The 57,671-nt window shown below is 36.5% G+C and carries 48 protein-coding genes and 1 riboswitch (2 of these 49 cut by a window edge); of the genes, 10 read left to right on the top strand and 38 right to left on the bottom strand.

The features are described from left to right. From aroA to AO58_RS0112100, 13 genes are all read right to left on the bottom strand, one after another. Positions 1–77, bottom strand: the 5' end (the start) of a protein-coding gene (aroA, locus tag AO58_RS0112160) for a 3-phosphoshikimate 1-carboxyvinyltransferase (RefSeq protein WP_024981969.1). 1,174 nt of this gene lie to the left of the window's left edge; the window shows 77 of its 1,251 coding nt (coding positions 1–77); it begins with the start codon at positions 75–77; the stop codon falls past the left edge of the window. A 112-nt stretch (positions 78–189) separates the two neighbouring features. After that, positions 190–516: a nucleotide pyrophosphohydrolase gene (locus AO58_RS0112155; protein WP_024981968.1), complete on the bottom strand. Its 327-nt coding sequence runs from the start codon at positions 514–516 to the stop codon at positions 190–192. 75 nt (positions 517–591) lie between these two features. Beyond that, positions 592–2,577 (bottom strand): DUF3858 domain-containing protein, encoded by a 1,986-nt coding sequence (locus AO58_RS0112150; RefSeq protein WP_024981967.1) that lies wholly within the window; start codon positions 2,575–2,577, stop codon positions 592–594. 2 nt (positions 2,578–2,579) lie between these two features. Further along, positions 2,580–4,601, bottom strand: coding sequence for a transglutaminase family protein (locus AO58_RS0112145; protein WP_024981966.1), 2,022 nt, complete (start codon positions 4,599–4,601; stop codon positions 2,580–2,582). A gap of 3 nt (positions 4,602–4,604) precedes the next feature. After that, a complete protein-coding gene (locus AO58_RS0112140; protein ID WP_024981965.1) occupies positions 4,605–6,518 on the bottom strand; it encodes a DUF3858 domain-containing protein in 1,914 nt (637 codons plus the stop codon). Positions 6,519–6,656: 138 nt separating this feature from the next. Beyond that, complete coding sequence (gene dtd, locus AO58_RS0112135; protein ID WP_024981964.1) at positions 6,657–7,109, bottom strand: D-aminoacyl-tRNA deacylase; 453 nt, start codon at positions 7,107–7,109, stop codon at positions 6,657–6,659. Between the two features lie 134 nt (positions 7,110–7,243). After that, positions 7,244–8,221 (bottom strand): ribosome small subunit-dependent GTPase A, encoded by a 978-nt coding sequence (rsgA, locus tag AO58_RS0112130; protein ID WP_024981963.1) that lies wholly within the window; start codon positions 8,219–8,221, stop codon positions 7,244–7,246. Positions 8,222–8,373: 152 nt separating this feature from the next. Then, positions 8,374–9,456, bottom strand: a complete 1,083-nt coding sequence (locus AO58_RS0112125) for a bifunctional 3-deoxy-7-phosphoheptulonate synthase/chorismate mutase type II (RefSeq protein ID WP_024981962.1) — start codon at positions 9,454–9,456, stop codon at positions 8,374–8,376. Between the two features lie 64 nt (positions 9,457–9,520). After that, positions 9,521–10,378 carry a prephenate dehydrogenase gene (locus AO58_RS0112120; RefSeq protein WP_024981961.1) on the bottom strand — a complete coding sequence of 286 codons (858 nt, stop codon included), beginning with the start codon at positions 10,376–10,378 and terminating at the stop codon, positions 9,521–9,523. A gap of 100 nt (positions 10,379–10,478) precedes the next feature. Continuing rightward, the gene (locus AO58_RS0112115; protein WP_024981960.1) at positions 10,479–11,624 is read right to left on the bottom strand and encodes a pyridoxal phosphate-dependent aminotransferase; all 1,146 of its coding nucleotides are present in this window, start codon (positions 11,622–11,624) and stop codon (positions 10,479–10,481) included. A 37-nt stretch (positions 11,625–11,661) separates the two neighbouring features. Continuing rightward, entirely contained in the window at positions 11,662–12,507 is an 846-nt protein-coding gene (locus AO58_RS0112110) for a prephenate dehydratase (protein WP_024981959.1), read from the bottom strand. A 342-nt stretch (positions 12,508–12,849) separates the two neighbouring features. Then, complete coding sequence (locus AO58_RS0112105) at positions 12,850–13,776, bottom strand: M28 family peptidase (protein ID WP_024981958.1); 927 nt, start codon at positions 13,774–13,776, stop codon at positions 12,850–12,852. A gap of 20 nt (positions 13,777–13,796) precedes the next feature. After that, on the bottom strand, positions 13,797–15,047 hold the full coding sequence (locus tag AO58_RS0112100) for a dicarboxylate/amino acid:cation symporter (protein ID WP_024981957.1): 1,251 nt from the start codon (positions 15,045–15,047) through the stop codon (positions 13,797–13,799). 166 nt (positions 15,048–15,213) lie between these two features. Here AO58_RS0112100 and gldA point away from each other — a divergent pair, with 166 nt between their 5' ends. Then, positions 15,214–16,110 carry a gliding motility-associated ABC transporter ATP-binding subunit GldA gene (gene gldA, locus AO58_RS0112095; RefSeq protein WP_024981956.1) on the top strand — a complete coding sequence of 299 codons (897 nt, stop codon included), beginning with the start codon at positions 15,214–15,216 and terminating at the stop codon, positions 16,108–16,110. Between the two features lie 89 nt (positions 16,111–16,199). Here the strand turns inward: gldA and AO58_RS0112090 are convergent, their stop codons facing one another. From AO58_RS0112090 to AO58_RS0112030, 13 genes are all read right to left on the bottom strand, one after another. After that, on the bottom strand, positions 16,200–17,147 hold the full coding sequence (locus tag AO58_RS0112090; RefSeq protein WP_255211335.1) for a glycosyltransferase family 9 protein: 948 nt from the start codon (positions 17,145–17,147) through the stop codon (positions 16,200–16,202). Positions 17,148–17,431: 284 nt separating this feature from the next. After that, a complete protein-coding gene (gene metF, locus AO58_RS0112085) occupies positions 17,432–18,388 on the bottom strand; it encodes a methylenetetrahydrofolate reductase [NAD(P)H] (protein ID WP_024981954.1) in 957 nt (318 codons plus the stop codon). Between the two features lie 95 nt (positions 18,389–18,483). After that, the gene (gene metH / locus AO58_RS0112080; protein WP_024981953.1) at positions 18,484–21,162 is read right to left on the bottom strand and encodes a methionine synthase; all 2,679 of its coding nucleotides are present in this window, start codon (positions 21,160–21,162) and stop codon (positions 18,484–18,486) included. Beyond that, on the bottom strand, positions 21,098–21,292 hold the full coding sequence (locus tag AO58_RS18015) for a hypothetical protein (protein ID WP_155959420.1): 195 nt from the start codon (positions 21,290–21,292) through the stop codon (positions 21,098–21,100). Before AO58_RS18015 ends, metH begins: the two co-directional genes overlap by 65 nt. Before the next feature lie 227 nt (positions 21,293–21,519). Continuing rightward, positions 21,520–22,704, bottom strand: coding sequence for a PDDEXK nuclease domain-containing protein (locus AO58_RS0112075; protein ID WP_211516859.1), 1,185 nt, complete (start codon positions 22,702–22,704; stop codon positions 21,520–21,522). Positions 22,705–22,948: 244 nt separating this feature from the next. Continuing rightward, positions 22,949–23,950: a homocysteine S-methyltransferase family protein gene (locus AO58_RS0112070; RefSeq protein ID WP_024981951.1), complete on the bottom strand. Its 1,002-nt coding sequence runs from the start codon at positions 23,948–23,950 to the stop codon at positions 22,949–22,951. 238 nt (positions 23,951–24,188) lie between these two features. Next, positions 24,189–24,296, bottom strand: a riboswitch (SAM riboswitch). Between the two features lie 180 nt (positions 24,297–24,476). Next, the gene (locus AO58_RS0112060; RefSeq protein ID WP_024981950.1) at positions 24,477–25,532 is read right to left on the bottom strand and encodes an NAD(P)/FAD-dependent oxidoreductase; all 1,056 of its coding nucleotides are present in this window, start codon (positions 25,530–25,532) and stop codon (positions 24,477–24,479) included. Positions 25,533–25,709: 177 nt separating this feature from the next. After that, a complete protein-coding gene (locus AO58_RS0112055; RefSeq protein ID WP_024981949.1) occupies positions 25,710–26,291 on the bottom strand; it encodes a precorrin-2 dehydrogenase/sirohydrochlorin ferrochelatase family protein in 582 nt (193 codons plus the stop codon). 45 nt (positions 26,292–26,336) lie between these two features. Next, complete coding sequence (cobA, locus tag AO58_RS0112050) at positions 26,337–27,167, bottom strand: uroporphyrinogen-III C-methyltransferase (RefSeq protein WP_024981948.1); 831 nt, start codon at positions 27,165–27,167, stop codon at positions 26,337–26,339. A 13-nt stretch (positions 27,168–27,180) separates the two neighbouring features. Beyond that, complete coding sequence (locus tag AO58_RS0112045) at positions 27,181–29,271, bottom strand: ferredoxin-like domain-containing protein (protein WP_024981947.1); 2,091 nt, start codon at positions 29,269–29,271, stop codon at positions 27,181–27,183. A gap of 113 nt (positions 29,272–29,384) precedes the next feature. Continuing rightward, positions 29,385–30,629, bottom strand: coding sequence for a sulfate adenylyltransferase subunit 1 (locus tag AO58_RS0112040; protein WP_024981946.1), 1,245 nt, complete (start codon positions 30,627–30,629; stop codon positions 29,385–29,387). 89 nt (positions 30,630–30,718) lie between these two features. Then, on the bottom strand, positions 30,719–31,618 hold the full coding sequence (gene cysD, locus AO58_RS0112035; RefSeq protein ID WP_024981945.1) for a sulfate adenylyltransferase subunit CysD: 900 nt from the start codon (positions 31,616–31,618) through the stop codon (positions 30,719–30,721). Positions 31,619–31,735: 117 nt separating this feature from the next. Beyond that, positions 31,736–32,443 (bottom strand): phosphoadenylyl-sulfate reductase, encoded by a 708-nt coding sequence (locus tag AO58_RS0112030; protein WP_369803210.1) that lies wholly within the window; start codon positions 32,441–32,443, stop codon positions 31,736–31,738. A 415-nt stretch (positions 32,444–32,858) separates the two neighbouring features. On the opposite strand from AO58_RS0112030, the gene ahcY reads away from it, so the two are divergent. Beyond that, positions 32,859–34,175 (top strand): adenosylhomocysteinase, encoded by a 1,317-nt coding sequence (ahcY, locus tag AO58_RS0112025; RefSeq protein WP_024981943.1) that lies wholly within the window; start codon positions 32,859–32,861, stop codon positions 34,173–34,175. Positions 34,176–34,391: 216 nt separating this feature from the next. Here ahcY and AO58_RS0112020 read toward each other — a convergent pair whose 3' ends face one another. Further along, positions 34,392–36,134 carry an APC family permease gene (locus AO58_RS0112020; protein WP_024981942.1) on the bottom strand — a complete coding sequence of 581 codons (1,743 nt, stop codon included), beginning with the start codon at positions 36,132–36,134 and terminating at the stop codon, positions 34,392–34,394. 251 nt (positions 36,135–36,385) lie between these two features. Between AO58_RS0112020 and AO58_RS0112015 the strand changes: the two genes are divergently transcribed. Then, on the top strand, positions 36,386–38,740 hold the full coding sequence (locus AO58_RS0112015; protein WP_024981941.1) for a patatin-like phospholipase family protein: 2,355 nt from the start codon (positions 36,386–36,388) through the stop codon (positions 38,738–38,740). Between the two features lie 216 nt (positions 38,741–38,956). On the opposite strand, the gene rpmA is transcribed toward AO58_RS0112015, so the two are convergent. Together rpmA and rplU are read right to left on the bottom strand one after the other, a co-directional pair. Next, the gene (gene rpmA, locus AO58_RS0112010; protein ID WP_017497241.1) at positions 38,957–39,217 is read right to left on the bottom strand and encodes a 50S ribosomal protein L27; all 261 of its coding nucleotides are present in this window, start codon (positions 39,215–39,217) and stop codon (positions 38,957–38,959) included. Between the two features lie 24 nt (positions 39,218–39,241). Beyond that, positions 39,242–39,670 carry a 50S ribosomal protein L21 gene (gene rplU / locus AO58_RS0112005; protein ID WP_024981940.1) on the bottom strand — a complete coding sequence of 143 codons (429 nt, stop codon included), beginning with the start codon at positions 39,668–39,670 and terminating at the stop codon, positions 39,242–39,244. Positions 39,671–39,920: 250 nt separating this feature from the next. Here rplU and AO58_RS0111995 point away from each other — a divergent pair, with 250 nt between their 5' ends. Together AO58_RS0111995 and AO58_RS0111990 are read left to right on the top strand one after the other, a co-directional pair. Next, positions 39,921–41,243, top strand: a complete 1,323-nt coding sequence (locus AO58_RS0111995; protein ID WP_024981939.1) for a M16 family metallopeptidase — start codon at positions 39,921–39,923, stop codon at positions 41,241–41,243. Between the two features lie 14 nt (positions 41,244–41,257). Beyond that, positions 41,258–43,288 carry a M16 family metallopeptidase gene (locus AO58_RS0111990; RefSeq protein WP_024981938.1) on the top strand — a complete coding sequence of 677 codons (2,031 nt, stop codon included), beginning with the start codon at positions 41,258–41,260 and terminating at the stop codon, positions 43,286–43,288. A 198-nt stretch (positions 43,289–43,486) separates the two neighbouring features. Here the strand turns inward: AO58_RS0111990 and AO58_RS0111985 are convergent, their stop codons facing one another. Further along, positions 43,487–44,353: a DMT family transporter gene (locus AO58_RS0111985; protein WP_024981937.1), complete on the bottom strand. Its 867-nt coding sequence runs from the start codon at positions 44,351–44,353 to the stop codon at positions 43,487–43,489. Positions 44,354–44,461: 108 nt separating this feature from the next. Between AO58_RS0111985 and AO58_RS0111980 the strand changes: the two genes are divergently transcribed. Beyond that, positions 44,462–44,836, top strand: a complete 375-nt coding sequence (locus tag AO58_RS0111980) for a heavy-metal-associated domain-containing protein (protein ID WP_024981936.1) — start codon at positions 44,462–44,464, stop codon at positions 44,834–44,836. A gap of 201 nt (positions 44,837–45,037) precedes the next feature. Here the strand turns inward: AO58_RS0111980 and gldD are convergent, their stop codons facing one another. The 3 genes from gldD to mutY are packed head-to-tail and all read right to left on the bottom strand — an operon-like array spanning position 45,038 to position 47,149. Beyond that, positions 45,038–45,601 (bottom strand): gliding motility lipoprotein GldD, encoded by a 564-nt coding sequence (gene gldD / locus AO58_RS0111975; RefSeq protein WP_024981935.1) that lies wholly within the window; start codon positions 45,599–45,601, stop codon positions 45,038–45,040. Between the two features lie 23 nt (positions 45,602–45,624). Further along, a complete protein-coding gene (locus AO58_RS0111970) occupies positions 45,625–46,062 on the bottom strand; it encodes a single-stranded DNA-binding protein (RefSeq protein ID WP_024981934.1) in 438 nt (145 codons plus the stop codon). Positions 46,063–46,105: 43 nt separating this feature from the next. Further along, positions 46,106–47,149 carry an A/G-specific adenine glycosylase gene (gene mutY, locus AO58_RS0111965; protein ID WP_024981933.1) on the bottom strand — a complete coding sequence of 348 codons (1,044 nt, stop codon included), beginning with the start codon at positions 47,147–47,149 and terminating at the stop codon, positions 46,106–46,108. 135 nt (positions 47,150–47,284) lie between these two features. Between mutY and AO58_RS0111960 the strand changes: the two genes are divergently transcribed. After that, positions 47,285–47,575 carry an HU family DNA-binding protein gene (locus tag AO58_RS0111960; protein WP_024981932.1) on the top strand — a complete coding sequence of 97 codons (291 nt, stop codon included), beginning with the start codon at positions 47,285–47,287 and terminating at the stop codon, positions 47,573–47,575. Between the two features lie 391 nt (positions 47,576–47,966). Continuing rightward, positions 47,967–49,511, top strand: coding sequence for an Rne/Rng family ribonuclease (locus tag AO58_RS0111955; RefSeq protein WP_024981931.1), 1,545 nt, complete (start codon positions 47,967–47,969; stop codon positions 49,509–49,511). A gap of 66 nt (positions 49,512–49,577) precedes the next feature. Here the strand turns inward: AO58_RS0111955 and AO58_RS0111950 are convergent, their stop codons facing one another. Continuing rightward, the gene (locus AO58_RS0111950; RefSeq protein ID WP_081764669.1) at positions 49,578–50,339 is read right to left on the bottom strand and encodes an SIMPL domain-containing protein; all 762 of its coding nucleotides are present in this window, start codon (positions 50,337–50,339) and stop codon (positions 49,578–49,580) included. A gap of 90 nt (positions 50,340–50,429) precedes the next feature. Continuing rightward, positions 50,430–50,873, bottom strand: a complete 444-nt coding sequence (locus AO58_RS0111945) for a nucleoside deaminase (protein WP_024981929.1) — start codon at positions 50,871–50,873, stop codon at positions 50,430–50,432. 91 nt (positions 50,874–50,964) lie between these two features. On the opposite strand from AO58_RS0111945, the gene AO58_RS0111940 reads away from it, so the two are divergent. Together AO58_RS0111940 and AO58_RS0111935 are read left to right on the top strand one after the other, a co-directional pair. Further along, complete coding sequence (locus tag AO58_RS0111940; RefSeq protein WP_024981928.1) at positions 50,965–52,743, top strand: 1-deoxy-D-xylulose-5-phosphate synthase; 1,779 nt, start codon at positions 50,965–50,967, stop codon at positions 52,741–52,743. Between the two features lie 24 nt (positions 52,744–52,767). Beyond that, positions 52,768–53,838, top strand: a complete 1,071-nt coding sequence (locus tag AO58_RS0111935; RefSeq protein WP_024981927.1) for a DUF3078 domain-containing protein — start codon at positions 52,768–52,770, stop codon at positions 53,836–53,838. 3 nt (positions 53,839–53,841) lie between these two features. Here AO58_RS0111935 and AO58_RS0111930 read toward each other — a convergent pair whose 3' ends face one another. The 3 genes from AO58_RS0111930 to AO58_RS0111920 form a co-directional block, all read right to left on the bottom strand. After that, positions 53,842–55,188, bottom strand: a complete 1,347-nt coding sequence (locus AO58_RS0111930) for a deoxyguanosinetriphosphate triphosphohydrolase (protein ID WP_024981926.1) — start codon at positions 55,186–55,188, stop codon at positions 53,842–53,844. A 55-nt stretch (positions 55,189–55,243) separates the two neighbouring features. Beyond that, a complete protein-coding gene (locus tag AO58_RS0111925; RefSeq protein ID WP_024981925.1) occupies positions 55,244–55,963 on the bottom strand; it encodes an AAA family ATPase in 720 nt (239 codons plus the stop codon). Positions 55,964–56,056: 93 nt separating this feature from the next. Continuing rightward, on the bottom strand, positions 56,057–57,671 hold the 3' portion of the coding sequence (locus tag AO58_RS0111920) for a ribonucleoside-diphosphate reductase subunit alpha (protein WP_024981924.1). It continues 809 nt past the right edge of the window; 1,615 of the gene's 2,424 nt are visible here — the last part of the coding sequence; its start codon lies beyond the right edge, outside the window; the stop codon is at positions 56,057–56,059.

Here is a 57,671-nt window from a genome sequence, read left to right as displayed (position 1 = left end):
TTGGTTTCGCTTTTCGAACCTGTAATTAATATATTCGCTTTCAAGTCGCTTATTGCCGACTGTAATAATAAATTCATAGTTGTACTAATGAGAGTTGAGCGCATGCTATAGTAGAAGCTTTACACTCAACTAATTTTGGGTCGCAATTTAAGATTACTCCCTCACAATTCATAACGCATTAACCTTAATTTATTGTAATTTCTCGTTGTTTTTGTGACGATCTTTATCTCGAACGGATTTTAAATCCATTTTTTTATCAAAAGCCGCTTGTAAATCGATACCCGTTTGGTTAGCCAAACACAATACTACAAAAACTACGTCGGCCAATTCTTCACCCAAATCTTTGTTCTTGTCACTTTCTTTTTCAGATTGTTCACCATAGCGGCGCGCAATGATTCTAGCTACTTCACCTACTTCTTCGGTGAGTTGTGCCATATTGGTCAATTCGTTAAAATAACGAACACCGTGTTCTTGAATCCAATTGTCTACGTCGAGTTGTGCGTTTTTCAAGTTCATATCGAATTATTTTTTTTGTCAAAGATAGATAAAGTACTCAAGAGTTATGATGGCATCGAGAATAACACCGAATCATTAGGCCTTTTTCAAGACAATTTTCTCGCTTAATTTATCTACTGATTTTTGAAAAAACTCTTTTAACATTTCATAATATTCTGAAGCAACAATAACCTTATTGATTTGATTAGTGACCGCCACTTGCAGTTTATTCCCCTCTAATTTAGCATTATAAGAAAAACTAGCAATTTCATCTTGTGCCGCCATTTTTATAGGAATAGGTAAAAACTCTACAGAATATCCTTCAGGAATATCAATGCTAATGATAAATTTTTCTTGTTTTGTAGGACCAAAATAAATAGGCATTTTTCGGTCTTGAGATTTAAATGGGTTATTCAAACTCTTCAGGAACAATACTGGATTCAGATACATTTTATCTCCAATCACATCAAAAGGGTGTTCTAATTCAAAAGCAAAAGATTCTATTAAAGGCTTTGAAAAATCGGTTTTCAAATTGGTAACATTATACTCCTTTACACTTAAGCCTTTAACCTTATTCTCTAATTTTTCTATTTGATCTTCTGAAGTCAAATCTGCATTATTTTCTCGAAAAGCCAAAGCTTCAAAATCTGTTTTTTGATTTTTGTACATTCCAGTTACTCTTCCATTCGCTTCAATTTTAACACTTAAACCGACGATACTTTTGGATATTGGACGATCCATTAGATTAATTTCGGTTGATGTTCCATCGGATTGAATCATTCTTCCGGTCCAATTGATCAAAGACAACGGAAGAATATTTGGGGCCGTAAATTTATGAGCCGCGTCTAACAAAAAGTCTTTGCCATCCACCAGCGCACCAACAATCACATAATTAAAACCACTACGACCTGGAAACGCAGGCACACCATGATCCAATGTGCTTACCAATACGGGGTTGGCCTGAATTCCAACTAAGTTAAGCATATTGATCAGAATAAAATTTATCTCGGCTACATTGCCCGTGGAGGTTTGATAGGCTTTCTCTACACCTTGATCTACATACACTCCAAAAGTTTTATCCCAATTCATTTTTTCTTGAACATGCTTAAAAAGGGCTTCCATTTTTTCCGTTTGTGTGGTTTTACCTTCGATTATAGTTCGGGTACCACTGGCAAAATATCTCCCTTTAAGCAATTCGTCTCCAAAATCCTTTTCTTTAAAAATAGTCTTTGCCACACCTTCCCAAGTAACACTATAGTCCTTATCTGGCTGATCGGTGTAGCGTATCCTTTCTAATTCTTGTTGAATTTTTGAAGTGTAATTATCTGTGTTATCTACAAAATCTTCTTCATACAAGGCTGGCAAATCATGAGCTGTATAATTGGTATTGATTTGCTTGTAACTCAAATGGGCGGTTTGCTTTACCTCATTTTCATAGGAAGTGGATCCAAAACTAATTTCACTGCTATTTTTTACTTCATTATATCCCGATAATAAGGTTTTATAAATATATACCTCGGGGATTTGTGTGGTATATTGAAAATTATTAACCGGAATATCATATTGCAAAATCATATCAGGAAACTTAAAGATATTTTCTGATTTGTGCACATATTTGAACTCGATCACAGAACCTACTTTTACATTAGGCAGGGTAATGCTTGTCTTTTTCCAATATCGGTTCACTTTTTCTACAAAATTACCTTCACTAGTAAGTTTTGTCTTGGTGATTTTATCTTGTTCTAAATTGTAAGTGACCGCATCCGAAAATTTGATCACGTCGGGTGTCAATTCTTCGTACCCGATGTAATAAGGCACTGCAAAGGTGGCCCATTTTAGTCCTTCTTTTTTATAGATTTTGATTCTATATTTTATTTCATGATTCGCAATAAATCCAGTTTTGACAGTATAGGTAAAAAAAGTCCTGGCTTTTTTATACAAAACCGCCGCTACCGCAGACGAGTCTTTGGGATGCTTTTTCTCTTGAAGTTCTGCCTCGGTCACCTTTCCCAATTGAAAATCTTGAGCGCTAGAGCTCATTGTCCAACAAAAAAGGAATAGAAATAAAAGTATGTTTTTCATTATTAAGCTTTTTTCAAAACAATTTTTTCATTTTGTTTTTCTATCATTTTTTGATAATAACCTTTGACCATTTCATAGTAATCAGCGGCAATAATTGAACTATTAATTTGCTGTTGTACCAAAATTTGGATCGATTTATCGTTTACTTGGGTCAAAAATTTAAATCCTCCCAAATTATCCTCCATTGCTAATGCAATTGATGCCGGAATAGACTCCACAGTATATCCTTCGGGGATGGCAATATTGATAGTATACTTATCCAAAAATGGATAGCTATAATCTATAGGGTACTCACGAATCTCTTGTTTGAAAGGATTCTCCTTCTGGGTGAAAAACAATAAAGGATTGAGATACATTTTATCTTGAATGACTTCGCATAAATTAGACCCAGAAAACGAAAAAACTTCGGTAACTGGTGCTTGCAAATCCTTTTCATTACTGCGTTTGTACTCTTGCACTTCGATTTTTCCATGTTCATTTTCAAATTTTTCCAAATAAGTATCTTGATTTTCTCCAGAAACTAGTGAACGAAACAACATCCCATTATGATTGGTTAACTGCCTTTGAAACTTACCTTCAATCTTACCGGAAGAATCTACTGAACAGTTCATAGCAACCACATCCATAGAAGCCATTTTTGGTGTTAAATCAACTTCTGAAGAAGTACCATCTTTTCGAATTAATCGGCCAAACCAATTCAGATCGCGTACCGGCAAAATATTAGGCAACGAATTAGCATCAGTGGCATCTAACAATAATGGTCCACTTGGAAGATCTACTTCTGTAATAACATAATTGAAAGCGGTGCGAGAAGGAAACAAAGCAATACCATTATCCCGAGTACTTACCAAAACAGGATTGGCTTCTAAACCTGCATAACGCAACATAGCAGTTAACATCAAGTTAATATCTCCAACATTACCTGTTTTATTTTTGAAGGCCGTTCTTACTCCTTGCTCACAATAGTATCCTAGGAATCCATTCCATTTTACATTATTCTTCACATAGGTAAAAATTGCAGCAATCTTTTCTTCTGGAGAATTCAACGGCGCAATCAAAGCTTTGATTTCATCTTCAAAATAGCCCGTTTTATTTAACTCAGGACCAAAATCTTCGTAATCATAAATCGTTTTTACTACCGAATTCCAATTGGTCGCATAGGATTTGATGGGCTCATTGGGGAATTGAATGGTGGATAATTCTTGAACTAAGCTACTTGTGTAATTCTCAATATTATTTACAAAACTCTCGTTTTTCATTGCTGGAAGATGCTCAGTAACGTATGTAGTTACTGTTTCCATATAGGAATAAGTGTTAGTAGAAAAATTCGTTTTTGGTGCATTAAGCCCAACTACCTGTGTATGTTGCTTTGAAGTTATACTTATAGATTTATTAATCTTCACAACGTTTACTTTGGGCAATATAAAACCTTTTGTTGAAGAATTATAACTATAATACTCAGGAACCAAAGTCTTATACTCACAATAATTTACTGGAATTGTTGTTTGAAAATCCCAATCTCTAGGATGCACTTTATTTGGTGTTCTTATTGAGTATTCATATTCAATCACTGAGCCCTCCTTCACATTAGGCATTGTGATTTTTTTTCTATTCCAGTACTTATTAATTTTTTCAACAAAAATACCGTCGCTTTTTAACTTCGTTTTCTCAATTTTCCCATTAACCAAATTATAAGTTACCGCATCTGAAAAATCTAGTGACTCTTTAGGCGATACATCTACTGAATAATTTATCGCTTTGTTAGCCCAATCGTATCCTTCTTTTTTATAAATCTTAATTCTAATTTTTACAACGGTTTGTAGCATAAACCCATTTTCTTGGGAGTATTCAAATGAAGTCCTTCCTTTTTTAAACAATATGGCCGCTACCGCTGCGGTATCTTTAGGATGCTGCTTTTCTTGAAGTTCAGCTATTGAAACTTTTCCTAGCTCAAAATCTTGTGCTATACCATCAAAATGAAGCATCAAAAAAAAGAAAGCAATAACAATTTTAGTTATTTTCATACATTAAAGGGTTTTGGTTAAAATAATTTTAGCATTATCATTTTGACTCACTTGCTCAAGAAACAAGCGATATTCATCGTATTCTTTATTAGAATATTTTCCAGTATTTACAGTAAAAATCCTTTTATACAATAGCGTATTGTTTTCTTTTTTCTCGCAGGTAAAGGAATAGGTTCCAAACTTGGTTTTGCGTTCAAAGGCTGGAGGCAGAAACTCAAGTGCAAAACCATTTGGTAATTGAATGGTAATCTCGTCTTCGTCTACAAAACCTCGGGCAATTTCAAAAGGAGCCTTGCGATTCCGAATACGCTTCACCCCTCCGCTGTATTGATTATAAGCATTTAGTACGACCATCATTTTATTACCGACAAAAGCCCCATACTTTTGAGCAGCTAGTTTTGCTTTTTCGGTAAAAAGAATATCTTTTTTATTGTTTTCAAAAGTTATTTTTTCAAGCTTTAAGTTGTTGATGTTACTCCAATATTCCTTGTAATGTTTTTCTTTTTCGTCAGGCTGCATGTGTTCAATCCTTTCTTTTTGCCCATATTGAGTACCTCTAGAAGCAATTTGAATCTCTCCCAAAAAATCACCGTTTGCATCAATTATCAAATGTCCTAAACTACGCTGTGAATTTTCGATTGGTTCGTAAATTTTAGTATGAATAATTTCGCCCCCTTCTGGTTTTATGATCAAAACATCTCTATCATCAGTAAAATTGGCCTGAAAACCAAAAGGATCGGTTTGACTGGTGCACTCCAACCATGTATATCGCCCCTCATTAGGGATAGCCAAAATAATGTGATTCCCTTGTTGCGAGACAAAATCTTTTGTAATATCCCTTTTGGTTCTATCTCCAAATACTTTGGTATAATATGAAGTAACTCCAACTGCCGACAAAAGGGCTTGCGTATAATTAGTTAAGGCTTTGCAATCACCATAACCCAAACGGTCGACATCTGAGGCCAACATAGGTTTCCATCCGCCAATACCTTCTTGAATGCTAATGTATCGCACTTTTTGTTGCACAAAATCATATACAAGCTGGGCTTTTTTTAGCGGATCCGTTTCGTTACCCACTATATTTCTGATTTTTTGTTTGGTTTCTTCAGATATTTCAGTTGTTCCTGCTAAAATTTTATCTGCCCACCATTTGCCAAATTCTTCCCATGTTTTCGCACTTCCATCTACACCTTCTAGGTGAAACAATTCGAGTCCCATCATTACATTAGGCACAATTTCTTCAAATGCGGGACTTAGATCTTCATATTTTAAGGGTATCAGCTGGGTAGCTTCATACTGCAATTGGGTTGGCGAGTCCGTTATTTTTACAATATTTTTATGGGGAAAATTGCGCTCTTTTTTCTTAAAACCTAAGTTTTCAGGATAATTCACATGTAATACACTTTTTTCAACCCCCACTTGATATTCCGATAACGGATACCATCTAGGAATAAAAGCAGTGGTAGCGGTCACTGTTTCACTTTCAAAAATTAAAGTAAATGGATAACTAATGGGGGTATAATCCAAATATAAAACCCGACTATCTGAATATAATGTACCCCCATCTACTGCGCTATGATCTTTAAAATCTTTTCTTTTGATTTTCTTTATTTCGTTGCCCAAAGCATCCACTACAATTGCTTGGATATTTGAAATAGAATTAGTAGCATCATAGTGCTGGTAAGCGTCAATAGCACTCATCCCAGCCTGATTGAAAACTGTGATAACACGTTTAATTTTGACAGTCATTTTGCGCTGCGACGCAATGCTAATATCTAATTGCTCTAATCGAATTACAGCATTGGCATTCGCTTTTAAACTATCAGCAATGGAGGCAACTGTAAATTTTACTTCTTGTGCTACTAAGCTTTGTAACAAAAAACAAAATAAAAACAAGGCAACAAACTTAAATTTCATAAAATATATTGGGTTAAACAAAACCAAAAAGCATAAAAAAACTCCAGCCGCAATGCGTTGAAGTATCTTAATTTGTTTTTTTTAGATTTTATTTGTGGTTCCCCAAATATATTCTAATTCTGACAATAAAAAAATAAATCACTCCCTATTTTTCGAGTCTATTTGAATGGTTACCGGTCCATCATTTAGCAAAAGTACTTTCATATCCGCACCAAAAATACCGGTGGATACTTTTTTTCCTAATTTGCTCTCTAAGGCTTTCACGAAACGCTCATACATAGGAATAGCGATATCAGGTTTTGCGGCTTTGATATACGAAGGGCGATTCCCTTTTTTGGTAGCTGCGTGAAGCGTAAACTGACTAACCACAAGCACATCTCCCCCAACATCTTGAATAGAAAGGTTCATTACCTCATTTTCATCACCAAAAATGCGAAGTTGGGTAATTTTGGATACCAACCAATCCATATCTTCTTGGGTATCGGCGTCTTCGATTCCAACTAAAACCAACAATCCTTTTTGGATTTCGGCTATTATCTTGTCCTCAACAGTTACTGAGGCATGTGCTACTCTTTGGATTACGACTCTCATAAGCCCCCTAACCCCCAAAGGGGGAATTATAACGTAAATAAATAAAATCAATCATATCAAAAAAGAATTAAAAAGCATATACAACAACAATTTAAACACACTTTTAGAGTTCCCCCTTCGGGGGCTATGGGGCTTTACTCCCTAGATTTATCACTCGCTTTTCTATCTTCGTCATACGTATCCACACGGTAATGCTCATCATCACCTTCAAGGATTTTAAGGTAACTATTGTAACGCGACCAAGCAATTTCATCTTTTTCTAAAGCTGCTTTTATAGCACAATGGGGTTCTTCTTTATGCAAACAATTGTTGAACTTGCATTGTTCTTTCAATCTAAAAAATTCAGGAAAATAATCGCTAATTTCTTGAGGCTCCATATCGACAATTCCAAATCCTTTGATTCCTGGTGTATCAATAATACTAGCATCAAAAGACAAATCATACATTTCTGCAAAAGTGGTGGTATGCTGCCCTTGCTTGCTTGCTACCGAAATAGTTTTCGTTTTCAAATCTAAGCTCGGCTCCAAAGCATTAACCAAAGTCGATTTACCAACACCTGAATGCCCCGAGAACATACTTGTTTTTCCTATCATTAATGCTTTCAAAGCGTCAACTCCTTTTCCTTCAGCAGCAGATACTCGCAAACACTGATACCCAATTTCCTGATATACATGTTGCATGTACAACTGTTCGTCTAAAGTGACTTCATCTAAAGTATCAATTTTGTTAAAAACCAAAATAGTTTCAATCCCATACGCCTCTGCAGTCACCAAAAAACGATCAATAAAATTAAAAGTCGTAGGAGGATTATTGACCGTAATTAAAAGAAAAACACGGTCAATATTCGCCGCAATAATGTGCATTTGATGCGACAAATTCACCGATTTTCGAACAATGTAATTCTTACGGTCGTGAATGTGATGAATCGTACCCGTAACTGTGTCCGAAGTCTCCTCCAATTCATAATCTACTACATCGCCCACTGCAATGGGATTGGTGCTTTTAATTCCTTTCATTCGGAACTTCCCCTTCATCCTGCACTCAATAAAATCGCCTTGCTCGGATTTCACGGTGTACCAACTACCTGTAGATTTATAAACTGTTCCTGTCATTTTCAGATTTTAGATTTAAATGTTTGCAAAGATAAATGATTTATGATTGAAGAGTAACGATTTTATATTTATGATTTTAGAACCCTAGAAAAAAACAAAAAAATCCCAAAACAAAGGTCTTGGGATTTAATAAAATCTAAAGTCAGAAATCTTTACGAATTCAATACTTTATCTTGTTTGTTGATACTTTCTTGGTGAATCGCTTTGAACATTTTTAAGACAAACTCTTCCGAAAGTCCTTTCTTTTCTCCTTCCAAAATCATTTTACCTAAAATCTCATTCCAACGATTGTTTTGTAAAACCGCCACGTTTGCTTCTTTTTTAACCTTACCAATTTCTACAGCCACTTTCATTCTTTTGCTCAAAAGCTCCAATAAATTAGCGTCTAATACATCGATATTCGCTCTTAATTTACTCATTTTAGTCATAAACTCATCCGAAACATCGATTTGTTTTCTAACTCTCAAGTCTTTGAAAATTTGTTTCAAAGCATCCGGCGTTACTTGTTGCGCAGCATCACTCCAAGCGTTATCAGGGTCTGTGTGTGTCTCGATAATCATTCCGTCATAATTCAAATCCAAAGCTTCTTGCGTCACTTCAAGAATCATATCACGATTTCCAGTAATGTGAGAAGGGTCAATAATCAAAGGCAAATCTGGGAATTTGTTTTGCAATTCAATCGCAATTTGCCATTCTGGGATATTTCTGTATTTTGTTTTTTCGTAAGTAGAAAAACCACGGTGAATCACCCCTAATTTTTCTATTCCAGCCATATGCAAACGCTCAACACCACCCAACCACAAAGCTAAATCTGGGTTCACTGGATTTTTAATCAAAACGATTTTGTCTGTCCCTTTCAAAGTATCTGCAATTTCTTGAACCGCAAACGGATTGGCCGTAGTACGTGCCCCAACCCATAAAACATCAATATCATTTTCTAAAGCCAATTTACAGTGAGCAGCAGTAGCTACTTCGGTTCCCATTAACAAACCTGTTTCTGCTTTGGCTTTTTTCAACCATTTCAATCCTATTTCTCCAACGCCTTCAAATCCACCTGGACGCGTTCTTGGTTTCCAAATTCCAGCTCTAAACACACTTACATCAGAATCTTTCAATTCGTGTGCAATTCTCAATACTTGCTCTTCTGTTTCGGCGCTACAAGGTCCTGCTATCACCAATGGATGTGTCAAATTGAACGCTTCCAACCAATTTCTCATTTCTTTCTTGTTTTCCATTTTTTTAGTTTTAAATCTTTAAAATTATTCTATAGTTTCTTGTGTTAATTCTGTTCTTCTCTACCTATTTTTTGGTATTCATTCCATTCAAAATGGCTTTAATTTTATTCACACTCTGCATTTCATCAAAAATCGCATCGTATTCTTCGCTTTTCAATAAGTCTTTAAATTGCGTCAAATTAGCAATATACTCCTCCAAACTTTTCACTACGTGCTTCTTATTTTGTTTAAAAATAGGCGTCCACATCGCTGGCGAACTCTTGGCCAAACGCACGGTACTCTCAAAACCAGAACCTGCCATATCAAAAATATCTTGTTCGTCTTTCTCTTTATTGATAACCGTTTTCCCTAACATAAATGAACTAATGTGCGACAAATGCGATACGTAAGCAATGTGTTTATCGTGCGACTTCGGGTCCATATAGCGAATGCGCATTCCTAATTCTTTGAACAATTCGATGGCTTTTTCTTGCAACTTAAAAGTCGTTTTCTCCACCTCACAAATGATATTCGTTTTCCCTTGAAACAATCCTTTTATAGCTGCTGATGGTCCCGAGAATTCCGTTCCAGCAATAGGATGTGTGGCAATATAATTTCTTCTTCTAGGATGATTGGCCACCGCTTCACAAATAGGCATTTTCGTAGAACCCACTTCAAAAACAATGGTGTTTTCGCCAATATGGTCCAAAACTTCGGGCAACACTTGCAACGCCACATCCACAGGAACCGAAACAATAACATAATCCGCATCGGCCAAATCCTGCATCGTAGCCGCTTTTTCCACAACCCCAAGCGCAATCGCCTCTTGCAAATGAGCTTCATTTTTGTCCATTCCGTAAATAGTCGCTTCTGGGTGTAAGGCCTTTATATCCAACACCATCGAACCTCCAATCAAACCTATTCCTATTACGTGTATATTCATTATAATTTTTATTATTAGCTAATCCTGCTATCCGCTATATCTATTGTGGCGAACCCCGCCACAATAGGATGCCGCTACTATCAGGGCTAGGTATTATCTGCTAAAAACGACGAATCGCTTCTTCAATTTTTTCTTCTTTTACACACAAAGCAAATCGGATATAGCCTTCGCCATTCGAACCAAAAATAGTTCCTGGTGTAATAAAGATATATTTCTCATACAGTATCTTATCAATAAAATCCTCCGCCGATGTAATTCCTGCTGGAAGCTTCGCCCAAACAAACAATCCAACGCCTTCTTTGTACACCTCACAACCCAATTTCTCTGCCAATGCTTCGGTTAAAATTCTACGTTTTGCGTAAATCGCATTCATTTCGTCGAACCAAGAAGCATCACTCTGCAAAGCTGCAATCGCCCCTTTTTGAATGCCGTAAAACATTCCGCTATCCATATTGCTCTTCACTTTCAATACCGCATCAATACAAGCAGCATTTCCAGAAACCATTCCTACACGCCATCCCGCCATATTAAAGGTTTTGGATAACGAATTCAACTCCAATGCAACTTCTTTTGCCCCTTCCACTTGCAACAAACTCATAGGTTGGTCATTCAAAACAAAACTATACGGATTATCATTGACCAATAAAATGTTGTGTTTTTGTGCAAAAGCGACTAATTTTTCAAACAAAGCCAAATTCCCTCTGGCACCTGTAGGCATATGCGGATACCCAATCCACATCAATTTTACTTTAGACAAATCCATTTTTTCCAAAACCTCAAAATCTGGTTCCCAATTGGTGCTTTCTTTCAAATCATAGTACATTGGCACCGCACCTACTAAGTTAGTCACCGAAGTATACGTTGGATACCCTGGATTTGGAATCAAAACGCCATCACCTTCATTCAAAAACGCTAACGAAATGTGCATAATTCCTTCTTTGGAACCCATCAAAGGCAAAACTTCAGTAGTGGTATTTAGGGTTACTTGGTAATTGCGCTCATAAAAATCAGCCATCGCTTGTCTCAATTCTGGCAAACCTTGATAGCTTTGATACTGATGTGCATTTTCGTCTTGCATTGCAGCAGTCATTGCAGCAATAACAGCAGGAGCAGGTTTTAAATCTGGACTACCTATTCCCATATTGATTACAGGTTTTCCTTCGGCGGCCAATTGGCGTACTTCTCTCAACTTTGAGGAGAAGTAATATTCTTCAACTATCGCTAAACGTTGGGCTGTTGTTATCATTTTTTTAGCTTTATTCTAAATTGGAATTTGTTATTTTCTAGTTTGGAGATTCAAGTAATGGCTTTGTATTGGGATATTCTCCTAAAACCTTAAAATAATCTGCCATAATACTCACCAACGATTTGGCTTTGGCATAGTCTTCATACTTTTCAAAAGTCACATCGACGAAAAAAGAATACTTCCAAGGTGTTTCAATTTTTGGAAGCGACTGTATTTTGGTTAAATTCAATTTACAATCACTCATTACATTGAGTACAGCGGCCAAACTTCCTCGTTTATGATTTAACTCAAACTTGAGCGAAGCCCTGTTTATCTTATCTTCAGACGCGAATGAATTCTCTTTTTTGAGCATTACAAATCGAGTCATGTTATTTTTAATCGTCTGAATCGATGGCGCGATGATTTCCAATTCATACATTTCTGCAGCAGCAACACTAGCAATTGCCGCGATACCTTTGATTTGATTTTGATGAATTCTTCTAGCGGTTTCGGCTGTATCTTTATCCTCAACCAATTTGATATTGGGGTGTTTTTTCAAAAAATCCATACATTGCAACAACGCCATAGGATGAGAATGTACTTCTTTGATGTCTTCTATCGATTGCCCGGGCAAAGCCATCAAATTTTGAAAAATATCCAGATAATGCTCCCCAATAATGTGCAAATTATTCTTATCAATCAATGCATAATTTGGGATAATTGGCCCAGCAATAGAATTTTCAATAGCCATTACCGCTTGATCACATTTACCACTCAACAAACTATCTACCAACTCCTCGAAAGATAAACATTCATCAACCTCAATATTTTGATAAAAATAATCTTGAGCCACTTGGTGGTGAAATGACCCTTTAATTCCCTGAATTCCAATTTTTGTTCTCATATAGTCAAAAAAAAATCCTGATTTTCATCAGGATTGTATCGTAGTTTTATTTGTATCTTTTAACTTTCAAATAACCATAGCACAATCCTTACTTCTCAAAGAAGAAATAAAAAGTGTAGCTAAAATAAAAACGGTTGTTTGACATTTTGTTTATTTGTTTTTCTGAATAAATTCTTGACAAAGATAAAAACTTAATCCAAAGAACTAAAGAAAAATTACCGAAATGATTAACAAAAACGGATTTCTTTGTGAAATTAACTTTCAATTAACAATAACAAAAAAAAAGCCTTGCAAAACACCTGCTTTTTAACGATTATCCTAGTCCTCAAAGAGCTTGTTCATTTAATTTTTCATTTTTGGAACACGAGAAGGAGTATCTTTTCCACTGATTATAGTTTGTGAACTGATGGCAATCGACTTAATAATCTCCGTCATATTATTCATATCTAAAGTCCCCACTTCATCACTTAATTTATGATAATTCGGTTCAATATCCATTTTTGAAGTTGAAATAGTATGCGCTGGAACTCCTAAAGCAGCTAATCTTGCATTGTCTGAACGGTAAAACAATTGTTCTTGAGGGTACGGATCTTGATAAAAATTGAATCCTGAACCTACCAAATTCTTTTGCAAAATAGTTCCAAAATCAGAACGCTCGAATCCTGTAATATAAGCTGAGTTTTTACCCCATTTACTATCGGTTCCAATCATTTCGATATTGAACATTGCCACCACTTCGTCTGCATTGATGGAATTAGAGAAAAAAGCAGAACCATAACCACCCGTTTCTTCTCCTGTGAATGCTACAAAAACAAGTGTTCGTTCGTTGTCATTCTTTTGCTTAAAAAAGTCCGCCAAAGTAATTACAGCTGTGATGCCAGAAGCGTCATCATTCGCACCATTATAAATTTTATCATCTCCTGACTCTTTCATTCCTAAATGGTCGTAATGTCCAGAAAAAATAACATATTCATTAGGCTTTGATTTTCCAGGAATAATTCCAATTACATTATTGGCCTTTTTCCCTTTAATCAAAAAATCTTGACTATAAGATGTCAAATCTTTATAATGAGTCAATCCAATTCGTTTGAATTCTCCTTCGATAAAAGCCGATGCCTTTTCGATTCCTGGAGTAAACATCCCTCTTCCTTCCATAGCATCTGACGCCAATTCTGTTTCTATTCGAGTAACCTCGCTTTGCTGAATCCCATTTTGAGCATTAGCTATGAATCCAAAAAGGACCAACAATCCTAAACTAATTTTTTTCATTTTTATTTGTATGATTTGATTTAATTGATTTCATTTTCTCGTAAAAGCCATTTTTTACCTTCAACGATTCGCGTGACCATCATTGCCGAAATCAAATCGCCATTGGCATTGAGCAAAGTAGCAATGGGATCGACTAGTGTTCCAATAATCATAGCTGCGGGCAAGGCTTGTTCCATCGGAAAACCATAAATGGTAATGGCTAGGATTTCTCCAATATAACCTCCGTTTGGAATCCCTCCTTCCACTACTGATACAATAATTGTTATTCCAATAGCTGTTAGAATAGTGAATGGATCTGTGAAATCCTTACCAAAAATAGCAAAAATTACGGCTATTTTTACAATAGACGACATACTAGAACCGTCTTTATGCAAAGGCGCTCCCAAAGGAATTACCAAGTTTCGAATATAAGCAGGGATTTTCATTTGTTGAGCCCCTTCAAGATTGGCTGGAATTGTGGCAATACTACTGCAAGTTCCTATTGCTGTAAAGGAAGGCGTGATATTGTTTTTCCAAAACACTTTCACTCCTAATAGTCCTCCCGAAAAAAAAGCATAGATAGTAAAGAATACTATGAAGTAAAAAGTACACATTCCATAATAAACGGCTAGTGGTTTGGCATAGGCACCAAAAAGCTGATGCCCAAAAATACCAACTTGATAAGCAAAATAGGCCCCAAGCCCAACAGGAGCTCCTTTCATAATGATTACCAACAACTGTTTCATCACCTCGTTCGCCGAATGCAAAAATCGAGCAAAATCTTTACCCTTTTCGCCAGCATTCAAAGTAGCAAAACCTAATAAAAAAGAAAAAAGGATTAAAGCCAACATATTCTTACGAGACAAAATTTCATAAAAATCATTTACCGTTAACAGCTGAGTAACGGGCGAATCTGTTGTACTGTTATGAGTAGTGACCAAAGAAGATTTTGCCAAAAAAACAGCCTGATCAACAGGAAAAATAAAAATCCCAATAATCATTACTATGGCAGAAATTATTACCGTTACCAAGAACACCATCAAAACAACTCCGAAAAGTTTACCAAGCTTGTCGCTTTTTTGCAAATTAGCAATCGAGGAAGCTATAGTAAAAATTACCAATGGAATTATCGCTGTAAAAAGTAAATTAAGAAAGATATCACCCAAAGGTTTTATTACCTCAACGTCTTTACCAAAAAGCAATCCAGCCAAACTACCAAGTACAATCCCACCCAAAAGCAATAGGATACTGCTGTAATTTTCTAAAAAAGAATTTGTTTTGTCTTCGCTCATAACTACAAGTTTGAAGTAAATATAGAAATCTTAGCGCATTGGCAGGACAAAAACTGAGATAAATTGATATTCAGCAAAAACAAAATCCCTCAATATTTTTTCATACTATCCAAAGAAACTTCCATAGCTTGGTTTTTCTGTTTACTTTTGCAACAAAATCATTCTTATGTCTATAGAAGTTACAAATTTATCAAAAAGCTATGGTGCTCAAAAAGCATTAGACTCGATTACTTTTTCTGTAAAAAAAGGAGAAATCGTTGGTTTTCTTGGTCCAAATGGCGCTGGAAAATCTACTTTGATGAAAATATTGACCACTTATCTAGCGGCAGATGAAGGCGTAGCGCTAGTAAATGATAAAAATGTTATTTCAGACACCAAAGAAGTACAAAAGATAATTGGTTATCTACCTGAGCACAATCCGTTGTATTTGGATTTGTATGTTAGAGAATATCTGGCTTTTAATGCCGATGTGTACAAAGTACCCTCCTCTCGTATTCAAGAAGTAATTGAATTAACAGGATTAACTCCCGAAAGTCATAAAAAAATAGGACAACTCTCTAAAGGATATCGTCAGCGTGTGGGATTAGCCAATGCCTTATTGCACAATCCAGAAGTTTTAATTTTGGACGAGCCCACTACAGGTTTAGACCCGAATCAATTGGTGGAAATTCGAAATGTGATTAAAAACGTAGGGAAAGACAAAACCGTTTTTCTTTCTACTCACATTATGCAAGAAGTAGAAGCGATTTGTGACCGTGTTATTATTATTGATAAAGGCAAAATTGTAGCTGACAAAAAATTAGAAGTTTTGATTGCCGCCGACAAAGAACAAGTCATCGAAGTAGAATTTGATTTAAAAGTAACCGAAGACCAAATCAACTCCATTCCACATTTAAAATCATTCATCAAAAACAGTGATTATCTATGGGAACTGACCTTTTTGTCGAGTCAAGATATGCGTCCAACCGTATTCGATTTCGCTCACGACAATGGTTTAAAAACCTTGCAACTCAACCAGAAAAACAAAAATCTAGAAGCGGTATTTAGGGAAATTACGAAGTAGAGGTTAGTCCCTAGTGATTAGTAATTAGTGAATAGCAAAAAAACTAAGAACTAAGCGCTAACTGCTAAGGACTAGTTACTATTCACTAATTATTCCAAGCTATCTTTTATCGCTTGAATCCAATCGTCAATTGTAGTTTCGTTGGTATTGATTGCGACACTTTTTGCACCGTAGGGTGCATATTTATCTGTTTTGGTAACCGAAAACAAACCTACTACTGGTAATTGAGCGGCACTAGCCAAATGCATCATTCCGCTATCAGCGCCCACAAAAACAGCTGTATTTTTAAAGAATGCTGTGATTTCTCTAATGTCTTTGCTGTAATAGGTTGGCGCAGCAAAATGTATTTGCGACACATTTTCTACAGGCAACACTTCCAAAATATTGTAGTCTGGAAATTCTTTTAAAATTCTTTCATAAAAAACGGCCCACCATTCCACCGAATAACATTTGGCTCCCGTGGCAAAAGTGAAAAGACAAATCGTTTTTTTAGTTGCTGGAACAATGGCATCCAAAAGCGCTTTCCCTTTAGCTACTTCTTCAGGACTTAATTGCAAAAGCAAATTAGGAATTGGTTTGCTCGGCACTTTCATTCCTACCGAAGCAAGAAAATGACGCAAATCATACACAGGATACTTTGCAATATGAGCATAGTCAGAAAATTGACTAGACAAATCGGTTGCTTGTTCCCCAAAACATTTAAACTTTGCATTGACAAGCTGAATAGACAAACGTCCAGACGAAGAGTTTTTATCAGCATTGATAGCCAAATCGTACTTGTTTTTCTTCAATTTCAACCAGCCATTCATATAGTTTCCTAATTCGTCAAAATGCTTTTTAGGCAAACGAATAATCTGATTTACATTTGTGAAATTTTCAAAAACAATAGGACCAAGATTCCCTTTTATAAAAACATCAATAGTTGCATTCGGGAAAAGATTTTGTACTTCTTGTACCAAAGGTGTAATTAGCAACAAGTTTCCTAAACGGTGATTGGGTCTCGAAATCAAGACTCTCTTTACTTGTTGGAGATCCATTGATCCCTTATTGGTATTCGACGATCTTCCAAGATTTTTTGTAAGAACTCTCATTATTTTTCGTCTAATTTTATTAATTTGTATTTTTAAGTTCATAAATACTGCTTTAAGTTTTAACTAAACTGCTTTAAATCAAATAAATATACGACTTTAAACCAACAATGTGTAAGAACAACAAAAAACTCACAGCTTTCCCAATTTCACTTTAGATTTATAACAAAAAAAATACCCGACAAGCCAAAAGCTCATCGAGTACTTTCAATTGAAATAATATAATCCTTTTATTAAAAAATCTGACTTGCGATTTGTCTGATGTTCTCTGATTTTCCCATAGAATAGTAATGCAAAACAGGAACTCCTGCAGTTTTTAATTCTATAGATTGTTGAATCGCCCATTCTATTCCAACTTGACGAATTTCGGCATTGTTTTTACATTTTTCTACCGCAGCAATTAAATCTTCTGGCAAATCGATACGGAAAATTTGTGGCAACACTTGCAAATGTCTTTCTACCGCAATAGGTTTTATCCCTGGAATAATCGGAACTGTAATGCCCATTTCTCTGGCTTTGGCTACAAATTCGAAATATTTAGCATTATCAAAAAACATTTGGGTAACGACATAATCCGCTCCTGCATCTACTTTTTCTTTAAGACGTTTCAAATCGGTTTGCAAAGAAGGGGATTCCAAATGCTTCTCAGGATAACCCGCTACACCAATACAAAAATCGGCTTTATTATCAATGTCCATTACTTCGTGCAAATACTTCCCTTGGTTCAATTGATAAATTTGGCTTACTAAATCGGAAGCATATTTATTACCTCCATTGGTTGGCACAAACGATTGTTCGTCTTTCATCGCATCACCACGCAAAGCCATCACATTGTCAATGCCTAAGTAATGACAATCCACCAACAAATATTCTGTTTCTTCTTTCGTAAAACCTCCGCAAAGTACGTGCGGCACCGTGTCAACATTGTATTTATGTTTGATAGAAGCACAAATACCCAAAGTTCCTGGACGCATTCTTGTCAACTTCTTTTCTAATAGCCCATTCCCTTTATTTACGTAGATAAACTCTTCACGAGAAGTGGTCACATCAATAAATGGTGGTTTGAACTCCATCAACGGATCGATGTTGTCATATAATTCCTGAATGCTTTTGCCTTTTTGTGGCGGAATAATTTCAAAAGAAAACAAGGTTTCTCCTTTGGCGTTTTCTATATGTTGTGTTACCTTCATTTTTCTTAGTTTGAAGTTTAAGGTTTAAGGTTTAAGGTTCTTTCGAACAACTTTAAACTTTAAACTTTAAACAAATTTTCAACTTTAAACTATTACTAATCAGCTATATTCGGATTCAACCATTTCATCGCTACATCGGTCGAAACATTTCTTCGTTTGGCGTAATCAATTACTTGGTCTTCTTTGATTTTACCTAGTCCGAAATACTTGCTCTCTGGATTTCCAAAATAGTAACCAGAAACGGATGAAGCTGGCCACATCGCCATACTTTCAGTTAAGGTTACTCCAATTTCTTCTTCAACGTTCAATAATTTCCAAATCGTCGGTTTCTCTAAATGGTCTGGACAAGCTGGATATCCTGGTGCTGGACGGATTCCTTTATACGATTCTTCAATTAAATCTTCTTTACTCAACACCTCATCAGCAGCATAGCCCCAAAATTCTTTACGGACTTTCTCGTGTAAATATTCTGCAAAAGCTTCTGCAAAACGGTCGGCCAACGCCTTCACCATAATCGAATTATAATCGTCTAATGCGGCTTCAAATTCGGCAGCCCATTCGTCAACTCCAAAACCAGTAGTCACACAAAAGGCTCCCATATAATCCACTTTTCCACTATCTTTTGGCGCAATAAAATCAGACAAAGCAATGTTTGGCGCTCCTTTGGTTTTCTGAGCTTGCTGACGCAAAGTCAAGAATGTTTGTAATGGATTTCCATTTTCATCTCTCAATTCGATATCGTCGTCGTTGATTTGATTCGCAGGGAAAATTCCGTAAACGCCTTTTGCGGTTAACTTTTTCTCCTCCAAAATAACTTTCAACATCGCTTGTGCATCCGCAAAAACCGAAGTGGCTTGTTCACCCACTACATCATCGGTTAAAATTGCAGGATACTTCCCGAATAATTCCCAAGTTCTGAAAAATGGCGTCCAATCGATATAAGGTACTAATGTTTCTAAATCGACTTCTACGATTTGCTTGCCAATTACTTTGGGTTGTACTGGTGTAAAATTATCCCAATCCAATTGCAATTTATTTTTTCTGGCTTCCTCGATAGACAAGAAATTTTTATCTCGTGAACGATTTAAGAATGTTTCTCTAAACGCATCGTATTCTGCACGAATATCGCTAGCATAAATTTTTCGGTTATGGTCCAATAAATTACCCGCTACGGTCACCGCTCTCGAAGCATCGTTTACGTGAATTACCGTTTCTCTGTATTGAGGCGCAATTTTAACCGCGGTATGCGCGCGCGAAGTAGTGGCTCCACCAATCATTACAGGGATTTTCATATTGCGTTTGTCCAGCTCTTTCGCCAAATACACCATTTCGTCCAAAGACGGCGTAATCAATCCACTCAAACCAATAATATCTACCTCGTGCTCAATAGCTGCAGCAATAATTTTTTCTGGAGGCACCATCACACCCAAATCAACTATCTCATAATTATTACAAGCCAATACGACTGAAACAATATTTTTTCCAATATCGTGTACGTCCCCTTTTACAGTGGCCATCAATATTTTTCCGTTTCCAGATTTGTCTCCAACTTGCTTTGCGGCTTCAATGAAAGGTAAAAGATAAGCCACTGCTTTTTTCATCACACGTGCCGATTTTACCACTTGTGGCAAAAACATTTTACCCGAACCAAACAAATCTCCCACGACATTCATTCCTGCCATCAAGTTAATTTCGATTACTTCGATAGGCTTTTCGGCGGCCAAGCGTGCTTCTTCTACATCAATTTCTATAAAAGCATCCACTCCTTTTACCAAAGAGTGCGTGATTCTTTCTTGCACCGTTCCATTACGCCATTCTTGTATAACCGCTTCATTTGCTTTGGAACCGTCTCCTTTTACATTCTCAGCAAAATCCAATAAACGTTCAGTAGCATCATCACGTCGGTCCAGAATCACATCTTCAACGTATTCTAATAAATCTTTTGGAATCTCATCATAAATCGACAACATTTCTGGGTTTACAATTCCCATCGTCATTCCGTTTTGAATCGCGTGGTACAAGAAAACCGAGTGCATAGCCTCTCTCACCACATCATTTCCTCTAAACGAAAACGATACATTACTCACACCACCACTAATGTGCGCGTGTGGTAAATTCTCGCGAACCCATTTGGTTCCTCTAAAGAAATCCAAAGCATTCAAGCGGTGCTCTTCCATTCCTGTAGCCACAGGAAAAATATTCAAATCGAAGATGATATCTTGTGGTGGAAAATGTACTTTGTTCACCAAAATATCATACGAACGCTGACAAATTTCAATACGCCTTTCATAATTATCGGCCTGACCTACTTCGTCAAAAGCCATCACAATCACCGCCGCACCATAACGTTTGATTAAGTTCGCGTGATGAATGAATCGCTCCTCACCTTCTTTCAAAGAAATCGAATTCACGACACATTTCCCCTGCACCACTTTCAAACCCGCCTCAATGATTTCCCATTTCGAGCTGTCAATCATAATCGGCACACGCGAAATATCTGGTTCGGCCGCAATCAAATTCAGGAATTTGGTCATAGCATATTCGCCATCCAACATCCCTTCGTCCATATTGATATCGATAATCTGCGCGCCACCTTCTACTTGTTGGCGTGCTATATCCAGCGCCTCATCGTATTTCTCTTCCTTTATCAATCGAAGAAATTTTCGCGAACCCGTCACATTGGTTCGTTCCCCCACATTCACAAATACGCTATCGGGCGTGATGATTAAGGGTTCCAATCCAGATAATACTAGGTTTCTTCTTTTTTCTGCCATTTCTTTCTATTTTCAACGGAATAAATTCCGTCGCTACATTATTTATCGTTTCTTTATCCAACGGATTAAAATCCGTTGCTACAAAATAAGTCGTTCCTATGGAACTTTTTCTGATCGTCTTGCTTGTCATTACAAGGAGTCAAGCAAAATCCTTATTATTTTCTATCCTACATGATTTACAAAATCTTATAGATACTATGCTTAATTCTTTGGGCGTGTCCCAAGGGCCGGCCTATCCGTTACAAGTCCTTGACCAACTCCGTTATCACTCCATTGGTCTGTGGGCTTTCCACTACTATCCCTCACGCAAAAGTGCTAAACGACCACTTTCTTTTTTTATCAATTTTATTTTCTTCATTACAACAAGGATTTCAACGTTTCCGTATCTGGCAGAATATTTCTATAAGCTTCTGGCAAATCATTATATGTTTTATACGTTACTACTCCCATTGGTTTCGAGGTATCTCGGAATGCAAATTCTACTATTTTATTATTCTTCTCTTTGCAAAGAATAATTCCAATGGACGGGTTTTCGTGTGGCTGTTTCACCATTTCGTCCAATGCCGAAAGATAGAGATTCATTTTACCAACATATTCCGCTTTAAACTTCCCCTTTTTCAATTCTATAGCTACTAAACTCTGAATTTTTCGGTTAAAAAATAGCAAGTCTATAAAATACTCCTCGTCCTCAATAAGCAATCGGTGCTGATTCCCAATAAAACTAAATTCAGACCCCAAAGCCATTATGAATTTTTTAATATTCTGCACAATGGCATTCTCCAAAACACGTTCGTTTGGTTCTTCATCGGCATCTTCAATATTGATAAAATCCAACAACATTTCATCTTTAAAAACCATCAATGCTTTTTGCCTAAAAGCATTTTCAGATAAAGTGCTTTGAAAATTATGCGCCAATTTTCCTTGCCGTTGATACAAATCCGACTTTAAATGGTGTTTTAAGGTTTCAAAACTCCAAAACTCGGTTGCCACTTTTTGGATATAAAAAACACGCTCTTCCGTAACTTCCGCTCCTCGAATTATAAGACGATGCTGCGTAAATGGAACTTTCAAAAACAACTCTATCCATTCATTTTCTAATTCAGCAGTTGGCAACTGCTGAATTAGAAAACTATCATTCAAATCGTCAGTTGGCAACTGGCGATTTGTGTTTTTCAATTCGGCAGACGGCAACTGACGATTTAACTCTTCTTCCGAAAAGTGAAAAAGAGGTGCTTTTTTGTCTATCAAAAAAGAATGCATACATTCCCATTCTTCATAGAAAATACGCATATTTCTAATGTTAGTGGCCGAAAAACCTCTCAAACCGTGAAGCTCTTGTTGCAACAAACTCGAAATACTATCAATGGCTCCCTTTCCCCAATTTTTGTTCCGACTATGAAACGATACATATTGACCGATACAAAAATACAATTTCAATAATTCAGTATTAGCAAGCGCAGCAGCCTCGTAACGACTTCTCAAAATCGCTTTCTTTATTTGCTGTACCTCTATTACATAATTATTCCCTTCTTGCATTTTCATTTATTATCTTCTATTAATCCACAACGGGATAAGTTTTGTTTCTACAATTATGTTTCATTTCTACACCCCACGGATTAAAATCCGTTGCTACAAAATGGGTCGTTCCTACGGAACTTTTATGCTGCTAGCGTGGGCGTCTCGCTCATTCGACTAATTTTATGCCCTCCTACAAGGTTTACAAAACCTTGTAGGTCTATTTAATTAAACACCTACAAAGTTAAAAAAACCTTGCAGGAACAATATTCTACATCACCGCAGTCGAAACCCTAGGCTTATACTCCTTGGCGATATCCGCAATTAATTTGATGTGTTCTGGGGTGGTGCCGCAGCAGCCTCCTATGATGTTGATTAAATTGTCTTCTAAATAAGAACGAATTTGCGCTTGCATTTCTTCAGGCGTTTCGTCGTATTCTCCAAAGGCATTCGGTAAACCTGCATTAGGATGCGCTGAAATATTGAAAGAAGTATTATGCGACAAGGTTTGCAAATAAGGCTTGAGCAAATCGGCACCCAATGCGCAATTGAATCCTACACTCAACAACGGAATATGCAAAACCGAAATCAAGAAAGCCTCAACGGTTTGTCCAGAAAGGGTTCTTCCTGAAGCATCGGTGATGGTTCCTGAAACCATAATAGGCACATCGATGTTGCGTTCTTCTTTGACTTCTTCGATGGCAAAAAGTGCGGCTTTGGCATTCAGCGTATCGAAAATAGTCTCTACCAAAAGAATGTCACAACCACCGTCCAACAAGGCTTCGACTTGTTGTTTGTAAGCGATGCGTAAATCATCAAAAGTTACGGCGCGGTATCCTGGGTCGTTTACATCGGGCGACATACTTGCAGTTCTGTTCGTGGGTCCGATGGAACCCGCTACAAAACGCGGTTGGTCTGGATTTTTTGCGGTGAATTCATCGGCTACTTCTCGGGCTAGTTTAGCGGATTCGTAGTTGAGTTCGTATACCAAATCCTCCAAATGATAATCGGCCATTCCGATGGTGGTTCCTGAGAAAGTGTTGGTTTCTACAATATCGGCTCCAGCCTCAAAATAGGCGGCGTGCACGGCTTTGATGGCCTGTGGTTGCGTGAGAGACAATAAATCATTGTTCCCTTTTAACGGATGCGGAAAATCTTTGAATCGTTCGCCACGAAAATCTTCTTCGGAGAAATTGTAGCGTTGCAACATCGTTCCCATCGCTCCGTCGAGCACGAGAATTCTTTTTTTAATTTCTTCTTGTATTGTTGACATACTTTATTTTAAACCGCTAAGTCGCAAGGGCGCAAAGCTTTATTACTATTTCCAAATATTCACTATTTGAGGCTCTTTAGCCCCGATAGCAACGACATCCCTTTATGCTGGTGTTCAGCATAAAAGATATAGTGGATAGCGGGAACGTTGATGGCAAAAAAGCCCCAATGATGCGCTCATTCAATTATTTAAAAATGTATCGGGAAAGGGGTTTGAAAAAATACGAGACTGTATTTTGTTGTTATCTATCCGCGCTATGCTTGGTAGAATGTAGCACCTTCTTTAAAAAAGTAAAGGGTTGCTAAGGTTTCATCGGGTCTTTTCCCTCCGCCTTTCGTGATAACTTTCAATAAAAATAGGAACGATGCAAAGTAACGACATAACGCTAACAATTGCAAGTGTTTTTTTAGAAGTTTAAAAGTTTAAAAAAAGGTTGAAATTGTTTCAAGTTGTTTAAGATTGTCGCCGAATCGACGCATCACTTAAACTTTTAAACAATTTAAACCTTTAAACGGAATAAGCGAAACTATACAATAGCTTTCACAACTGCTTTTGGTGCTTCTTTACGAGTACCGTCGAATCCGTCAACACCTGAAACGGTGGTGTACTTCATCACATATTTTTTACCTGGATTGATAATTTGGTAAGCCGCTTGACACATTAACGTGGCTTCGTGGAATCCGCAAAGAATCAATTTTAATTTTCCTGGATAAGTGTTTACGTCACCAATGGCGAAAATCCCAGGAATGTTGGTTTGATAATCTAAAGCATTGTTTACTTTGATAGCGTTTTTTTCGATTTCTAATCCCCAATCGCCGATAGGTCCTAATTTTGGAGTCAATCCGAAAAGTGGAATAAAATAGTCGGTAGCGATGGTTTGCTTAGCGCCTTTGTCGTCTTCTACCACTACAGATTCGATATGTTCGGCACCATTTAAGCCTACTACTTCTCCTGGAGTTATCAATCTGATTTTTCCAGCAGATTTTAATTCTTGTACTTTTTCAACAGAATCTAATGCGCCACGGAATTCGTTACGACGGTGAATTAAGGTTACCTCTGATGCTACATTCGACAAGAAAATACTCCAGTCTAAAGCAGAATCACCACCACCAGCAATCACCACTCTCTTATCGCGGAATTTTTCTGGATTCTTGATGAAGTATTTGATTCCTTTGTCTTCGTAAAACTCAATGTCTTCGATTAAAGGTTTTCTTGGTTCAAAACTTCCTAATCCTCCAGCAATAGCAATAACTGGAGCGTGGAATTTTTTCCCTTTATTAGAGGTTACAATAAAGCTACCGTCTTCTTGTTTTTCGATGGTTTCTGCACGTTCTCCAAGGGTAAATCCAGGCTCAAATTGTTTGATTTGTTCCATTAAGTTATCCACCAAATCTCCCGCTAATACTTCTGGAAATCCTGGGATATCATAAATAGGTTTCTTAGGATACAATTCTGATAATTGTCCGCCTGGCTGTGGCAAGGCATCCAAAATATGACATTTTAATTTTAATAATCCTGCTTCGAAAACGGCGAAAAGCCCTGTTGGTCCTGCTCCTATTATTAATATATCTGTTTTAACCATCTTTTTTTATTTATACTTATTACTTCTTTTTTTTCATTTTGTACGGACAGGTTGGACCTATCCCTACGGTGTTCAAATAAACGATTAATTCATTTGAGGATTCGTGATAAATATCACTTGGGTGTTTTTTTTATTGTAATGAAGGACAGGTCGCGACCTGTCCCTACGGTACGCGTATTATTTATTATTTTTTAATGCCTCGGTGATTTCGTTCATTCGCTGCACCTTTTCTTCAAAATTGCCTTTCAACGTTTTGCGATATTCATTCAGGTTTTCGACCATTTTATTCACATCTTCTGGAATAACCTCTTCAAAAAATTCACGCAATCGCTTGGCGGTTGTCGGTGATTTGCCGTTGGTTGAAATGGCGATTTTCACATTGCCTTTGGTCACAATTCCGCCCAAATAATAATCGCATAAATCGGGTGTATCGGCAATATTACAAATCAAATAACGCTTTCTGGATAAATCATACACGCGTTTGTTCACCTTCAAATCATCCGTGCAAGCTATTACTAAATTACGCTTGCGAAGCATCCAACGATTGAATTTTTTTGGTGTCAGTTTTACTGAAGGATGTCTTTCGGCCAAAGCTTCCAACTCGGGAAGAAATCGCGGCGCCACCACTTCAACATTCGCATTTGGACTTGATTTCAACATAAAAGATAACTTTTCTAAACCCACATTTCCGCCACCAACAATCAATACATTTAATTGATGTAGTTTTAAAAATACGGGATATAATTCGTTTCTTTCCATTGTTTATTTTTTTGGGTCAGATTAAAACCTGACGGTTTTGTTTATTTAGGTCAGGTCACGACCTGACGCTACGATAAATTCTTCGTAAAAACCTTTCAATTTATTGCTTTCTTTTACCACTTCGCCAATTACAATGATGGCGGGATTACTCAAATTATGCGCCGCTACAACAGCTTCTATCGTATCAATCGTTCCTACTCCTATTCTTTCTTCTGGAGTGGTTCCATTTTGAATAATAGCAATCGGCGTTTCACCTTTGCTTTCCTCTTGAAACAGGGCAACAATTTGCGCCAATTTACTCATTCCCATTAAAATCACCACCGTTGCCGTTGATTTGGCTGCTAGCTGAACATCATTTGATAATTTTCTTGCCGATGTTGTGCCAGTAATTACCCAAAAGCTTTCAGAAACGCCTCGTTTTGTCAACGAAATCCCTTGATAAGCAGGAACCGCAATTGATGATGAAATACCTGGAACGACAAAGGTAGGAATTCCAAAGCTTTCAGCGTGCTCAATTTCTTCACTTCCACGTCCAAAAATAAAGGGGTCACCTCCTTTTAATCGAACAACGTGACCGTAAGTCAAGGCATTATCAACAATTAACTGATTGATTTGCTCTTGCGAATAGGCGTGACTTCCTTTGCGTTTGCCTACAAATATCTTGATTGATGATTTTGGCGCAAACTCCATTAACTCTTCGTTAGCCAAAGCATCATACAAAACGACATCGGCTTCAGCCAAAGCTTTTACCCCTTTTATAGTCAAAAGGTCTGGGTCACCTGGGCCTGCACCCACTAAAGTAACTTTAGGTGCCCCAGCCCGGCCCGGCCCAAATGGGAGGGTGGAAGAATTGGTACTTGTTATTTTATAGCTCATACGCTTCCTCTTTTTATGCTTTTGATAAATCTAGTGCTCTGTATGTTTCAATCGTTTCAAAAAACGCAGTTGCTGTCGCAATGTATTCTTTGGCAAAAGTTTCAGATGGTTCGTTTTCTCTTATTTGATAAACCAATTCTTTAAAAGAAGTGGCTAATTGTATTTTATTCGTCTCCACAAAAACGGTATCAAACAAATCAATGATTCCTGCGTGATGGTTTGTTTTTTGGTTTTCGGCCAATAACAAAGCTTTGGCTCCATTTACAAATCCAGCGTAGGCCAAGTAAATCGCATCCGACCATTTTTTATCCTCGAAAGCTTCTTGTGCAAACGTCAATTTGTCTTTGGCTTCGTACAACAAAGTCGCAACTAAATCAATTACCACACCAGCACATTCGCCCACTCCAACTGCTTTCACATAATTATCGGCGTTGCCCCAATCTACAAAATCAGCTTCGGTTAAATTGGTCACATCGGCCAAAGGTTTCAAAAATTCATAGAAATATTTCTCTCCTTTAGCATCATAATAATTCAAAAAGGACTGTCCGTTGGCATTGGCTTCAAAATCATTCAAAATCAATCTTAAAGCTTCTGGACCACGACGACTTGGGATTTTGATTACTTTATCAGAAAAACGTCCTTGTCCGTTTCCTAAATTTCCTCCACCCAACAATACTTGTAAAGCTGGTGCAACCAGTTTACCTGCATTGATAGACATTCCTTGGAAACCAATTTCGGCCATATTGTGTTGTCCACAAGCGTTCATACAACCACTAATCTTGATAGTGATTTCGTTTGAATTGGCATAGTGAGGATATTCTGTCGCTAAAACTCTTTCTAATTCTACTGCAATTCCAGTACTACTCGCGATTCCTAAATTACAAGTATCGGTTCCAGGACAAGCGGTAATATCTGCGGTACTATTGTATCCTAACGCAACAAAATCTAATTTGGCTAATTCTTGATAGAAGAAAGGCAGCGCTTCTTCTTTTATATGACGAATTAAGATATCTTGACGCAACGTAAAACGCAATTCGTTAGTTGCATAATTTTTGATTAAATCGGCCAATTGTCGGGCTTTATCAATATAAAAATCGCCAAGAGCTACTTTGATTCCGATAGCCACATAACCCGCTTGTTTCTGCGGAATAACATTGGCTTTTTTCCAAGCTTCGAAGGCAGCGACATCATCAATCACAACTTGTGGAGCATCCAATATTGGCGTTGGAATGGCTTTTTCAAAAGGAGTTGTATCAATTTCAACTACTTGATGCGATAAAGCCTTTTTCTCTTCTTCGACCAAACGCAAAAACTCCTCTTTTCCGATTTCTTTAACCAAAAACTTCATTCTCGCTTTCAATCGTTTGGCTCTTTCGCCGTGACGGTCAAAAATTCTCAATATTCCTTCTGTGGTTGGAATGATTTGATTGGCAGGGATGAATTCAGACAATAATTCGGCGTGACTAGGTTGTGACCCTAAACCACCTCCAAACAATACTTTAAATCCTTTTTGACCATTAACAATCTTTGGAATAAATCCTAAATCGTGCAAATAACTCAAAGCGGTATCTTTATCAGAAGAAGAAAAAGACATTTTGAATTTACGCCCCATTTCTTGACACACTGGATTTCTCAAGAAAAATTCGAATAGTGCGTGTGCATATGGAGACACATCAAATGGTTCGTCTGGGTCGATACCCGCAGTTTCGCTTGCTGTAATATTTCTAACAGTATTCCCGCAAGCTTCTCTTAAGGTAACATCATCTTTCTCTAACTCGGCCCAAAGTTGTGGTGTTCTGTCTAAACTCACATAGTGAATTTGGATATCCTGACGTGTAGTAATGTGCAAACGTCCCGTAGAATATTCTTCAGAAACTTTACAAATACGATGCAATTGTTCGCTTGTCACTTTACCAAAAGGCAATTTGATACGAATCATTTGCACGCCTTCTTGACGTTGCCCATATACACCTCTTGCTAAACGAAGAGAACGAAAACGTTCGTCATCGATTTTTCCATCGCGGAATAAAGCAATTTTTCTTTCTAAATCGATTATATCCTTTTGGACAATCGGATTCTCTATTTCGGTTCTAAAACTTTCCATAAGCCCCACCCCAGCCCTCCCCAAAAGGGAGGGAGCCGAGTCTAGTATTTAGTTAATAATTTTTTCATTCTATCGTTATTCCCACTAATTTCCCCCTTTGGGGGTTAGGGGGCTTATTTTATAAACCCAACGCCTGCTGTTGTGTTGGTTGCAGCATCAATTAATATGAAAGCTCCATTTGATTTGTTATCTGTATAAGCATCAAAATAAATGGCTTTGCTTAATTTGATGGTTACTTCTCCTATTTCGTTTATAGCCAATTGAGTTGCTGGTGTTACTCCAGAATAATCGGTTGCGATTACGTTTTTCACCCTGTCAATTTTTGCCAAGACTCTATTGGTGTTGTGTTGTACAAAATACTTTGCTCCTGCCACTAATTTTTTGCTATCCATCCAACAAACGGTTGTTGTAATTTCTTTTTCTATTTTTGGCAACTCGCTTGATTTTACAATCATATCACCACGAGTCACATTGATGTCATTTTCCAATTCGATAGTGATGGAGGAACCAGCAATAGCTTCATCGTATTGCTTATCGAAAAAGTGAATGTTGGTTACTTTAGATTCTGTTAAAGAAGGTAAAACAGTTACCGCATCGCCTACTTTAATTGAATTTCCATATAATTTTCCTGCATATCCTCTAAAGTCGTGGTACTCTTCCGTTTTTGGACGAATAACGGTTTGTACAGGAAAACGAGTAATACCATTTTCATAAATATCATTCGGTTCCAAAGATTCCAAATGTTCCAAAACGGTTTGCCCAGAATACCAAGGCATATTGTCTGATTTTTGAGCTACATTTCCACCATTGATAGCACTTAGCGGAATATAACTAACGTTTTGTTCTTTGAAAGCGCTTTTAGCATTTAAGGCTTGAAAATCGGCTTTGATTTTATTGAAAACTTCTTCGGAATACTCCACCAAATCCATTTTGTTAATGGCCACAATCACGTCTTTTACACGCAGTAAATTATTAATGAAAAAATGACGGTAGGTTTGCTCAATTACTCCTTTTCGAGCATCAATCAAAATAATTGATACTTGAGAAGTCGAAGCACCAGTTACCATATTACGAGTATATTCTACGTGACCTGGTGTATCGGCAATGATGTAACTTTTTTTCGCAGTAGAAAAATAAATATGGGCTACGTCTATTGTAATTCCTTGCTCTCTCTCAGCCACCAAACCATCAGTCGCCAAAGAAAAATCTAGGTAATCGTATCCTTTTTGCTTACTGCTTTTTTCTATTGCTTCAATTTTATCGGTAGTCAAGGATTGTGTATCGTATAATAATCTTCCGATTAACGTACTTTTTCCGTCGTCTACACTTCCTGCTGTTGCTATTTTTAAAACTTCCATTCTTGTTTTGTTTATTGTTTGTTGTTTATTGTTTGTTGTTTAGAGTAAAAGGACATTTCCATAAACTATAAACGAAAAACTATAAACTCTTAAAAGTACCCTTGTTGTTTTCTTTTTTCCATAGCGGCTTCCGAACGTTTGTCGTCGATTCTGGCGCCTCTTTCAGAAATGGTAGAAGAACGAATTTCTCCAACTACTTCAGCAATAGTGGCGGCATACGACTCTACTGCGGCGGTACAACTCATATCTCCAACGGTTCGGAAGCGAACAATTCGTTCTTCGATTTGTTCGTCTTCTTCTTGGTACACATAAGGAGAATGTGACCAAATTAAACCGTCTCTCAAAAAAACTTTTCTTTTGTGTGAAAAATAAATCGACGGAATCTCGATTTGTTCTTGTTCGATATAACTCCAAACATCCAATTCGGTCCAGTTTGAAATTGGAAAAACACGTACGTTTTGACCATTTTCGATTTTACCATTCAACAAATCAAACAATTCAGGACGTTGATTTTTTTCATCCCATTGCCCAAAATCATCACGTACTGAGAAAATACGCTCTTTGGCTCTGGCTTTTTCCTCGTCTCTACGTGCTCCACCGATACAAGCATCAAATTTAAATTCTTCGATAGCATCCAAAAGTGTGGTGGTTTGCAACGTATTTCTACTAGAATATTTACCTGTTTCTTCTATTACTTTACCTTCATCAATAGCATCCTGAACATTACGAACGATTAATTCTAAACCTAATTCTGCTACCAATTTATCTCTAAACTCAATGGTTTCTGGAAAATTATGTCCCGTATCTACGTGCAACAACGGAAAAGGAATTTTGGCTGGAAAAAAGGCTTTTTGTGCCAAACGCACTAGTGTAATCGAATCTTTTCCTCCTGAAAAAAGCAAAACAGGTCGGTCAAATTGAGCAATTACTTCTCTGAATATGTAAATAGCTTCGCTTTCTAAAGCATTTGTTTTTAATACTGAACTCATTATTTTTAGTTTAAGAGTTTAAAGTTTAAAGTGTAAGGTTGTTACAACCTCGACTAAAATCTTACCACTTTTATTGTTTTTTCTATTCTCTTTATTCTATTTTCTAAAATCTGCCTTCTATTTTTGGTGCAACCCACATTCTTTGTGACTGGATTCCCAAGACCATCTTCCAGCTCTGATGTCTTCTCCTTCGACTATGGCTCTTGTACAAGGCGCACAACCTATACTTATGAATCCTTTCTTGTGCAAGCTGTTTTGTGGCACATTGTTATCATCAATATATTTTTGTACCTCAGCCAAAGTCCATTTGAGTAGAGGATTGAATTTGATGATATCAAAATGGGCATCGTATTCGAAAAGGGCTAAATCATTTCTATTTTCAGATTGCTCTGCTCTCAACCCTGTAATCCAAACTTTATTACCCGCTAATCCTTTTTTCAACGGCACCACTTTTCGAATGAAACAGCACTCTTTTCTGTTTTCTACCGATTCGTAAAAGCTATTGGGTCCTTTTGTATTTAACAATTGCTCTACATGACTCGTTTCTGGATATAAAGTCTGAATATTCACTTTGTATTTCTTTAGCGTCTTATGAAAAACATCGTAAGTTTCTTGAAACAACCTTCCAGTATCGAGGGTAAATATTTTTATCGGCAATTCATTGATTGCAATTAAAGCCGTGATTACTTGGTCTTCTTGTCCGAAAGAAGTCGAAAAAACTACTTTTTCTGGAAATTCATTAGCCAAAAAAGCTAAAGTCTCCTCGATGGAAAGGTTTTCGGTTCTCTTTATTAATTCTTTTGTTACTTCAATACTCATAGTCATTTCATTTTAAAATCTATTACCCTATCGGTTTTGTAGATTATTTGGCAAAAGTAGTATTATTTTCTAAATCACAAAATTTATTTTTAAAAAAAATGAAGCCTTTGAGCATAAGCACCAAAAAATTGTAGCTGTTTTGCTCAATTTAACGAAGAAAACTCAAACAATCTGAGTTATTATAACAAATGATGAGCCTGTAAACCATCAGATAGAGTAAAGTATACTATCCTGAAAAGCCAACAATCAATAAAGACGAGCAGCCAGCATCAAAACGAACCACTGAAGTACAAGAACACTACTTTACATAATTTTCTAACGCTTAAGGAATTAAACAATTCACAATTCTAAAAGAAATTGAAATTTTTATAAAGTTATTACGTAAATTTGCAAAAAATTTCAATTTACAAAAAGACTATAAATGAGTACAGCAACTACGCCTTATGTGGCTTACAAAGTGAAAGACATTTCCTTAGCGGCTTGGGGAAGAAAAGAAATCGAATTAGCAGAAGCTGAAATGCCAGGTTTAATGGCGCTTCGTGCAGAATACAAAGACGAACAACCTTTGAAAGGCGCTCGTATTGCAGGATGTTTACACATGACGATTCAAACCGCGGTTTTGATCGAAACTTTGATTGCGCTTGGAGCTGAAGTTACTTGGAGTTCTTGTAACATTTTCTCTACTCAAGATCAGGCTGCTGCTGCTATTGCTGCTGCAGGAATTCAAGTATATGCTTGGAAAGGTCTAAACGAAGAAGATTTTGATTGGTGTATCGAGCAAACTTTATTCTTTGGTGAAGACAAACAACCTTTAAACATGATTTTGGATGACGGTGGAGATTTAACTAATATGGTTATTGATCGTTTCCCAGAATTGGTTGCTGGAATCAAAGGATTGTCTGAAGAAACTACTACTGGAGTTCACAGATTATACGAAAGAGTAAAAGCGGGAACATTACCAATGCCAGCGATCAACGTAAACGACTCAGTTACTAAATCTAAATTTGACAACAAATACGGTTGTAAAGAATCTGCAGTTGATGCAGTTCGTCGTGCAACTGATATTATGTTGGCTGGAAAAAGAGTAATCGTTTGTGGATACGGAGACGTAGGAAAAGGAACAGCTGCTTCTTTTAGAGGTGCTGGATCTATTGTAACGGTAACTGAAATCGATCCAATTTGTGCTTTACAAGCTGCAATGGACGGTTATGAAGTTAAAAAATTAGATACTGTTGTTGGAAATGCTGACATCATCATCACAACTACTGGTAATAAGGACATCGTTTTAGGATCTCATTTTGAAAAAATGAAAGACAAAACTATCGTTTGTAACATCGGACACTTTGATAACGAAATTGATATGGCTTGGTTGAACAAAAACCACGGTGCTTCAAAAATCGAAATCAAACCTCAAGTCGACAAATATACTATCGCTGGAAAAGACATTATCATCTTGGCTGAAGGTCGTTTGGTAAACCTTGGTTGTGCTACAGGTCACCCAAGTTTTGTAATGAGTAACTCATTCACCAACCAAACTTTGGCTCAAATCGAATTATGGAAAAACAGTGCCGCTTACAACAATGAAGTGTACATGTTACCAAAACATTTAGATGAAAAAGTTGCAATGTTGCACTTAGCCAAATTAGGTGTAGAATTAGAGACTTTACGTCCTGATCAAGCAGAATACATTGGAGTAACTGTTGAAGGGCCATTTAAGCCGGAATACTACAGATATTAGTAATTAGTCCTTAGTGATTAATGAATAGCTAACAAACCCTTGCAGAAATGTGAGGGTTTGTTATTTTGGGCGTGACCCTCCGTAAAAACTACGGGTCGGGCTATTCGTTCCAATCTTTTATTCCGCTACGCTACATAAAAGGATTTCCACTGCTATCCCTCACGCAAAAAAAAACAAAAAACACTTTAAAAGAAAAATGAATTTTTACCAATCGCTTTACATAATCAATCTCACCCCACCTAAATCAGCCACTCTATAAGAAAAACGATCTCCAGGCGATCCAATAAACATGAAATTTTTAGGAATTCCCCATTGAACCGATAATTTATCAATAATTTCAGGTCCAAAAACCCCTATAATCTCAACAAATTCAATGTCAATTTCAGGATAAGCTCTATCTAAAACTTCTACATCTTTAATCAACAAATCATTTGACTCTGAGCTGTTTTTTACATTCACGATTTTTAATTTCTTAGTAGATTCATTGTTTTGCACATATTGCATTACTTTATTTAAAATAGCAACATCATCCCCTTTTGTAAAAAACACAAAAGTCTGTGAGTTTACGTTATTATGCATCTGACTCAAATACCGATTACTCAAAACTACAAACTTGCGCAAAGGTTTATAAAAGTATTCCAATGCATCAATACTCACTTTGATCAACATAGAGCGATTAAGCATAATGCTAACCAAAAGTAAAGCTGGTACTAAATAACTTATGAAAGTAAAAAAGGAATTCGTATTCAATTTGATATTCCCAAAAAAAGCAACAACTATAAAACCAACAGCCAAAACCACAGCAATACCTCTAGCTTTTTCAGGTCTAGGTAGCTTTCTCCTTTTGATTTTCAACATCAAATTCCCAATTCCAAATAAGCCCATTACAGCTAAAAATGAAAAAGTGTACACACCTGCCAAAGATTCTAAATGTCCTTTAGTCACAAATAGAACAGATACACATAAAATCAAAAAACCAATAATGATGCGATAATTTGCACCATTTTTATTCTGTTTTAAAAAATAATTAGGCAAAACACGATCTAAAGTCATTCGATTCAGTAAACCAGAAACGCCAACAAAAGAGGTCAACACCGCACCACATAAGACTAAAACAGCATCAATAGAAATCAAAAAAGCCAACCAAGTCCCTCCTGTAGTATGACCCAAATAGGCTAATAATGATTCTTTATGCTCACCTACTTCTGCCAAAGGAATAATACAAATCAGCAACAAAGCTAATACTGGATTAAAAAAACTTACAATTCCCCACATATTTCGCAAGGTTTTTCTAAACACACCAGCTTCTTGCTCCTCTACAAAATTAGAAGAACTTTCAAACCCAGAAATCCCCAACATTGCAGCCGAAAACCCTAAAAACAAAGCCGTAAAAAATCCTCCCGCCTGAAGTGGCATTGCCCAATTAATATGAAAAGTATCCAATCCATTCATCAATAAATACCAAATAGAAACCAAAACCAAAAGACTCAACGTAAACAAATGAATAACGAAAATAATAACCGCAACAAAAGCTGATTCGCCAATCCCCATAATAGCAAGTCCTGTAAAAACAATTAAGACTACCAAAGTTGCTATGGTTACATTAATACTATCCAAAATGCCATGTAAATAATGCATCGCCTCAATAGAGGAAATTACAGCGGTAGCCATATAAGAAAGCACCGTTAAAGTAGCTGCTAATGAGGCTAAGCGTTTGGTTGACGTATTCAATAACACATTATAAGCTCCACCATTTAAAGGAATGGCTCCTACTACTTCGGCATATATTTTTCGAAATAAAAACAAAACAACCGCAACAACTAATAAAGAAATCCAAGCAAATTGACCAGCATACATAATGGTCAATGCAGAAACATACAAACAAGAAGAACTAATATCATTACCACATATAGCAGTGGCTTGTAATTCATTTAATTTTTTATGTATCACTTTCTTCATTCCTTCATTTTTTAATTAATCATTACGAAATTTAAAAATACGTCCATTTTATTAAAAAAATATGACAAGACACAAACTTTAATATAATTAAAACATTTTTAACTATCTGATTATTATTTTAACAAACTAACAAGGACAAAACATACCACAAAATAAATCTAGCTTCTAGAACAAGGAAAAATTATAGCTTCAAGGAAAAAGTACAAGACAAACAAAGTATATTTATACCTTAAAGTGTAAATACAAAAATTATGGTTCATACTTCATATCCAAATTACAAGTTTAATGTTCCAAACAAAGCAATTTGCATTATACTGATACTATTTTGTTTAGGTCACAACAGCCTAATCCAAGGTCTTTACGCACAAAGCAAGAAACCAAAAATAGCATTAGTACTTAGCGGCGGCGGTGCAAAAGGCATTGCCCATATTCCCTTATTACAAGCACTAGATTCTTTGAACATTGTGCCTGATTTGATTATTGGAACAAGTATGGGAAGTATTGTTGGAGGATTATATGCCATGGGGTATTCAGGAGACAGCATCGCCAAAATAGCTAAAAGCACCAAATGGGACGAATTACTTGGTGGCACCATATCACTTAACAATGTAAGTGTTGAAGAGATGGGAGAATTCAATAAATACCTCATCGATATTGATGTTAAAAACTACAGACCTATTTTAAAATCCTCTTTTATCAATGATCAAAATCTTAGAGAATTTCTATCTATAGTAACGTATCCTGCCTTCAAAATTGATCATTTTGACAAGCTTCCAATTCCTTACAGAGCCATAGCGACAGATATTATTAACGGAAAGCTCATGGTTTTAGACCAAGGATCCATAGGCATCGCCATGCGAGCTAGTATGTCAATACCAGGCGTTTTTAAGCCAGTTCCCTACAAAAACACCCTATTAGTTGACGGCGGACTACTCAATAATTTTCCAACAGACGTTGCTAAAAGCATGGGTGCCGATTTCATCATTGGAAGCGATGTAGGCGACGATAAAGTTACCAAAGAACAATTGGAAAATTTATCTACACTTATTTTTCAATCCACCATGTTGATTAGTAATCTTAAAAACGAAAGCAACAAAAAATTATGTGACATTCTTTTAAGTCATTATCCAAATCTAACCTATTCTACTGCTGATTTCGGCGCAAGCAACACCATTTATGAGGAAGGAAAAGTTGCTACTCATCAAAATTTACCTGCCTTAATAGCGCTTGCTAAAAAACTCGAAGCTTATCCTACACAAAAAAAATCTCTCCCAAAAACAGAAGACACATTCCAATTAGACAGCCTTATTTTTAATAATTTCAGCACTGAAAACATACCCTTAGTACAAAAGCGAGCTGCCCTGAAATCAGGCGAAAAGTACACCATCAATGACATAGCCAATGGTATAAAAAAAGCAATAGGAACTAACTTATTTAACAACATTACTTACAATACATACTCAAAAGACAGTACAAGTGTTTTAGAAATGAACGCCTCTGAATTTTATAAAAATCAAATCAAGGCTTCGATACATTTTGACACATTTAGAGGATTTGGAGCCGTCATGAATTATACCGGACGAAACATCTTTGGAACATCGTCACGGTTTTTAATCACCGCTGATATTGCTCAACAACCCCGAATTAGAGCGCAATATCAAAAAATTATTGGAAAAGAAAAAAATTGGTGGTGGCGCTCAGAAGCCTATGCGCACCGCTTGACTCAAAGTGTGTATATTGGCAATAAAGTTGCTGATAACCTACAATTCAATCAGGTAGAACTTTGCAATGACTTCAACCGTAACATTAATTCATTAAAAAGCTATTTTGGCTTTGGGCTCAACTACAAATTTACCCATTTACGCCCAAAAACTGATCCGGGATTTAATACCGTTTTCACATTAAGTAGCTATTATTTGAATCTCATAGAAATGAATGTCCATTACTCCATGAACAATCTTAACAAGTTACATTTTGCCTCCACAGGAAACAAACTTTATGTAGAATTATCTCGCACGCTTCATCTAGATGCTGATATTAATTTTGCCGAAAAAAATCTTGAAAATTATAGTGGCCAATTAAAATCATTCACAAAATTCATGGTTACCTATGAAAACAGAGTTCCATTGAATGAAAAAAATGTAATAGTCATGGAAGGAAGTGCAGGATTCATGTTTGAGGATTCAAAAAAACAAGAATCATCTTCGGAGTTTGGGTATAGTTCTAAATTTTTCTTAGGAGGATATTCGCCTAACACTTTAAAAAACAGTGTAACATTTGCTGGCTTGCAAGAAAATGAACTTAATTTAAGTCAATTCGTAAAAGCTAATTTGAGTTTACAAACCAATTTAGCACCAAAATTATACTTAACACCCCATTTGGATGTAGCAATTGTCGGGTTTAGAGATTTTAAAGAATTCAAAAACAACTTTCTAACCCATCAAGCAAATTGGCAGAACAGGGAGCAAACAGGTCTCATATACTCAAGTGGAGCCACGATCTCATACAACACCTTTCTTGGGCCCATAACATTTGACGCTTCCTATGCAAAAAATAATAACTTCCGATTGTTTTTTAGTATTGGTCTTTTATTCAATCCTTCTTAACAGAACCTATCAAACTACTACTCTAAAATCTTACAAGCAAAAAGTTCCCATTGACTTTCGTTAAAGATGAAAAAAGTGGAAATACTATATTTTATGATAGTCTAGAGATAAGCTATCAAAACTACAAAATAGCAAGACGGTATATATTGCATTTTGTCACAACAAAAAAAACCTATCCGAATGGATAGGTTTTTTTTGATAACATTCTTATGTTAACTATGCTTCGAATGGAAGAATAGAAACGTATGATTTGTTGTCTTTTTTCTTTTGGAACTTCACAACTCCAGCTACTCTTGCGTGTAATGTGTGATCTTTACTGATGTAAACATTTTCACCTGGATTGTGTTTAGAACCTCTTTGTCTTACGATGATGTTCCCAGCAATAGCAGCTTGACCACCAAAAATCTTAACGCCTAAACGTTTTGATTCTGATTCTCTACCATTCTTAGAACTACCGACACCTTTCTTGTGAGCCATGACGTATTGGTTTTAATATTGTTATTATTCTTTTGTATCTTCTTTTTTAGCTTTTGGAGCTTTTTTTACTTTAGGAGCTGGCGCTTCTTCAGTTGTAGCTTCAACAGCTGCTTTTTTTGGAGCTGCTTTTTTAGCTGTTCCACCTGCAGTAATACCTTCAATTACAATTTGAGTAAGATATTGTCTGTGACCATTTCTCTTTTTGTATCCTTTTCTTCTTTTCTTTTTGAAAACGATAACTTTATCTCCTTTTAAGTGTTGTAACACTTTAGCTTCTACAGAAGCACCTTCTATAGCTGGGGCGCCTAAAGTTACATTTCCATTATCGTCTAATAAAAGAACTTTGTCAAAAGAAACTTTTGAACCTTCTTCATTAGCCAAACGGTGAACATAAACCTTTAAGTCTTTGCTTACTTTGAATTGTTGCCCTGCTATCTCTACGATTGCATACATACCAAATTGATTTATTGATTTTTAAGGTTGCAAATATACAACTAAAAATCATTCCTGCAATTTAAACATAAAAAAAAAATCAAACCAACCCTAAAGCCTGACAAACAAGACTTTTACACAAATACAACAGATGTTAAAATAAGCTAAAAACAAGATATTTTTTACAAGAAATGATTAAAAAAACTACATTTGATGTAACAATTACAATTCAAAACCCACCAATAGAAAAATTAAACTATTACGTAACCTTATGAAAAAAACAATAATGGCATTGAGTAGCGCATTGATGCTTGGCGGCGTAGCCTCGGCACAAAAAGTAGCTTTTGAAGAATACGACTTAGATAATGGTATGCATGTCATTTTGCATCATGATCCGTCTGCTCCAGTAGCAATTACATCGGTAATGTATCATGTTGGATCAAAAGACGAAAAACCAGATCGTACTGGTTTTGCTCACTTCTTCGAACATTTGTTATTTGAAGGAACTGAAAACATCAAACGTGGAGAATGGTTCAAGATTGTAACGGCTAACGGAGGTGTAAACAACGCCAATACATCAGACGACAGAACCTATTATTACGAAGTTTTTCCTTCTAACAACCTAGAATTAGCCCTTTGGATGGAATCCGAAAGATTATTGCACCCAGTAATCAACAAAATTGGCGTGGACACGCAAAACGAAGTTGTAAAAGAGGAAAAAAGAACCCGAATGGACAACCAACCTTATGGCCGATTCCAAGCGGTAGTAAAAGAAAACCTATTCAAAAAACACCCTTACCGTTGGGCAACAATTGGTTCTATGGAACATTTAGATGCGGCCACTTTAGAAGAATTCCAAGCCTTCAACAAAAAATTCTACATTCCTAATAATGCTGTTTTGGTTGTAGCTGGTGATTTCAAAAAAGACCAAGCCAAAAAATGGATTCAACAATATTTCGGTGCTATCCCAAAAGGAGCTCCAATCAAAAGAGAACAATTCATCGAAGAGCCTATAACCGAAACTATAAAAGCAAGATTTGAAGACAGCAACATTCAAATTCCAGCGATTGTTGCCGCTTACAGAACCCCGTCCATGAAAACAAGAGATGCACGTGTTTTAGATCTTATCTCTTCTTATTTAAGCGATGGTAAAAGCTCGAAATTGTATAAAAAAATTGTTGACGACAAAAAGATCGCTCTACAAGTTGGCGCATTTAGCAACAGTCAAGAAGATTACGGCATGTATATTTTGTACGGTTTACCCATGGGAAGCAACACCGCAACCGATATTTTAAGAGAAATTGACGAAGAAATTACAAAATTACAAACCGAACTTATCTCTGAAAAAGACTATCAAAAACTGCAAAATAAATTCGACAATAATTTTGTAAGCTCAAATGCTTCAATCGAAGGAATCGCCGAAAACCTTGCCAGTTATTATATGTTGTATGGCGACATCAACCTAATCAATACCGAAATCGAAATGATTCACTCCATTACCAGAGAAGAAATAAGAGACGTTGCCAAAAAGTATTTGAATACCAATCAACGTTTAGTTTTAGATTACGTACCAGCTGCCGAAAAAACCAAATAATCAGACCAATCACTATGAAAAACATAAGTATTCTCTTAACCCTATTTTTTGTCACCGGAATAATGCAAGCGCAAAATAGACCTCAACCCACTCCTGGAGCCGCTCCAATAGTTCAAATTAAAAAACCACAAAGTTTTGTCCTCAAAAACGGACTTAAAGTAATGATTGTGGAAAACCATAAACTCCCAAGAGTATCTTTCACCTTAACACTTGACAACCCTCCTTTTACTGAAGGCGCTAAAAAAGGTGTAGACGATCTAACCAGCAGCTTACTGGGTAATGGTAGTCAAAAAACAACCAAAGATGCCTTTAACGAAGAAATTGATTTCTTAGGCGCCAATATTAATTTTTCTTCTCAAGGGGCCTCTGCAAGCGCACTATCAAAATATGCTGGACGTGTCTTAGAATTGCTAGCCGAAGGCGCGTTATATCCAAAATTCACCCAAGAAGAATTTGATAAAGACAAAGCCAAAATCATCGAAGGATTGAAAGCCAATGAAAAAAGTGCCGAAGCCATTTCTGGTCGCGTTGTCGATGTATTGGCCTTTGGAAAAAATCATCCCACTGGAGAATTCGTAACCGAAGAAACATTGAAAAACGTAACCCTTGCTGATGTTCAAAGCAATTACGCAACGTACTTTGTGCCAGAAAATGCGTATTTGGTAATCATAGGCGACATCAAATTCAAGGAAACCAAAGCTACAGTCGAAAAACTATTTGGTGCTTGGGAGAAAAAAACCATCACCAAAACCGAGTACACAGCCAACCCCAATGTTAATCAACTACAAATTAACTTGATCGACGTTCCTAATGCCGTGCAATCTGTAATTTCGTTGGTCAATACGGTGACTTTAAAAATGAACGACCCTGATTTTTTTCCAGCAGTAATTGCGAATCAAATTTTAGGAGGCGATTTCAATTCGTATTTGAACATGAATTTAAGAGAAAAACATGCTTGGACTTACGGCGCACGTTCAGAAATTGGAACCGGAAAATATGTTACCAAATTTGTAGCCACTTCAGCTGTTCGTAATGCGGTTACTGACAGTGCCGTAGTAGAATTCATCAAAGAAATCAAAAAAATCAGAACCGAAAAAGTAGATGCTGAAGTCTTGAAAAACGTTAAAGCAGGATACATTGGTCGTTTTGTAATGCAAGTTCAAAAACCACAAGCCGTGGCGCGCTATGCCTTAAACATCGAAACAGAGCAACTTCCAGCCGATTTTTATGAAAAATACATCCAAACGATCAACGCGGTAACCGCAGACGACATTCTTCGTGTAGCCAATAAATACTTCCTTATAGACAACAACCGCATTGTCGTTGTTGGCAAAGCAAGCGAAGTAACACCTGGATTAGAAACACTAAAATTGCCAATGTACTTTTTTGACAAATATGGTACTCCTATTGAAAAGCCAGTCACCAAAAAAGAAATTCCAGCAGGAGTTACTTCCAAAAACGTTTTAGAAAACTACATTAAAGCGATTGGTGGAAAAGAAGCTTTAAAAAAGGTAAAATCAATCGTTACTGTTGCCTCTGGGTCAGTTCAAGGCACAACTGTTGAGATGACTTCAAAAATAACCTCAGACAAAAAATTGAGTGTAGAAATGAAAGCTGGAGGAGTGACCATGATGAAAAGAGTCTTAGGAGACAAATCAGGATACGCGATTCAACAAGGCCAACGCAAAGACCTCTCCATCGAAGAGTTTAAAGAAAAGAAAGCCGACATGAATCCTTTTGACGAATTACCTTTACTTGACAAAGTCAGCATCAAATTAGCAGGAATAGAATCCATAAACGGTACAGATGCTTACGCTATCAAAGACGGCCAATCTACACTTTATTATGACACTCTAAACTTCTTCAAAATCGCAGAAAGTAAAACTTCGGAAAGAGGAACTCAAACCACCTACTTCAATGATTATAAAGAAGTCAAAGGCATAAAATTTCCACATACAACAATAATGAACATTGGCATAGAGCTTCAACTTACTACCTCTTCAATACAAATCAACGAAGGCGTAACTGATGTCGATTTTCAATAATCACAATATCTTATATATCAAAAAGACTGCTTTCATCAGCAGTCTTTTTTCGTTTATACTATTTTTGGCGTGACCCCATTTACCAAAAGAGGCATATGACTAGCGTGCTATACGCCTCTTTTGGCAACTGCGGTCGGGCTATACGCGTTACTTTGGTAACTAGCTTCTATCCCTCACGCAAACCCACTTAAACAACACCTATTTTCTAGCCGACAAATACACCCCAACCAAAACGATAAAAGCTCCAAAAAGCTGCACAGGTGTTAATAACTCTTGGTCTAACATTCCCCAAAAGAAAGCTACCACTGGAATCAAATACGTAACCGAAGTCGCAAAAACAGGCGACGAAATCTGAATCAGTTTAAAGAAAATAATATTAGCAATACCAGTTCCCAAAACTCCCAAAATCAAAATATACAAAACCGATTCTTGAACTTCCGCCCCATAAGTCATAGCGAAAAAATCAGTACTATATAATACAGCCAACGCTGGAAAAAGCAAAACCAAAAAATTACCCGTTGTAATACTCAACGGAGGCAAATCCGATAAATATTTTTTAATCAAATTGACATTTGTAGCATAGCAAATCGAAGCAATCAATACTAAGAAAGCGTAATAATAGTTTTGATTAGGATGATGCACCGCACCATTCCAAATCAACAAAGCACTACCTACTAAACCAATCAAGACTCCAAAAATTTGATTACGTCTAAAATCCAACCCAAAGAAAAGTGCTCCAATCAACAAAGTATTCAAAGGTGTTAAGGAATTCAGAATAGAACTTATAGAACTATCTATTTGCGTTTGTGCAATAGCAAACAAATACGCTGGAATGAAGGTCCCAAACAAAGAAGTCAAAGCAATATACTTCCATTGATGGTGGGGTATTTTAACCAAACTTCTAAAACCAATCAACAACAAAAACAGCGCAGCAAAAATGATACGCAACGACCCTAACTGAAAAGCCGTTAAGCCGACCAATCCCTTTTTGATCAAGATAAACGAACTGCCCCAAATGAGCGCTAACAAAAACAAGAAACCCCATTTGAATTGTTTAGAAACCATAGTCTGAATTTTAAACCAAAAATGAAACATTTTTTTTGAACCTTCGGTACCTTTTTTGATTAATTTTGTGCCAATCCATTTTATAAAAACAACTTCAAATCAACAACAATGCATATCAACAAAACATTTGCCGCACTTGCCATTGCCAGTATTTTCATGGTAGGTTGTAAAAACGAAACTAAAGTATCCCAACCCGAAGCTACTGTAGTCGAAGCACCAAAAGAGAAAAAACCAATCGAAGCAGCTAACCTACAAACCGCAAACATGGCCATTGAAGGAATGACTTGTGCGATGGGTTGTGCTAAAACGATCGAGAAAAAATTAGCTGAATCAGAAGGTGTAGAAAAAGCAACAGTAGATTTTGACAAAAAGTTAGCCACTATCTCTTTTGACAAGACGGTTCAAAATCCAGAGACGTTAACTAAAATAATAGAAGGTGTTGCCGATGGCAAAACATACAAGGTAGTAAACACCAAGTCATAGTTTACATTATACCTCATAAAAAAAGCATTCGCCATAAACGAATGCTTTTTTTGTATTTTAAATTCTTTCTTATGAAAAACAAAAAGTTGTTTTTAGCCCTGATGGGAGTGGCATCCTTTGCCGCCGGGGTTCGGCGGGAAAGATAGAACGGACAGCAGGAGGAGTCGTTCTTAAAAAAACAATAGTGCTGCTCCTAAAAAACTACTTCCACTTTAGGGTTTCTAACAAACGTTTCATATCGTCACGAACATAACTTGCGGCGGGCATCACAGAATCAAAATTGGGCTTGGCGTAAAAATAGATCGATCCCGTCACGAAATGCTTGGTGCTATCGGTGGCATAAAATTGCGAGTTCGTTGCTGCATTGCCATCGACTTGATAAAACATGCCATACACCTTTTTTTCTGGATTGATAAAAGGCTGCTCCAAGATATCATCGGCTTTGATGACGTGTTCATAGGTTAGCTTTTGTGCATCGCGCAATAACTCTTTTACGTTGTTCCGAACCGGTTTGTAGGTCAAATAAATAGTCGCTTTCATTTTCGGGTAGGTAATGGTGAAACCACAACCGGATTGGCCAGCAACTACGGCTGCCTCGTTCATTTCGAACGAAAAAGGACATGTGTTTTGCACTTGGGCGTAGGTGGCCTCGGGATAATCTAAGCGCAAATAGCCCGCTGGCTTGGGTAATACCTCGTTTTTACAACCTACAACGCTCAACACTATAATGCTTACTCCTAAAAGTATACTGATTCTATTTTTCATTTTCACTTACCTTGCAACTTTGCTTAAAACGGTAAATCGTTTATGGGCAAACTGCCGTTTGAGGGGTCAAAGTTAGTATTTTTTGGGGATTCTGGAACGGGATTCGTTTTGTTATTCGGATCCTTTTTGGTCGTCAAAAATGTAAATTCGGTGACTTGAATTTCGGTAGTGGATTTGGTCGTGCCATCTTCGGCTTGCCATTGGCGTGATTTGATACGGCCTTCTACATAAATCTTATCGCCTTTGGAAAGGTATTTTTCGCAGATTTCTGCAGCTTTGTTGCGCACTACCAAGTTATGCCATTCGGTTGACGTGATTTTCTCGTTGGTCGTTTTATTAATATAGACTTCGTTAGTAGCCAATTGAAAGCGCCCGATACAATTGCCCCCTTCAAAATAATGCATTTTAATGTCGTCTCCTAGATGTCCTATCAACATCACTTTGTTTAATGTTCCGCTCATAGTTTTAGTGGTATTTCAATCAAAGATACATTATTTTTTAAAGTTATTTTAAAACCTCCTCTCCAATAAAGTTATGGATCACTATAGGAAAGGGAAAGGCTTTTAACTGCTCTGCACCTACTCCATCGACCAAAGTATCAGAAAGCCTTACTTTCCAAAACTTAATATACAAATGCTGATGCGATAATTTATGCACGATACTTATAGGATTTATCTCTTCAATACTAACCACAGAATTCCCAAAAGAAGCGTCGGCCTGAATTAAGGGAGCAATGGTTTCGAAACCTTCTACTTGTTGGGTTTCGATCAAAGGGAACTCGTATAAATTAAACCAAATTCCTTTGTCTGTACGCTGTTGCAGTTTCGTTTTCCCACTACTATCGTTGAGTACTATATAATTAAAGTAACGATACGTAACTTTTAATTTTTTGGATTTAAATGGTAAAGTGCCAATCAACCCTTTCTGCAAGGCGACACAACTACTATTAAAAACACACTCGCTACATGTTGGACTTTTCGGCACACATTGCAGCGCACCAAACTCCATTATGGCTTGATTAAAAAGTGCGGGTTGGTCTTTAGGCAGTAACTCAGCAGCCAAAGCGGTAAATTCTTTTTTGGTTTTACCGAGACTGATATCAGAATCAATCCCAAAATACCGAGACAAAACACGAAACACGTTTCCATCGACTACAGGCACAGCTTCATTGTAAGCAAAAGAAGCAATTGCCGCTGCGGTATATTCACCCACACCTTTTAATTCCAATAGTCCTTTATACGAATTTGGGAATACTCCTTGTAGCTCCTCAGTAATATGTTTCGCGGCTTGGTGCAAATTTCTAGCTCTTGAATAATACCCTAAGCCCTGCCAAAGTTTAAGCACTTGTTGTTCATCGGCCTGCGCCAAATGTTTAACTGTAGGAAATTGATTAAAAAAAGAGTAAAAATATGGCATTCCTTGCGCTACACGAGTCTGTTGAAGTATTATTTCTGAGAGCCAAATTGGGTATGGATCAGAGGTATTTCGCCAAGGCAAATCGCGTTTATTTTGTAAATACCACTGAATAAGAACATTAGAAAAAGTCATTGTAAAAAATTTGTAAGCAAAAGTAAAAGTTTATGTAATTAAATTTTAACGAATTAGGTTGATTTATTGTTTTTTAAATTCATATATTTGCATCCTCAAAAAAAAACAGTACAACATATTAAATAAGGAAAGAAAATGACGAAAGCAGATATCGTAGCGAAGATTTCAGAAAAACTAGGTCTTGAAAAAGGAGATGTTCAAGCGACAGTTGAAACGTTTATGAATGAAGTTAAAACTTCATTAGAAACTGGAGACAATGTGTATCTAAGAGGTTTTGGAAGCTTTATCGTAAAAACTAGAGCAGAGAAAACAGGAAGAAATATTTCCAAAAACACCACCATCAAAATTCCAGCGCACAACATTCCTGCTTTTAAACCAGCAAAAGTGTTCGTAGAAGGTGTAAAAACAAACAACGAAGCAAAATAGTCAATTAATTAATCATAAAAATTTCAGAATATGCCAAGTGGTAAAAAAAGAAAGAGACATAAGGTAGCAACGCACAAACGTAAAAAAAGAGCGAGAGCTAACCGTCATAAAAAGAAAAAGTAGTTTTAAACTACTTTTTTCTTTTTAAAAGTTCATTGAAATTTGAATTTCAGACATTAGATTTCAGACTTCAGATGGCAGCTTAAACTGCATACTGCTCCCTGAATACTGCCGACTGAAACTTCATCCGGGTCAAACCTGTTAAATATTGTTTAATCCATCCTTACAATTAGCCATTAGCTATTAGCTTATAGCTCTTAGCATTTCATATTTGCTAAAAGCTAAAAAGCCAAAAGCCAAAAGCCAAAAAGTCTGGATAAAAATGTACAGCGTGAATAAAGAATTAATTATTCGTTCTAGTTCTGATGCCGTAGATTTTGCCTTATTAAAAGATGGAAAACTAATTGAATTACACAAAGAACAAGAAACCAGCAATTTTCAAGTGGGCGATATTTTTATTGCCAAAATTAGAAAACCTGTTGCAGGACTGAATGCTGCTTTTGTAAATGTTGGCTACGAAAAAGATGCCTTTTTACATTATCACGACCTAGGTCCAAATCTTGCTTCCCAACTGAAATTCATAAAACTTGTAAGCGCAGGTAAAATAAAAGATTTCTCCCTAAAAAACTTTCAGTTTGAAAAAGAGATTGATAAAGACGGCACCATTACTGATGTTTTGAATGCCAATCAATCTGTTTTAGTACAAGTAGTAAAAGAACCGATATCAACCAAAGGACCAAGAATTAGTGCAGAACTATCCTTGGCAGGAAGATTTATCGTTTTGGTTCCTTTTTCGGATCGCGTGTCTATTTCTCAAAAAATAGAAAACAAAAAAGAAAAAGATCGCCTCAAAAAACTAGTACAATCCATCAAACCAAAAGGCTTTGGCGTCATTGTTCGCACAGTAGCCGAAGGCAAAAATACAGCCGAATTAGAAAAAGATTTGCAGAACCTGCTTAGCAGATGGACTGCAATGTGTAAGAAATTACCAACTGCTCATCATCCGTCAAAAGTATTAGGCGAGCTCAACAGAGCATCTTCTATACTTCGCGACGTGTTTAATGATACCTTTAGTGGTATTCAAATAGATGACGAAGAGTTGTACCAACAAACAAAGGATTACTTGCAAGAAATTGCACCATCCAAACAATCCATCGTAAAATTTTATCAATCGAAAGACACACCTATTTTCGAGAAATACAACATTGAGAGACAAATCAAAACTTCCTTCGGAAAAACCGTTTCCATGAGTAAAGGAGCTTATTTGATCATTGAACATACCGAAGCACTGCACGTAATAGACGTCAACAGCGGTAACCGATCCAACAAAGCCACCAACCAAGAAGATACAGCCATGGAGGTTAATATGATCGCCGCCGCCGAAATCGCAAGACAATTGCGTTTGAGAGATATGGGCGGAATCATAGTAGTTGATTTTATCGATATGGCCAATCCCGAAAATCGCAAAGTTTTATTCGACTTCCTAAGAGAAGAGATGAGCGATGATAAAGCCAAACACAAGATCTTACCTCCTAGTAAATTTGGACTCGTTCAAATCACTAGACAAAGAGTAAGACCAGAAGTCAACATCAAAACTCGTGAAGAAGATCCCAATAATGAACATGGCGAAATTGAAGCGCCAATTTTAATCATTGACAAAATCACTTCCGATTTAGAACGACTCCTAAAAACCCACAAAAAAGTAGTACTTAATGTACATCCGTTTGTGGCTGCTTACCTCAGCAAAGGTTTTCCATCATTGCGTTCAAAATGGTTTTTTGAACACAAAAAATGGGTGAAAATTATACCACGTGACGCTTACACGTATTTAGAATATCATTTCTACGACAAAAAAGGAAATGTTATTACAGACTAAAACAAACAAAACCGTCTCTTTTTCATTAACGAGACGGTTTTTTTGTATCTAAAAACGTGGCCGTGATTAGTTCAAAACATATTCTAGCCTCACTGTAATTCGAGCAGTTTTATTTTTACTAAAAGTATCATTGTTGCCGCCATAACTATCTTCGGCTGTTGAGCCCTGACCCGTAATTTGAAAAACCCCCATACTTGCACTCTTTAATTTGCCTAAACTACCTTCAGCTGTTTTTACAATTTTGATGGCCCGTTCATTAGCATCCTTAGTGGCTTTTTCAATTAAACTCTGTTTTAAACTTGGCAAATTGGAATATGTATATTGAATAGAATTTGAAGTAAGTTCTATCCCTGAATTAATCAATTCGGAAGTTTTGCTAGAAACATCTTCGATACGTTTCATTAAATCAGGATTCTTTTTAGCTAAAAAAGTAATACTTTGAGCGGCTTCATAACCATCAAAAACTTGTTCAGTATTAATGTATTCGCTATTTGTATTTTGAATTTTCACTTCTCTAAACTTCTTTTGAAAATTTACCGCTCCAAACGAAAACTCCTTCGATTTAAATCCTTTTGTTATAAAAAAATCAGCTACTATTTTTTGATCCGAAATGATTTTATTATAGGCTGTTTTAATATCTGAGCTACTTGCTGTAAAACTTCCAGACCATAAAATTTCGTCTGAAACAAAATCTTTAGCTCCAAGACCAATTACTGAAATTGAATCTAAATTTTCATTTCTATTTTTAAATGATTCTCCTAATATAAAGGCTGTAATCACAATAGAAATACCAATAACAATAGCTGTTTTAATTTTAGTGTCCATCATAAAGTTGAGATTTAAAATTTACCTATTGCTTTTTTGTTTAAATAGCAATTAAGTAAATATAGTAAGAAAAAGAAGGATTTATTTATAAATTTATTTTCTTTTCTCCGCAAAAAACCGTTTCATTAAATCCGCCGCTTCATCTGCCAAAACACCACGAACCACAGTAGTTTTGGGATGCAATTGAGTGCCCATTTTTTCATACCCACGGTGCGTATCACTAGCCCCAAAAACAATTTTAGAGATTTGACTCCAATACAAAGCCCCAGCACACATTTGGCAAGGCTCTAAAGTCACATACAAAGTACAATCTTTTAAATATTTTCCGCCCAAAAAATTGGCCGCAGCGGTTATGGCTTGCATCTCTGCATGAGCCGTTACATCGTTGAGTAGTTCAGTCAAGTTGTGCGTTCGGGCAATGACTTTGTCAGCCACTACAATAACGGCTCCCACAGGAATTTCGCCTTTTTCAAAAGCCATTTCAGCTTCTTGCAAAGCTTTTTTCATAAAATATTCGTCGGTGAAAGGTTGTATCATAGTCTAGACAGCAAATTCGCAAATTAATTTCTTTGTAAAACAACTTTTTTATAGAATGTAAAAATACAATTTCAAATTGTACCTTTGCTTTATGTCAGATAATTTACTTTCAAACATAAATTTCCCCATCGATTTACGCTTACTCAATGAAGCGCAATTACCTCAGCTAGCACAAGAATTACGGGATTATATCATTGCAATTGTGGCCGTAAAAGAAGGGCATCTTGGCGCTAGTCTCGGTGTGGTTGAATTGACCATTGCTTTGCATTATGTGTTTGATACGCCCAATGATTTATTGATTTGGGATGTAGGACATCAAGCGTACGGTCATAAAATTTTAACCGAAAGAAAAAATCGTTTTCATACGAACCGCCAATTGAATGGTATTTCTGGATTTCCAAAAAGAAGTGAGAGTATTTATGATGCCTTTGGCGTAGGTCACTCATCGACCTCTATTTCTGCAGCATTGGGAATGGCGATTGCTTCTAACTTAAAAGGAGATTTCGAAAAACAACATATTGCAGTAATTGGCGATGCCTCAATTGCCTCAGGAATGGCTTTTGAAGGACTCAATCATGCGGGAGTAACCGATGCTAATTTATTAGTCATTTTGAACGACAACGCTATCGGAATCGACCCAAGCGTAGGCGCTCTAAAACAGTATTTGACCGCAGTTAAAGAAGGAAAAAATCATCGGCAAAACAATATGATTAAGTCCCTAAACTTTGATTATTCTGGTCCTATAGATGGCCACGACATACACGCCGTTGTCAAAGAACTAACACGTTTAAAAAAAATAAAAGGACCAAAATTTCTGCATGTTATTACTACCAAAGGTAAAGGACTACAACAAGCCGAAGAAAATCAGGTACAATACCATGCGCCTGGGAAATTTGACGCTGCAACTGGAGATTTACTCCCGAAATCAGAAGCCAACTTGCCTCCAAAATACCAAGATGTTTTTGGTTTAACACTGTTGGATTTAGCCAAAAAGAATGAAAAAATCATAGGAATAACACCCGCAATGCCTTCTGGTAGTTCACTGAAATTTATGATGGATGAGCTCCCAGAACGCGCTTTTGATGTGGGTATTGCTGAACAGCACGCGGTAACCTTAGCCGCTGGAATGGCAACTCAAGGAATGATTGTGTATTGTAATATCTATTCCACTTTCTTGCAAAGAGCTTACGATCAAGTGATTCATGATGTGGCTTTACAAAATTTACCCGTTATTTTTTGTTTGGATAGAGCAGGATTGGTTGGTGAAGACGGAGCTACCCATCATGGTGTATTTGACTTAGCCTATTTGAGATGCATACCAAATCTAGCAATCTATGCTCCGCTGAACGAAATAGAGTTACAAAATATATTATATACTGTACAATTAGGCATCGACCAACCCATAGCTATTCGCTATCCTAGAGGTAGAGGTGAATTTGTTGATTGGAAATCTCCCTACAAAAAAACTCCTTTCGGAAAGGGCAATTGTTTGAAAGAAGGCACTAAAATTGCCATTCTTTCTACTGGCACCATCGGGACTAATGTGATAAAAGCATTAGACCAATTGGAAAACAAAACTGAGTTTGCTCATTATGATTTTGGTTTTGTAAAACCTTTAGATGAAAAACTTCTACATGCTATTTTTAAAAATTTTGAAACCCTTTTTACCATCGAGGATGGTGTAATAACTGGTGGATTTGGCAGTGCTATCGCAGAATTTGCAGCCAAGAATAATTATTCAAAAACAATAAAAATACTAGGTATACCAGATGAATTTATTGAACAGGGCACCTTACAAGAATTACAATACAAGTGCAAAATTGACGTTAAAAACTTGATAGATTTTTTTTCATCCTACAAAATCAGTTAATTTGCAATTACTAAATAGTTTATAATGAAATTTATACAGAATCATATTTTATTACTTTTTTTAATAAGCTTTTCTTTGCAAAATTATAGCCAAGAAATCCCGGTATCAGAAGAAGAAAAGGACACCTTGTTCATTCTAACACCAACAACAAAACCTACCTTTAGGCCTTTTGTAATTCCCAAAACATTGCCACCATTAAAAGCTCCTACTATTAGAAAAACATCCGTAAACACATTGGGAATTTCAAATTGGATTAAAACAAATAAATTAGGTTTTGACATCACCCAAATATCATTTCTAAACTGGAACGCAGGGGGAACAAGTTCTATATCAGGGTTGGTAAAAGGGAATTTCACCCGAGTATATACCCGTGAAAAATTTAAATGGCAAAACGAACTCATTGTTCGATATGGTTTAAATAAGCAAGATGGCATCGAATTAAGAAAAACGGATGATGCTATACTCATCAACTCTACCTTTGGATACAGACGCGACACCTTGACCAATTGGTATTATTCGGCCAAATACAACTTTAATACACAATTTACTGATGGTTATTCGTATCCAAACAAAGAAGTAGCTATTTCACGATTTTTCGCTCCTGCCTATGTTTTTATGGGTCTTGGTGCTGAAAACATAAATAAGGACAAAAAATATTCTTACTACATTTCACCTTTTACCATGAAAAAAACCTTTGTATTAGACCAAAGATTGGCTGATCAAGGTGCTTTTGGTGTTGATGGTGCCGTTTATGACGAAAACAATATTTTAATCAGAAAAGGAAAAAGAACAAAAACTGAGTTAGGTCTTTTACTACAATACCAGATCAAGAAAGAAATTTTCAAAAACATCATACTAGACAACCGTCTTATCCTCTATTCTGATTACGTAAATAATTTTGGAAATGTTGATGTCGACTGGAATATTCAACTGGAATTAGTCGTGAATAAATACGTTAAGGCCAATATAGGGACGCAAATTATTTATGATGATGACATCAAAGCAAAAAGCGAAAAGGATGGCGTAGAAATCACCGAAGGACCTAAAATGCAAATGAAACAAGTATTAGGAGTTGGTTTAGCTTATGCTTTTTAGAAATCAATCACGCTTTCTTCCCTGCAGGGTTTCATAAATTTTTAAAGCATTCCCATCTGTCAACATCGAAATATAATGGCAGATGTGTAATAAGCGCTCGTAAAGATTTTCTTTTTCGAGATGGTGCTTTTCTGGAAGCATTTTTAAAATTAGCTGGTCGTAATTGGAAGCCTTACCTTCAAATTTATTATTAAAAGCCACAATAAATTTATCCAATAGGGTCTGAATGATTTGATAACCCACCAACTCTTTTTCAATCACTTCTCTGCTCTGATAAATATTCTTGACACTAATTTTGATGATATCATCCATTTGCGCTTTGTATTTGCTTTTATCCATTAGAGCAAAAGGAAAATTTCCTTCCAAAATACTGTTTTCGTTTTCGATAAAGACTTTTACGGCATCATTTATCAAACTTCCTATTGCTAAGGCGCGTAAGTAACTAATTCTATCCTCTTTTGTTGCTAAGGTTTTATATTTAGAAGTATCAATGCTGTCTTTTACCAATTTGATTAAATATTCTAATGCAAAATCTTCTGAAATCAATCCCAAATTGATTCCGTCTTCAAAATCAATAATTGTATAGCAAATATCATCGGCAGCTTCGACCAAATACGCCAATGGATGTCTTTCGAAACCAATATCTGGATTGTTTTTGTTGGGAATCATTCCCATTTCTAAAGCTACTTCTTGAAAAAAATCTTTATCGGTTTGAAAGAAACCATATTTTTTATCGGCAATATTTTTGGTCGGCTTCTTTGGTAAACTCTCTTTGGGATATTTCATAAAAGCACCTAACGTAGCAAACGAAAGTCGAATTCCTCCTTCGACTCCTGGACGAGAACTATTCAATACTGAAAACCCATTAGCATTACCTTCAAAATCGACCAAATCTTGCCATTGCTTAGGAGTTAATTGATTTATATATTGTTGTCCTTTTCCAATTGAAAAATACTCTCCAATTGCTTTTTCACCAGAATGTCCAAACGGTGGATTACCAATGTCGTGAGCGAGAGAAGCAGCAGCAACAATGGCACCAAAATCATTCATTTGATAGCCATGAATCTCTTGTAAGTGAGGATATTTTTCGATTATTTTTTTTCCTACCAATCTTCCCAAAGAACGTCCTACCACAGAAACCTCTAGACTATGCGTCAAACGAGTATGCACAAAATCGGTTTTAGATAAAGGAATTACCTGAGTTTTGTCTTGCAAACTTCTGAAAGCAGACGAAAAAATGATGCGATCATAATCTACTTCAAACCCCAAACGAGTTTCATCTTGTTCGATTCGCAAACGCTTTCCTGTGTCGCCTTGACGTTTTAATGATAATAGTTGTTCCCAGTTCATTTTATTTTGTGCATGATTAGTTGTCAAATATACAAATACGATTGGTTTTATATTTCTATTCGGATAAATCCTGAGGATGATTCGCAATAGCGTCTTGAATCACATTATTTTTCACTGATTGTAGTAAATGGTTTTTTGCTTCAGCAAAAGTAATGTCGTACAAGCGTTCCATTTTTTGAAATTGGAGCGGATACTTTTGAAGTAACGTATCATAATACCTATCTAAAACAGCTGAGTTGGGTGCTGTAAACTCAAGTTGTAATTCAAAGCGACGCACTAAGGCCTCGTCTATCATTTGAATTTGATTCGTAGCAGCAATTAAAACAGAACGACTCGGAAAACTATCAATCAACTGAATAATGGAATTGACCACGCGTTTCATCTCTGTATTGTCTTTGTTGTCATAATCCCTTATTTGCCCTAAAGAATCAAACTCATCAAAAAACAACACTGCACTTTCGTACTGTACTTCTTTAAATAAACCTTCGATATTTTTGGAGGTTTCCCCTAATTTAGACGAAACAATTCTAGAGAGGTTGACAATAATTAGCTTCTTGTTTAATTTTTTAGCAATGGCTTTGGCAGTCAACGTTTTTCCACAACCTGTTTTGCCATAAAGTAACATTTTATTGGCTACAGGTAAATCATATTGTTCGAGTACTTTTCGAAATTGATACTCCTTTAAAAATTGATGGATTTGTTGTGAGACAGCTTCATTAAAGACAACATCTTCAAGGAGGACATTACTTCGGTCCGTAAAATATAATAAACTCAAAAGGATTGAATTAGAGGTTGTAGGTGCAAAAGTATAAAAAAAACAGCTATCGATTTGGATAGCTGTTTTCATTTTTCTCGATGGATTTATCAATTAAGACCCACACATTTCGCAATCGTCTGGCCCTGCGTTTTTGGCCAATTCAATCATAGCTCTGTATTCTTCAGGAGTCATTTCTACTGTTTCGATTTCAACCGCTTCAAGGGGTCTTGCTTTAGGTTTACTTTCTGGAATTGCCTCTTCTTTTTTGTCATTATTCAAAGTGAACTTAATAGCATCTACAGCTGCTTTGGTTCTCAAATAGTACATTCCGGTTTTTAATCCTGATTGCCAAGCATAGAAATGCATAGAAGTTAATTTTGAGTAATTAGCATCTTGCATGAACAAGTTCAGTGACTGTGATTGGTCAATAAAATAACCTCTTTGACGTGACATATCGATAATGTCTTTCATGGACATTTCCCAAACTGTTTTGTACAAATCTTTTAAATCTTGAGGAACCGCTTCAATATTTTGTACTGAACCATTATTTCTCATGATTTCTTGTTTCAACGTTTCGTTCCATAAACCACGCTCTACCAAGTCATGCAATAAATGCTTGTTTACTACAATAAACTCTCCAGAAAGTACACGTCTTGTGTAAATATTAGAAGTGTAAGGTTCAAACGCTTCGTTGTTTCCTAGAATTTGAGAAGTAGATGCTGTTGGCATAGGTGCCACCAATAGTGAATTTCTAACGCCATATTGCATAACTTCTTTTCTTAAAGACGCCCAATCCCATCTTCCGGATAATTCTTCGTCTTTCAATCCCCAAAGGTTGTGTTGGAACTCTCCTTGAGAAATTGGTGAACCTTCAAAGGTAGAATAAGGGCCTTCCTCTTTAGCCATTTCCATAGAAGCAGTAACCGCTGCAAAGTATAGTGTTTCAAAAATTTCTTGATTCAATTTCTTTGCTTCGTCGCTTGTAAAAGGCATGCGTAACATAATAAAAGCATCGGCTAAACCTTGTACTCCCAATCCCACTGGACGGTGACGCATGTTGGAATTTTCTGCTTCTTTTACGGGATAGTAATTCCTATCAATTACTTTATTTAAATTTCGGGTTACACGTTTGGTTACTTTAAACATTAATTCATGATTGAATTTTCCGTTTTCAACAAACATTGGTAACGAAATAGACGCTAGGTTACATACCGCAATTTCATCTTTTGAGGTGTACTCCATAATTTCGGTACACAAGTTAGAGGAACGAATCGTACCAAGGTTTTTTTGATTCGATTTACGGTTAGCGGCGTCTTTATACAACATATAAGGCGTACCAGTCTCGATTTGAGATTCAAGGATTTTTTCCCACAGTTCTCTAGCTTTGATGGTTTTTCTTCCTTTTCCTCTGTTTTCATAATCGACATACATAGCTTCGAATTCGTCACCATATACATCATACAATCCAGGGCATTCGTTTGGACACATTAACGTCCAGTGTGCATCTTCTTGTACACGTTTCATGAATAAATCTGAAGTCCACATAGCAAAGAATAAATCTCTGGCACGCATTTCTTCTTTTCCTGTGTTTTTCTTTAAATCCAAAAATTCAAAGATGTCAGCATGCCAAGTTTCGATATAAATTGCAAAACTCCCTTTACGTTTTCCTCCTCCTTGGTCAACATAACGAGCGGTATCGTTGAATACACGCAACATAGGAACAATC

Origin of the sequence: Flavobacterium succinicans LMG 10402 (assembly GCF_000611675.1) — a bacterium.
Lineage (GTDB): Bacteria > Bacteroidota > Bacteroidia > Flavobacteriales > Flavobacteriaceae > Flavobacterium > Flavobacterium succinicans.
This window is presented reverse-complemented; position numbering and strand designations above follow the sequence as displayed.

Bases quoted from the DNA above. Each gene is read 5' to 3' on its own strand.
- AO58_RS0112045 (WP_024981947.1), bottom strand. From the start codon at position 29,271: ATGGAAAGTTTTAGAACCGAAATAGAGAATCCGATTGTCCAAAAGGAT.
- AO58_RS0111990 (WP_024981938.1), top strand. From the start codon at position 41,258: ATGAAAAACATAAGTATTCTCTTAACCCTATTTTTTGTCACCGGAATA.
- AO58_RS0111980 (WP_024981936.1), top strand. From the start codon at position 44,462: ATGCATATCAACAAAACATTTGCCGCACTTGCCATTGCCAGTATTTTC.
- rplU (WP_024981940.1), bottom strand. From the start codon at position 39,670: ATGTATGCAATCGTAGAGATAGCAGGGCAACAATTCAAAGTAAGCAAA.
- AO58_RS0112055 (WP_024981949.1), bottom strand. From the start codon at position 26,291: ATGGAAAGAAACGAATTATATCCCGTATTTTTAAAACTACATCAATTA.
- AO58_RS0112040 (WP_024981946.1), bottom strand. From the start codon at position 30,629: ATGGAAGTTTTAAAAATAGCAACAGCAGGAAGTGTAGACGACGGAAAA.
- cobA (WP_024981948.1), bottom strand. From the start codon at position 27,167: ATGAGCTATAAAATAACAAGTACCAATTCTTCCACCCTCCCATTTGGG.
- dtd (WP_024981964.1), bottom strand. From the start codon at position 7,109: ATGAGAGTCGTAATCCAAAGAGTAGCACATGCCTCAGTAACTGTTGAG.
- AO58_RS0111950 (WP_081764669.1), bottom strand. From the start codon at position 50,339: ATGATGGACACTAAAATTAAAACAGCTATTGTTATTGGTATTTCTATT.
- AO58_RS0112140 (WP_024981965.1), bottom strand. From the start codon at position 6,518: ATGAAATTTAAGTTTGTTGCCTTGTTTTTATTTTGTTTTTTGTTACAA.
- AO58_RS0112100 (WP_024981957.1), bottom strand. From the start codon at position 15,047: ATGAGCGAAGACAAAACAAATTCTTTTTTAGAAAATTACAGCAGTATC.
- AO58_RS0111940 (WP_024981928.1), top strand. From the start codon at position 50,965: ATGTCAGATAATTTACTTTCAAACATAAATTTCCCCATCGATTTACGC.
- ahcY (WP_024981943.1), top strand. From the start codon at position 32,859: ATGAGTACAGCAACTACGCCTTATGTGGCTTACAAAGTGAAAGACATT.
- AO58_RS0111960 (WP_024981932.1), top strand. From the start codon at position 47,285: ATGACGAAAGCAGATATCGTAGCGAAGATTTCAGAAAAACTAGGTCTT.
- AO58_RS0111930 (WP_024981926.1), bottom strand. From the start codon at position 55,188: ATGAACTGGGAACAACTATTATCATTAAAACGTCAAGGCGACACAGGA.
- AO58_RS18015 (WP_155959420.1), bottom strand. From the start codon at position 21,292: ATGACAAGCAAGACGATCAGAAAAAGTTCCATAGGAACGACTTATTTT.
- cysD (WP_024981945.1), bottom strand. From the start codon at position 31,618: ATGAGTTCAGTATTAAAAACAAATGCTTTAGAAAGCGAAGCTATTTAC.
- AO58_RS0112015 (WP_024981941.1), top strand. From the start codon at position 36,386: ATGGTTCATACTTCATATCCAAATTACAAGTTTAATGTTCCAAACAAA.
- gldA (WP_024981956.1), top strand. From the start codon at position 15,214: ATGTCTATAGAAGTTACAAATTTATCAAAAAGCTATGGTGCTCAAAAA.
- AO58_RS0112090 (WP_255211335.1), bottom strand. From the start codon at position 17,147: ATGGATCTCCAACAAGTAAAGAGAGTCTTGATTTCGAGACCCAATCAC.
- AO58_RS0111945 (WP_024981929.1), bottom strand. From the start codon at position 50,873: ATGATACAACCTTTCACCGACGAATATTTTATGAAAAAAGCTTTGCAA.
- AO58_RS0112030 (WP_369803210.1), bottom strand. From the start codon at position 32,443: ATGACTATGAGTATTGAAGTAACAAAAGAATTAATAAAGAGAACCGAA.
- AO58_RS0112125 (WP_024981962.1), bottom strand. From the start codon at position 9,456: ATGGAAAACAAGAAAGAAATGAGAAATTGGTTGGAAGCGTTCAATTTG.
- AO58_RS0112075 (WP_211516859.1), bottom strand. From the start codon at position 22,704: ATGAAAATGCAAGAAGGGAATAATTATGTAATAGAGGTACAGCAAATA.
- metH (WP_024981953.1), bottom strand. From the start codon at position 21,162: ATGGCAGAAAAAAGAAGAAACCTAGTATTATCTGGATTGGAACCCTTA.
- AO58_RS0112115 (WP_024981960.1), bottom strand. From the start codon at position 11,624: ATGATAACAACAGCCCAACGTTTAGCGATAGTTGAAGAATATTACTTC.
- AO58_RS0112020 (WP_024981942.1), bottom strand. From the start codon at position 36,134: ATGAAGAAAGTGATACATAAAAAATTAAATGAATTACAAGCCACTGCT.
- AO58_RS0112120 (WP_024981961.1), bottom strand. From the start codon at position 10,378: ATGAATATACACGTAATAGGAATAGGTTTGATTGGAGGTTCGATGGTG.
- AO58_RS0112105 (WP_024981958.1), bottom strand. From the start codon at position 13,776: ATGAAAAAAATTAGTTTAGGATTGTTGGTCCTTTTTGGATTCATAGCT.
- AO58_RS0111995 (WP_024981939.1), top strand. From the start codon at position 39,921: ATGAAAAAAACAATAATGGCATTGAGTAGCGCATTGATGCTTGGCGGC.
- rpmA (WP_017497241.1), bottom strand. From the start codon at position 39,217: ATGGCTCACAAGAAAGGTGTCGGTAGTTCTAAGAATGGTAGAGAATCA.
- AO58_RS0112070 (WP_024981951.1), bottom strand. From the start codon at position 23,950: ATGTCAACAATACAAGAAGAAATTAAAAAAAGAATTCTCGTGCTCGAC.
- AO58_RS0111970 (WP_024981934.1), bottom strand. From the start codon at position 46,062: ATGAGCGGAACATTAAACAAAGTGATGTTGATAGGACATCTAGGAGAC.
- AO58_RS0112110 (WP_024981959.1), bottom strand. From the start codon at position 12,507: ATGAGAACAAAAATTGGAATTCAGGGAATTAAAGGGTCATTTCACCAC.
- metF (WP_024981954.1), bottom strand. From the start codon at position 18,388: ATGAAGGTAACACAACATATAGAAAACGCCAAAGGAGAAACCTTGTTT.
- gldD (WP_024981935.1), bottom strand. From the start codon at position 45,601: ATGAAAAATAGAATCAGTATACTTTTAGGAGTAAGCATTATAGTGTTG.
- AO58_RS0112150 (WP_024981967.1), bottom strand. From the start codon at position 2,577: ATGAAAAACATACTTTTATTTCTATTCCTTTTTTGTTGGACAATGAGC.
- AO58_RS0112155 (WP_024981968.1), bottom strand. From the start codon at position 516: ATGAACTTGAAAAACGCACAACTCGACGTAGACAATTGGATTCAAGAA.
- mutY (WP_024981933.1), bottom strand. From the start codon at position 47,149: ATGACTTTTTCTAATGTTCTTATTCAGTGGTATTTACAAAATAAACGC.
- AO58_RS0111935 (WP_024981927.1), top strand. From the start codon at position 52,768: ATGAAATTTATACAGAATCATATTTTATTACTTTTTTTAATAAGCTTT.
- rsgA (WP_024981963.1), bottom strand. From the start codon at position 8,221: ATGACAGGAACAGTTTATAAATCTACAGGTAGTTGGTACACCGTGAAA.
- AO58_RS0112060 (WP_024981950.1), bottom strand. From the start codon at position 25,532: ATGGTTAAAACAGATATATTAATAATAGGAGCAGGACCAACAGGGCTT.
- AO58_RS0111985 (WP_024981937.1), bottom strand. From the start codon at position 44,353: ATGGTTTCTAAACAATTCAAATGGGGTTTCTTGTTTTTGTTAGCGCTC.
- AO58_RS0112145 (WP_024981966.1), bottom strand. From the start codon at position 4,601: ATGAAAATAACTAAAATTGTTATTGCTTTCTTTTTTTTGATGCTTCAT.